The 56,990-nt window shown below is 41.8% G+C and carries 55 protein-coding genes (2 of these 55 only partly in view); 25 read left to right on the top strand and 30 right to left on the bottom strand.

The features are described from left to right. On the top strand, positions 1-1,028 hold the 3' portion of the coding sequence (locus tag GRFL_RS15875; protein ID WP_083645530.1) for an APC family permease. It extends 286 nt beyond the left edge of the window; 1,028 of the gene's 1,314 nt are visible here — the last part of the coding sequence; the start codon falls outside the window, past its left edge; it ends in the stop codon at positions 1,026-1,028. Beyond that, positions 1,018-1,755 carry a DUF4397 domain-containing protein gene (locus GRFL_RS15870; RefSeq protein WP_139839203.1) on the top strand — a complete coding sequence of 246 codons (738 nt, stop codon included), beginning with the start codon at positions 1,018-1,020 and terminating at the stop codon, positions 1,753-1,755. The genes GRFL_RS15875 and GRFL_RS15870 overlap by 11 nt, the downstream gene beginning before the upstream one ends. Here GRFL_RS15870 and GRFL_RS15865 read toward each other — a convergent pair. Genes GRFL_RS15865 through GRFL_RS15855 form a run of 3 tightly spaced genes read right to left on the bottom strand, consistent with a single transcriptional unit; the run spans position 1,752 to position 6,381 of the window. Further along, positions 1,752-3,629 (bottom strand): T9SS type B sorting domain-containing protein, encoded by a 1,878-nt coding sequence (locus GRFL_RS15865; protein WP_083645528.1) that lies wholly within the window; start codon positions 3,627-3,629, stop codon positions 1,752-1,754. The two genes, GRFL_RS15870 and GRFL_RS15865, sit on opposite strands and share 4 nt — an antisense overlap. Beyond that, the gene (locus GRFL_RS15860) at positions 3,629-4,141 is read right to left on the bottom strand and encodes a DUF6155 family protein (protein WP_083645527.1); all 513 of its coding nucleotides are present in this window, start codon (positions 4,139-4,141) and stop codon (positions 3,629-3,631) included. The genes GRFL_RS15865 and GRFL_RS15860 overlap by 1 nt, the downstream gene beginning before the upstream one ends. Continuing rightward, positions 4,138-6,381 (bottom strand): FUSC family protein, encoded by a 2,244-nt coding sequence (locus tag GRFL_RS15855; RefSeq protein ID WP_236995817.1) that lies wholly within the window; start codon positions 6,379-6,381, stop codon positions 4,138-4,140. The genes GRFL_RS15860 and GRFL_RS15855 overlap by 4 nt, the downstream gene beginning before the upstream one ends. A gap of 137 nt (positions 6,382-6,518) precedes the next feature. Here GRFL_RS15855 and GRFL_RS15850 point away from each other — a divergent pair, with 137 nt between their 5' ends. Beyond that, a complete protein-coding gene (locus GRFL_RS15850; RefSeq protein WP_083646205.1) occupies positions 6,519-7,511 on the top strand; it encodes an NADP-dependent oxidoreductase in 993 nt (330 codons plus the stop codon). 52 nt (positions 7,512-7,563) lie between these two features. Here GRFL_RS15850 and GRFL_RS15845 read toward each other — a convergent pair whose 3' ends face one another. Together GRFL_RS15845 and GRFL_RS15840 are read right to left on the bottom strand one after the other, a co-directional pair. Further along, positions 7,564-8,313, bottom strand: a complete 750-nt coding sequence (locus GRFL_RS15845; protein WP_083646203.1) for an SDR family oxidoreductase — start codon at positions 8,311-8,313, stop codon at positions 7,564-7,566. Positions 8,314-8,488: 175 nt separating this feature from the next. Further along, positions 8,489-9,199 (bottom strand): SDR family oxidoreductase, encoded by a 711-nt coding sequence (locus GRFL_RS15840; RefSeq protein WP_083645526.1) that lies wholly within the window; start codon positions 9,197-9,199, stop codon positions 8,489-8,491. Between the two features lie 166 nt (positions 9,200-9,365). On the opposite strand from GRFL_RS15840, the gene GRFL_RS15835 reads away from it, so the two are divergent. The 4 genes from GRFL_RS15835 to GRFL_RS15820 all read left to right on the top strand — a co-directional run bounded on the left by GRFL_RS15835 (position 9,366) and on the right by GRFL_RS15820 (position 11,536). Further along, positions 9,366-9,791, top strand: coding sequence for a hypothetical protein (locus tag GRFL_RS15835; RefSeq protein ID WP_423738269.1), 426 nt, complete (start codon positions 9,366-9,368; stop codon positions 9,789-9,791). 67 nt (positions 9,792-9,858) lie between these two features. Then, entirely contained in the window at positions 9,859-10,476 is a 618-nt protein-coding gene (locus tag GRFL_RS15830) for a YqaA family protein (protein ID WP_086047654.1), read from the top strand. 97 nt (positions 10,477-10,573) lie between these two features. Next, on the top strand, positions 10,574-11,350 hold the full coding sequence (locus GRFL_RS15825; protein ID WP_083645524.1) for a DUF1206 domain-containing protein: 777 nt from the start codon (positions 10,574-10,576) through the stop codon (positions 11,348-11,350). Positions 11,351-11,377: 27 nt separating this feature from the next. Next, on the top strand, positions 11,378-11,536 hold the full coding sequence (locus tag GRFL_RS15820) for a YqaE/Pmp3 family membrane protein (RefSeq protein WP_083645523.1): 159 nt from the start codon (positions 11,378-11,380) through the stop codon (positions 11,534-11,536). A 28-nt stretch (positions 11,537-11,564) separates the two neighbouring features. Here GRFL_RS15820 and galE read toward each other — a convergent pair whose 3' ends face one another. Then, the gene (gene galE, locus GRFL_RS15815) at positions 11,565-12,611 is read right to left on the bottom strand and encodes a UDP-glucose 4-epimerase GalE (RefSeq protein WP_083645522.1); all 1,047 of its coding nucleotides are present in this window, start codon (positions 12,609-12,611) and stop codon (positions 11,565-11,567) included. Between the two features lie 133 nt (positions 12,612-12,744). Here galE and GRFL_RS15810 point away from each other — a divergent pair, with 133 nt between their 5' ends. The 3 genes from GRFL_RS15810 to GRFL_RS15800 are packed head-to-tail and all read left to right on the top strand — an operon-like array spanning position 12,745 to position 15,401. Continuing rightward, on the top strand, positions 12,745-13,029 hold the full coding sequence (locus GRFL_RS15810) for a DUF3817 domain-containing protein (RefSeq protein ID WP_083645521.1): 285 nt from the start codon (positions 12,745-12,747) through the stop codon (positions 13,027-13,029). 3 nt (positions 13,030-13,032) lie between these two features. Further along, positions 13,033-14,325, top strand: coding sequence for a mechanosensitive ion channel family protein (locus GRFL_RS15805; protein WP_083645520.1), 1,293 nt, complete (start codon positions 13,033-13,035; stop codon positions 14,323-14,325). Continuing rightward, positions 14,322-15,401, top strand: coding sequence for an endonuclease/exonuclease/phosphatase family protein (locus GRFL_RS15800; RefSeq protein WP_083645519.1), 1,080 nt, complete (start codon positions 14,322-14,324; stop codon positions 15,399-15,401). The genes GRFL_RS15805 and GRFL_RS15800 overlap by 4 nt, the downstream gene beginning before the upstream one ends. Here the strand turns inward: GRFL_RS15800 and GRFL_RS15795 are convergent, their stop codons facing one another. The 4 genes from GRFL_RS15795 to GRFL_RS15780 form a co-directional block, all read right to left on the bottom strand. After that, entirely contained in the window at positions 15,402-15,788 is a 387-nt protein-coding gene (locus GRFL_RS15795; protein ID WP_083645518.1) for an acyl-CoA thioesterase, read from the bottom strand. A gap of 84 nt (positions 15,789-15,872) precedes the next feature. After that, the gene (locus GRFL_RS15790; protein ID WP_083645517.1) at positions 15,873-16,292 is read right to left on the bottom strand and encodes an NUDIX domain-containing protein; all 420 of its coding nucleotides are present in this window, start codon (positions 16,290-16,292) and stop codon (positions 15,873-15,875) included. After that, entirely contained in the window at positions 16,289-17,164 is an 876-nt protein-coding gene (locus GRFL_RS15785; RefSeq protein WP_083645516.1) for a DUF72 domain-containing protein, read from the bottom strand. The genes GRFL_RS15790 and GRFL_RS15785 overlap by 4 nt, the downstream gene beginning before the upstream one ends. Positions 17,165-17,178: 14 nt before the next feature. After that, positions 17,179-18,537, bottom strand: coding sequence for an NAD-dependent succinate-semialdehyde dehydrogenase (locus GRFL_RS15780; protein ID WP_083645515.1), 1,359 nt, complete (start codon positions 18,535-18,537; stop codon positions 17,179-17,181). Positions 18,538-18,707: 170 nt separating this feature from the next. Between GRFL_RS15780 and GRFL_RS15775 the strand changes: the two genes are divergently transcribed. Then, entirely contained in the window at positions 18,708-19,115 is a 408-nt protein-coding gene (locus tag GRFL_RS15775) for a glyoxalase (protein ID WP_083645514.1), read from the top strand. Here the strand turns inward: GRFL_RS15775 and GRFL_RS15770 are convergent. Then, positions 19,092-19,823: a DUF3307 domain-containing protein gene (locus GRFL_RS15770; protein ID WP_083645513.1), complete on the bottom strand. Its 732-nt coding sequence runs from the start codon at positions 19,821-19,823 to the stop codon at positions 19,092-19,094. The genes GRFL_RS15775 and GRFL_RS15770 overlap by 24 nt on opposite strands. After that, positions 19,813-20,478 carry a helix-turn-helix domain-containing protein gene (locus GRFL_RS15765; RefSeq protein ID WP_083645512.1) on the bottom strand — a complete coding sequence of 222 codons (666 nt, stop codon included), beginning with the start codon at positions 20,476-20,478 and terminating at the stop codon, positions 19,813-19,815. The genes GRFL_RS15770 and GRFL_RS15765 overlap by 11 nt, the downstream gene beginning before the upstream one ends. A gap of 141 nt (positions 20,479-20,619) precedes the next feature. On the opposite strand from GRFL_RS15765, the gene GRFL_RS15760 reads away from it, so the two are divergent. Next, positions 20,620-21,072, top strand: a complete 453-nt coding sequence (locus GRFL_RS15760; RefSeq protein WP_083645511.1) for a transcription elongation factor — start codon at positions 20,620-20,622, stop codon at positions 21,070-21,072. Here the strand turns inward: GRFL_RS15760 and GRFL_RS15755 are convergent, their stop codons facing one another. Continuing rightward, positions 21,073-23,118, bottom strand: a complete 2,046-nt coding sequence (locus GRFL_RS15755; RefSeq protein ID WP_083645510.1) for an HD family phosphohydrolase — start codon at positions 23,116-23,118, stop codon at positions 21,073-21,075. Between the two features lie 119 nt (positions 23,119-23,237). Here GRFL_RS15755 and GRFL_RS15750 point away from each other — a divergent pair, with 119 nt between their 5' ends. Beyond that, positions 23,238-24,419, top strand: coding sequence for an acetyl-CoA C-acyltransferase (locus tag GRFL_RS15750; protein WP_083645509.1), 1,182 nt, complete (start codon positions 23,238-23,240; stop codon positions 24,417-24,419). A 22-nt stretch (positions 24,420-24,441) separates the two neighbouring features. After that, entirely contained in the window at positions 24,442-25,191 is a 750-nt protein-coding gene (locus tag GRFL_RS15745; RefSeq protein ID WP_083645508.1) for a C40 family peptidase, read from the top strand. 73 nt (positions 25,192-25,264) lie between these two features. Here GRFL_RS15745 and GRFL_RS15740 read toward each other — a convergent pair whose 3' ends face one another. Together GRFL_RS15740 and gyrA are read right to left on the bottom strand one after the other, a co-directional pair. Further along, positions 25,265-26,506: a tetratricopeptide repeat protein gene (locus GRFL_RS15740; RefSeq protein ID WP_083645507.1), complete on the bottom strand. Its 1,242-nt coding sequence runs from the start codon at positions 26,504-26,506 to the stop codon at positions 25,265-25,267. Between the two features lie 21 nt (positions 26,507-26,527). Beyond that, positions 26,528-29,059 (bottom strand): DNA gyrase subunit A, encoded by a 2,532-nt coding sequence (gyrA, locus tag GRFL_RS15735; protein WP_083645506.1) that lies wholly within the window; start codon positions 29,057-29,059, stop codon positions 26,528-26,530. A 249-nt stretch (positions 29,060-29,308) separates the two neighbouring features. On the opposite strand from gyrA, the gene GRFL_RS15730 reads away from it, so the two are divergent. Both GRFL_RS15730 and GRFL_RS15725 read left to right on the top strand, forming a co-directional pair. Continuing rightward, positions 29,309-31,867, top strand: coding sequence for an ATP-dependent Clp protease ATP-binding subunit (locus tag GRFL_RS15730; RefSeq protein ID WP_083645505.1), 2,559 nt, complete (start codon positions 29,309-29,311; stop codon positions 31,865-31,867). Positions 31,868-31,971: 104 nt separating this feature from the next. Further along, complete coding sequence (locus GRFL_RS15725; RefSeq protein ID WP_083645504.1) at positions 31,972-32,346, top strand: hypothetical protein; 375 nt, start codon at positions 31,972-31,974, stop codon at positions 32,344-32,346. Here the strand turns inward: GRFL_RS15725 and hutH are convergent. Both hutH and GRFL_RS15715 read right to left on the bottom strand, forming a co-directional pair. Continuing rightward, positions 32,343-33,851 carry a histidine ammonia-lyase gene (gene hutH, locus GRFL_RS15720; protein WP_083645503.1) on the bottom strand — a complete coding sequence of 503 codons (1,509 nt, stop codon included), beginning with the start codon at positions 33,849-33,851 and terminating at the stop codon, positions 32,343-32,345. The genes GRFL_RS15725 and hutH overlap by 4 nt on opposite strands. A gap of 86 nt (positions 33,852-33,937) precedes the next feature. Continuing rightward, positions 33,938-35,467: an NAD(P)H-hydrate dehydratase gene (locus tag GRFL_RS15715; protein WP_083645502.1), complete on the bottom strand. Its 1,530-nt coding sequence runs from the start codon at positions 35,465-35,467 to the stop codon at positions 33,938-33,940. 127 nt (positions 35,468-35,594) lie between these two features. Here GRFL_RS15715 and gcvT point away from each other — a divergent pair, with 127 nt between their 5' ends. The 4 genes from gcvT (at position 35,595) to GRFL_RS15695 (ending at position 38,684) form a co-directional block, all read left to right on the top strand. Next, positions 35,595-36,677 (top strand): glycine cleavage system aminomethyltransferase GcvT, encoded by a 1,083-nt coding sequence (gene gcvT, locus GRFL_RS15710; protein WP_083645501.1) that lies wholly within the window; start codon positions 35,595-35,597, stop codon positions 36,675-36,677. A gap of 5 nt (positions 36,678-36,682) precedes the next feature. Next, positions 36,683-37,498 (top strand): sugar nucleotide-binding protein, encoded by an 816-nt coding sequence (locus GRFL_RS15705; protein ID WP_083645500.1) that lies wholly within the window; start codon positions 36,683-36,685, stop codon positions 37,496-37,498. 87 nt (positions 37,499-37,585) lie between these two features. Then, complete coding sequence (locus GRFL_RS15700) at positions 37,586-37,876, top strand: 4a-hydroxytetrahydrobiopterin dehydratase (protein WP_083645499.1); 291 nt, start codon at positions 37,586-37,588, stop codon at positions 37,874-37,876. A 91-nt stretch (positions 37,877-37,967) separates the two neighbouring features. Next, positions 37,968-38,684: a YebC/PmpR family DNA-binding transcriptional regulator gene (locus tag GRFL_RS15695; protein WP_083645498.1), complete on the top strand. Its 717-nt coding sequence runs from the start codon at positions 37,968-37,970 to the stop codon at positions 38,682-38,684. Here GRFL_RS15695 and GRFL_RS15690 read toward each other — a convergent pair whose 3' ends face one another. After that, on the bottom strand, positions 38,685-39,188 hold the full coding sequence (locus GRFL_RS15690; protein WP_236995816.1) for a 1-acyl-sn-glycerol-3-phosphate acyltransferase: 504 nt from the start codon (positions 39,186-39,188) through the stop codon (positions 38,685-38,687). A 45-nt stretch (positions 39,189-39,233) separates the two neighbouring features. Continuing rightward, positions 39,234-40,433: a proline dehydrogenase family protein gene (locus tag GRFL_RS15685; RefSeq protein ID WP_083645496.1), complete on the bottom strand. Its 1,200-nt coding sequence runs from the start codon at positions 40,431-40,433 to the stop codon at positions 39,234-39,236. 90 nt (positions 40,434-40,523) lie between these two features. On the opposite strand from GRFL_RS15685, the gene aroB reads away from it, so the two are divergent. Together aroB and GRFL_RS15675 are read left to right on the top strand one after the other, a co-directional pair. Beyond that, on the top strand, positions 40,524-41,594 hold the full coding sequence (aroB, locus tag GRFL_RS15680) for a 3-dehydroquinate synthase (RefSeq protein WP_083645495.1): 1,071 nt from the start codon (positions 40,524-40,526) through the stop codon (positions 41,592-41,594). Between the two features lie 88 nt (positions 41,595-41,682). Next, on the top strand, positions 41,683-41,982 hold the full coding sequence (locus GRFL_RS15675) for a hypothetical protein (protein WP_083645494.1): 300 nt from the start codon (positions 41,683-41,685) through the stop codon (positions 41,980-41,982). A gap of 51 nt (positions 41,983-42,033) precedes the next feature. On the opposite strand, the gene GRFL_RS15670 is transcribed toward GRFL_RS15675, so the two are convergent. From GRFL_RS15670 to GRFL_RS15645, 6 genes are all read right to left on the bottom strand, one after another. Continuing rightward, positions 42,034-42,582 carry a type 1 glutamine amidotransferase domain-containing protein gene (locus tag GRFL_RS15670; RefSeq protein ID WP_083645493.1) on the bottom strand — a complete coding sequence of 183 codons (549 nt, stop codon included), beginning with the start codon at positions 42,580-42,582 and terminating at the stop codon, positions 42,034-42,036. 93 nt (positions 42,583-42,675) lie between these two features. Beyond that, positions 42,676-43,677, bottom strand: coding sequence for a YihY/virulence factor BrkB family protein (locus GRFL_RS15665; RefSeq protein ID WP_083645492.1), 1,002 nt, complete (start codon positions 43,675-43,677; stop codon positions 42,676-42,678). Next, a complete protein-coding gene (locus tag GRFL_RS15660; protein WP_083645491.1) occupies positions 43,677-44,195 on the bottom strand; it encodes a DinB family protein in 519 nt (172 codons plus the stop codon). Before GRFL_RS15660 ends, GRFL_RS15665 begins: the two co-directional genes overlap by 1 nt. Beyond that, positions 44,196-46,769 (bottom strand): phosphoenolpyruvate carboxylase, encoded by a 2,574-nt coding sequence (locus GRFL_RS15655; protein WP_083645490.1) that lies wholly within the window; start codon positions 46,767-46,769, stop codon positions 44,196-44,198. It lies immediately after the preceding gene. A gap of 101 nt (positions 46,770-46,870) precedes the next feature. After that, on the bottom strand, positions 46,871-47,350 hold the full coding sequence (locus GRFL_RS15650; protein ID WP_083645489.1) for an Lrp/AsnC family transcriptional regulator: 480 nt from the start codon (positions 47,348-47,350) through the stop codon (positions 46,871-46,873). A gap of 71 nt (positions 47,351-47,421) precedes the next feature. Continuing rightward, positions 47,422-48,579: a M14 family zinc carboxypeptidase gene (locus GRFL_RS15645; protein ID WP_083645488.1), complete on the bottom strand. Its 1,158-nt coding sequence runs from the start codon at positions 48,577-48,579 to the stop codon at positions 47,422-47,424. Between the two features lie 289 nt (positions 48,580-48,868). On the opposite strand from GRFL_RS15645, the gene GRFL_RS15640 reads away from it, so the two are divergent. Both GRFL_RS15640 and GRFL_RS15635 read left to right on the top strand, forming a co-directional pair. Beyond that, positions 48,869-49,276 carry a helix-turn-helix domain-containing protein gene (locus GRFL_RS15640; RefSeq protein ID WP_083645487.1) on the top strand — a complete coding sequence of 136 codons (408 nt, stop codon included), beginning with the start codon at positions 48,869-48,871 and terminating at the stop codon, positions 49,274-49,276. A 31-nt stretch (positions 49,277-49,307) separates the two neighbouring features. After that, positions 49,308-49,682, top strand: coding sequence for a DNA topoisomerase IV (locus tag GRFL_RS15635; protein ID WP_083645486.1), 375 nt, complete (start codon positions 49,308-49,310; stop codon positions 49,680-49,682). 13 nt (positions 49,683-49,695) lie between these two features. Here GRFL_RS15635 and mscL read toward each other — a convergent pair whose 3' ends face one another. The 5 genes from mscL to ychF form a co-directional block, all read right to left on the bottom strand. After that, entirely contained in the window at positions 49,696-50,136 is a 441-nt protein-coding gene (mscL, locus tag GRFL_RS15630; protein ID WP_083645485.1) for a large-conductance mechanosensitive channel protein MscL, read from the bottom strand. Beyond that, positions 50,136-52,784, bottom strand: a complete 2,649-nt coding sequence (locus tag GRFL_RS15625) for a DNA gyrase/topoisomerase IV subunit A (RefSeq protein ID WP_083645484.1) — start codon at positions 52,782-52,784, stop codon at positions 50,136-50,138. Before GRFL_RS15625 ends, mscL begins: the two co-directional genes overlap by 1 nt. Then, the gene (locus tag GRFL_RS15620) at positions 52,784-53,278 is read right to left on the bottom strand and encodes a hypothetical protein (RefSeq protein ID WP_083645483.1); all 495 of its coding nucleotides are present in this window, start codon (positions 53,276-53,278) and stop codon (positions 52,784-52,786) included. The genes GRFL_RS15625 and GRFL_RS15620 overlap by 1 nt, the downstream gene beginning before the upstream one ends. After that, on the bottom strand, positions 53,275-55,134 hold the full coding sequence (locus GRFL_RS15615; RefSeq protein ID WP_083645482.1) for a DNA topoisomerase IV subunit B: 1,860 nt from the start codon (positions 55,132-55,134) through the stop codon (positions 53,275-53,277). Before GRFL_RS15615 ends, GRFL_RS15620 begins: the two co-directional genes overlap by 4 nt. A gap of 216 nt (positions 55,135-55,350) precedes the next feature. Further along, positions 55,351-56,445, bottom strand: coding sequence for a redox-regulated ATPase YchF (ychF, locus tag GRFL_RS15610; RefSeq protein ID WP_083645481.1), 1,095 nt, complete (start codon positions 56,443-56,445; stop codon positions 55,351-55,353). A gap of 392 nt (positions 56,446-56,837) precedes the next feature. Here ychF and GRFL_RS15605 point away from each other — a divergent pair, with 392 nt between their 5' ends. Next, positions 56,838-56,990, top strand: partial view of a M4 family metallopeptidase gene (locus GRFL_RS15605; protein WP_158091641.1) — the 5' portion only. Its footprint extends 3,876 nt past the window's final position; 153 of the gene's 4,029 nt are visible here — the first part of the coding sequence; its start codon is at positions 56,838-56,840; the stop codon falls past the right edge of the window.

Genomic DNA, 56,990 nt, shown 5'->3' with positions numbered 1-56,990 from the left:
TGGGTTATGTGCTGACAATGGCGGTATACGCCTTCGCCTTCGGGCATTATCTTTCTTATTCATTCAATGGTGGGCCGCTCATCACAAGGCTTTGCGCCATTGGAATCATGGCAGGTTTAATAGGCCTTAATCTTGCCGGGGTAACCAAAACCAAGAAAGTGGAAATTGCAATCGTGACGCTCAATTTGGTCGCCCTCATCGGGCTGGCTGTACTCGGGTTCATGCATTGGGATAAATTACAACTGATCTCTGGTTTGGAACCCAGACCAATTTGGTCAGCTCCTATTGGTGCGGCCAGCATCTTCATGGCGTACGAAGGCTTTCAACTATTGACTTATGAATACGATGAGATCAAAAAACCGAAGAAGATCCTGAAACCCACCATCATGTTCGCGGTGGGTTTTGTCATTCTAATCTACGCTGCGGTTGCCATTGGCGCCGTTATGCTGGCCGGCGGACTGGCGATCATTGCACAAAAACAGGTTTCACTTTCCATGGCTGCGCGTGAAGCAATAGGTACCCCGGGTTTGATCATTATGACCGTTGCGGCGGTTTTCGCAACAGCTGCCGCGATCAATTCTACCTTGTTTTCCAGTTCCAATCTCTCTAAAAGAGTGGCTGATGATAAAGAATTGCCAGGTATTTTCCAGAAAACCCGGAATAACGTGCCTTATGCCGCCGTGATTTTGCTCGGTGTACTTTCAACCATTTTGGCCGTCATCGGGAAATTATCTTCGCTCGTAGAAGCTGCAAGCCTGATTTTCCTGATCACTTTCGGAACGGTGAATATAATCGCATTAAATTACGTTCAGAAAAAATGGAAATGGTTCGCGTGGCTGGGAATAATTATGACTGGCATTGTGCTCATTGTCCTGATCGCGAGACTGGTCACCGTAGCGCCGGTACAGTTGGGAATCCTGATATTCCTGGCTCTTCTCATCATTATTGGTCGCCCGGCAATGGTCAAGAGCTTTTCCAAAAACGATTCTGATGATCAATCTGAAAAAAAATCTGAAGATGAAAATTAGTAGCCCTGTTAACGCTTTATTATTCTTAATGATCGAATTGACCGTCGCGCTTGGTTATTCTCAAAACAAGACCGAAATTCGGGTTTTTAATGCCATGAATTCTTCCGCTTCAGTAGAAATTCAGGCTGATAAAGCTTCTTCCAAAAGTCTGAATATTGGCAGTGAAATAGAAACCGATTTTCAGCAGTTGCATCCGGCAAAATATCAGTTTCGGGTACATTCCAATTCTAAGAATTTGCTGCAAAAAGAACTGGCCCTGGCAAAAAACCAGGCCTATACAATTATTGTCTTCGGAAAACCGGAACTTTCTTCGGAAGTGAATCAACAAACTTTTAAGCACAAAATGCACTATATTTTTGAAGGCTCCGAAAATTTTACTGCCAACGGTTTTTTACCCTCCTATTTTGTGTTTCGGGAAAAAGTGAAACTTCAGAAAGGAGCAGCCGCGGTAAGGGCTTTTCATGCCGCCGCAGGAACCGGAGAGATTTCCATTACACTGAAGGAACCGGGAAAAGACCAGACGAAGAACGTGGCCAGTAAACTAAAATATGCCTCGCCAGTGATGAGCACTCGAATTGAAGCGGGTTCAAAAGAAGTACAGGTTTTCCTGGGAAATTCACCTGAACCGGTCATTAGGCAGCAATACGATTTTAAGGAGCAAAAAGATTATATTTTTATAATAACCGGCAAAAATGGCAAATTAGAACTATACATCCTGGAAGATTAATCTCTTACCAATGAGAAATGGCCTTTTTTGGTGCCATATCCTTCAATTTCAATGAAATACCAGTAATCAGCTGCCGGCATAGGTTTGTTGATGAAAGTGCCGTTCCACTGGAAGCCCTGTCCCCTGCCAGATTTCAGTAATTTTCCGTAGCGGTCAAAAATGCTGATGTTCGAAGAGGGGAAAAATTCAATTCCCCTGATTTCAAAAACATCATGATAACCATCATTGTTGGGCGTGATATATTCCGGAAAAACGATGTGTGCAAAAGTGAGCGTTTCAACCTGGCAGCTTTCGGTATCTTTCATGTAGGCCGTGTAAATCCCGCCGGGGACATTTTCAAATCTGCTTTCAGCCTGAAAATTGATTCCATCGATCGAGTATAAAAAATCAGCCTCGGTGATGGGAATGATCTCAACATCCCATCCATCTGTCACCACATCAATGATTCCGGGTGTTGGGACCGTATTCACTACAATCGTCCTGGTTATATAACATTCCGAAGAAGAACTTACCCGCACGCTATAGGTCCCGGGCGTGGCTATATTAATAGTTTCAGTGGTCGCTCCCGTATTCCAAAGGTATTGGTAACCACTCACGCCCGCTTCGAGTAATTTTAGAGTTCCAGGGCAGATATAGGTAATTTCATCTGAAACTTCCGGGAGGTCTGTGATCTCCAGCTGGATAGCTGTTCGTTCACTGGGCTGGCAATTACGGCTGCTTACCACGGCTTCCGCATAAAAAATCCCGGCATTTTCAGGCTGATAGCGCAATACTCCGGCTGCCAGTAAATTGCCATTATCATCATACCAATTCGCCGTTTCATGGGTTCCCACTTTCACTTCGAGGTACGGAATCGGATCATTTTCACAGGCCGAACGATCGCCCAGGCTTTCAGGCGGTTCGGGTTTTGGAAAGATCTGAACCTGAAATGCTTCGGAAGCGGAACTACAAACGTTACTGCCAAGATTTGCAGGATCTTCAGCGGCCTTTACGCGGAAATAACGAGTTTCTGTAAGCGCGGTTGTTTGATATTGTATGGAATTGGCCCCCGGAATATCCTGCCAGTTCTCGCCGTCACTACTTTGTTGCCACTGGTAGAAAACCTGTTCGTATACTGAATTATCTGATGCTGCATTCAATTCTACGGAATACGGAGTTTCTTCAGCACAAAGATTCACGGGAGAAGCTGTAGTATCGGGCGATTCTACCGTGGTAAGATCGCCGCAGGACCTGAAAACGATATCATCGATCGCGAGGTCATTCCCACAGCCGCCTTCACCATTATTGAACATCTTCAAAATCACAGAATTCTGCCCGGGTTCCGAGCTAAAGGTTAGTGCATACTGCGTCCACTGCGGGTTAGAAGAAGAAAGGATATCGCCTGTATCGCCAGATTTTAACAGAACAGCATCGGTCTCATCCCAGATCTCGAAACGCACGTTGTTCGGGATTCCGCCATTTTCACAAATCCCGCTATCGCGATCATAAACGTTCATAATAAATGCAGAGAATTCGTAAGTGGTATTCTCACAAAGACCGTCAATTTGTTTGCGGTAAAAACGGCCAGGTGTGAAATCGGCATTTACGATAAGCGCCCTTCCACCAGAATAGGTCGTGGAAGGAAAATAGCTGTGCCAGGACGTGTTGTACTGCCCAACCTGGCTGGAAATGGCATACTGCCCGTCGTTGGGGTCTGTGTCACTAACATAACGATATTCCGTAATTCCAGATTGCAGTGGATCCCCAAAGCCTGAACCACTTCCAAAATCCTCCTGGAAAATAGGGTCTCCCTTACTGCCGCTGCAGAAGCCAAGCTGACTAAATCCTTTTAGTCCAATAAATATAAAAATCCCAAAAATTAGTATTCTTCTCATTAAAGCACGTGATCTGCCAGGCTAACGAACTGGTAAGAATTGCTCCATTTCTGCTCATGAGATTCTACCGTTATTTTCCTGATTCTCTCTTTGTAAGCCTCTAAAATACCGTTTTCAATGAGAAAACTTACTGCCTGCTCAAAAGATTTGTACATACTTTTTTCAAAGGCGGAAGAAATATTGTCTTTGCCGCGAGCAAAAGTCTGAGCGATCTCCACATTATAGAACATGATCTCAGCCAGCACATCTGGCGCCATTTCCAGTTTTGAATATTCCCGAATGATCTTCTGGGCCACTGACCTTCGCATCTTTGGTTTCCGGCGATTTACCGGAAAATATTCCTTGGAAATCTTAAATTTTGCCTGATCCAGTAACTTATCTTCCTGCGGATTAAAAATGAAATCATAGTATTTTTTTACTTCATCAAAACGCTCGTACATATCTAGGAGTTGCTCCTGCAAATCCTTTCTTTTGAGTTCTGCGATGTACTTTTTAAAATCTCTTTTGCTCAAGACTGCTTTAATTTTTGAATATTTAGCAATAATTTTCCTGATAATTCTCGGAGCCACAAGAGTTGATCTGTAACCAGCCTCGCCTCCTGCAGTTGCAAACGAAAATCCCTGTCGATCTGCTCCTTCCCTGCCCTGATCTCTTCATCACGTTTCCGGGAGAGTTCCTGGAATTTTTCTTCCAGTTTTTCCGAAGCTTCGCGGAAATCTTCTTCACTGATAGCCTGTATTTCCTGATCTTCCAATACCTTCTGACAGTTTTTTAAATTCTGCTGAATGGTTCTGGAAGTAGTTTCAAAATAAGCCGAAGGTTTTGTCGTAGGGTGATTGCGAATATACGTTCCCAGTGACGCCAGTGCCGAAAGGAAGGTTTGGTTCAGTACCGTAATTTCAAAAATCAACCCGGGGTTTTCCTGTTGTGAGCGGGGTTCCTGCGTCATGCGCTGGAAAGCACCGCTCAAATTTCCCATTTCCAGGAAAGCTTTTTTACGAGCCAGCTTGTAACTCGTGGGGAGAGTTTCCTTATCGTGGTAATATTTATCAATTTCCAGGAAGCATTCGTAATTGGCTTCAATGGAAGAATTAACAAAATCTTCCAGCGTTTGTGCTTCCCATTTCGGCCAGAGAAAGAAGTTCCCGGCTGCTGCAAGCGCTGCGCCAACAATCGTATCTAAAACCCTGTATTGTATCACTTTAAGAACTTCCGGTTGAAGTAAAGCATAAATAAAAATTATACTCAAGGTAATGAAGGTTGCAGCCGTGGTATAATTTTTTTGAATCAGGGAAAAAGCCATTGTTAAAGACAAAATCCCGAGAATGGCATACACGGTGGGATTGCTGGTAAGAAAAACCACGCCTACCGCGATGACTCCGCCAATTAGCGTACCGATAATCCTGTTCTTTGTTCGCTGCTTGGTAAGACCGTAATTCGGGCGCATGATCACAATAATTGTTAGCAGGATCCAATAGGCATTTTGCACCGAAAAATACACTCCAATGAGGTAACCAATCACCACGACCAGGCTCATCCTGATGGAATGCCTGAAAATCGCTGAATCAAAATTGAAATTATTGCTGAGCACTTTCCAGCTGTAATCCTGCGGCGTCAGGAAATCCCGCACTTCTTTTTCCTTCAGTTTCAATTTACGCTGGTCTTTCAGGTTGCGTAAAACCCGATCGATATTCATAATTTTACGGGCTTGACGTTGCTGATAGTCAAATAAATTCCGAAGTGCGAGAACGGCTTCCCGTTCGGTGGTTATATCGAGTCTATTTCTGAAATTGTCCAAATTTTCTGAAACACTGGCCTGGTATTGCTGAATTTTATTCTCCGGGAGTGGCTTATTCTTATACACCGCCAGGGAAATTCCTTCCAGGTGCAGGGCCAGTTTCCGGCTAAAAGCGGCGAACTCTTCCAGAATTTCAGCATGTTTGCCCAGGGTCTCGTGCATTTTCTGATAATCAATTGGATGTGACATCGCCAGTTCCAAAATATCAACAAGATCAATAAAGATGAGCAATCGTTTCCGCATATATCCGGAACCTCCTGAGTGTGATCGTGACTGTATCAGCAGTTCGCGAAGGCTTTCATGGTGTTCGTTCAGTTCTTCCTGCAAGCGGAAAAGTTCTTTTTGCAAATCTTCGGAAAATGTTCCGCTGCGAAGAAAATCGGCACGAGTACGAAGGTATTGTGCGGTAAGTTCCATTGTTTCTGCGATTTGCTGCTCGATGGCTCTTTTCGGTTTAATGAAATACCAGAGAATACTCAGGCTGAGATACCAAAGTCCACCGGCAAGTATTAGCAATGCCTTGTGCCAGATGGCGATCCCAGACTGTATTCCGGCGAAGCTGATCACCACCGCCAATAGCCCGGAAAAGCTCACGAGCGAAGCGCGAAAACCATAAACCGATAAATAGGAAATGCTGAAGATCATTACCAGCAGCATGGGAATAGTTGAGTAAATCGAAAATTCTGCGTAACGACCAATGAGAAAAGAAACGGCTCCAAGGATCGCCGCGATCACCACGCCTACGACCTTATGTTTGAAAGTCCCGGTAATATCGCTGGGAGAGCTGAGCAGGCAGCCAACCGCCATACTGATCCCCCATTCTTTCAGGCCTATTTCTGAAAATACAAAAATGGGAATGACCATGGCTATGGAAAGCACGACCGCTTTCGAAAAATCGGTGCTTCTGATGAATTTGGAAAACTCATCCCGGTATTTGGTCCATGGAATATTCAAAGTCAGAATTTGATCGCTGAAATTATCAATTTAAACCGGAAAATAGGAGTTTTGCCAGTATTGCTTTTCATTTTAAGGAGATTTTGGCAGAATGGAATAGGGATTTCCGCAAGAAACGGGTACTTTCAAAAGAAAAAATGAATCAGCAAATTTTATTTAAAAGTCGGCCAGAAGGAAAGCCTGGAAATGACAATTTTCAGTTCGAAGACCTTCAAGAGCCTGAATGCCAGGATGGTGAAATCCTGTTGGAAGCAGAATATGTTTCCGTAGACCCTTATTTGCGTGGCAGAATGAGAGATGAAAAATCGTATATCCCGCCATTTGAGATCGGTAAACCGCTGGAGTCTATGGTAGTTGCGAAAGTCCTAAACTCGAAAAATTCCAATTTTCAGGAAGGTGATCGAGTGGTTGGAATGTTAGACTGGAAGAAAAAGCAGGTTCATGATGGCAAAAATCTTCGGAAAATCGATACCCGGCTTGCTCCGGCACCGGCTTTCCTGGGAGTTTTAGGACTTACCGGACTCACCGCCTATCTGGCTTTGGAAAAGATCGGAAAACTGAAAGAAGGCGAAACGCTGCTGGTTTCCGGAGCTGCCGGTGCCGTTGGAAGCATCGTGGGACAGATTGGGAAGATCAAAAACTGTAAGGTTGTTGGTATAGCCGGAAGCGATGAAAAAATAGCGAAAATAAAATCCTGGGGTTTTGACGACGGCATCAATTACAAAACCACCACGAATATGAAGGGAGCAATCAAAGAATTGTGCCCAAATGGTGTGGATGTTTATTTTGATAATGTAGGAGGCGAAATTTTGGACGCCAGTCTTCAGAATATCAATAAATTCGGAAGGATAATTAATTGTGGGGCGATTTCGATATACAATGAAACCGAACAACCTACCGGGCCAAGACCGGAAGGTATTCTAATTAAGAAATCTACATTGATGCAGGGCTTTCTGGTTCGTGATCATGTAGAAGATTTTGAAGCTGCCATTCAGCAGCTAGGAAGCTGGCTTAAAGATGGGAAACTGGAATATGAGGAGACTATCGTAGAAGGTTTTGAAAATATTCCTCAGGCTTTCATTGATCTTTTTGACGGAAAGAATACCGGGAAAATGCTGGTGAAAATTTAAACTAAAAAGGCCCGTTTGAAACGGGCTTTTTTAATACTTAACTATTGCAATTCTATTGTTCCTGTGCAGTTGGCATAATATACACATCATTAATATTGGCTCTTGCCGGTTGGTTAAGCGCATAAAAAATAGATTCTGCAATATCTTCGGCTTGTAGCGGTGTTAGATTTTGCAGTGTGGATACGAAATCTTCCTTGATCTCTTCATCAGTAATGGAATCGGTCAATTCTGTTTCCACCGCTCCAGGCTCAATAGAGGTTACATTGATATTATAATTAGGTGCCAGTTCCATTTTTAAACCTTCGGAAAACATGCGAACGGCAGATTTTGTTGCACAATACACTGCACCACCTGGATATATTTTTCTTCCTGCACTGGAGGCAACATTGACGATATGACCTCCTTTTTGCTCGATCATATCGGGCAAAACTGCGGCTACACCATTCATAACGCCTTTAATATTTACATCTACCATTTTCTCCCATTCATCGGTATGTAGGTTTTTAACGTAAGAGAGCGGCATCAAACCGGCATTATTGATCAATCCGTCAACCGAATGGAAATCTTTCTTTGCAGACTCCACGATCTTTTTCCAGTCGTCTTTTTTGGTCACATCGGCTTCTACAACAATTGCCTTTCCTTTTCCCTGTTCGTCGATCTTTGACTTCAATTTTTCCAATCGATCTTTTCGCCTGGCAGAGAGAATGACATTGGCTCCTTCGCTTGCCAGTTTCATGGCAGTCGCCTCACCAATTCCGCTTGATGCTCCGGTAACGATAATAGTTTTTCCTTGAATACTCATAATTTTCCTTTTTTCAGTTATCAATTTTTCTGAAGATACTATTGAGATAGCTGAAATCAATGATAATTAAAGGCTTTAGCACGAAATTAACCCCTATGAAGAGCGGCTGTTAAGCTTTTTAGGAATTGTATAAAAAAAAGCCGGTTTTTCAACCGGCTCGACACTTTTCTAGCAATTATTTTTTTGGAGGCCTGGATGGTCTTACTTCAATTTTACTTGGAAGCGTACGAGGATTCATTTTCAACAAATCTCCCACGAGTTCCCCAATATCTTCGATCTGGATCTTCCACGCGTCTTTATCATCCGGTTCATTTCCGTTGAAATAAGTAGCTACAGATCCTGGCATGATGGTGCTTACTTTTACTCCTTTATCACGCAGGTCGAGCATTATTGCCTGTGAAAACCCGGTAAGTCCGAATTTTGAAGCATTATAGGCAGCACCCCCGGCAAAGAAATTCGTTCCCGCAAGACTGGAAATAGTAATAATGTACCCTTCGGTTTTTTTCAATTCGGTCACACTGGCCTTCACACTATAAAAAACACCGGTGAGGTTGGTATCGATCGTAGTGTTCCAGTCATCAGGGCTCATATCTTCTATAGAACCGAATTTCCCAATCCCGGCATTGGCCACCAGGACATCCAGCGAACCAAATTGGTTCACTAATTTTTCAACTGCTTGTTGCTGACTCTCATAGCTACGTACATCGGCTTCGAGTGGCAGGACCTCTCCAAATTCAGAAAGTTCACTGGCCGCCTCTTCAGCAGCTTGTAATTTCCGGCTGGTGATTCCCACATTGTACCCCATTTTCAGCAGCGTTTTCGCCACACCAAAACCTATTCCTTTACTTCCGCCTGTTACCAAAGCGGTTTTTTTCTGATCGCTCATAAACTTCAATTTTTGAGGAATAAAGCTACTAAAGCCATTCAAGTAGCTGAAAAATAAAGGGCTAAGATTCTGTTAATTTTAAAGGTTAAATACTTGATAAATCTGAAGTAAACACTTTCATACAAACACAAAAAAATTAACTTTGTGATCTGGAAATTCAGCCTGCATGGTTGATTTATTTTACCTGACCATAAATTCGTTTACCTTGGAAAATATCAAAGCACAAAAGTTACTGAATAAGATACAACGCGATCTAATGCGCAACGGGATCATCACCAATACGCTGGTTGAAGATCTTAAGGAACTAAGAAAGATGGTGGTTGAAGAAAACATCCCATTGCTTGCCAAAACCATCAGGCTTGCTTACGAGCATATCGAAGAAAATGACGCTTTTGATATTCCTATTCCGGATGACGAACCTTTAGAGGAAGGTGAAGAAGTGGAAGAAACTGAAGATGCCGAAGTGATCACAGGCCAGGAAAGCCTGGAATATATGCTTTCCCTGATGGCAGATCATGCAAATAAAGTGAATGAAATTGAGTTGCGCGAATATGTTCGCGCGATGAAAGAAGCTGCCGGCGAGGATTACTAAATTCCTGCCACGCACTGCGGCCTCTGCTTCAGAAGATTTCCGGAAAATTGCCGAAAAAGAAAGATTGATGAAAGAAAAAGCGAAATCTAAAAAGAAGTCGCGTATCCGGTTATTACATCAGTATTATAAGTATACAGGATTTTATGGTTTTGTGGGCTCCAGCCTTAAAAAAGCCGTGCTGCCCATCGTTATCTTTATTGGAGCGCTTTGGGCCGTAGATCATTTTTTCCTGAATATCGAAGACATGCTGGTTCATATAACTGAAACCTACCAGCCTGCAAAAGTACTGGCCATTTTTCTGCTTTCTGAATCTTTACTGGGTCTCGTGCCGCCGGAATTATTTATCGCCTGGGCGGGAAAATCGGCAGCACCCTTCTTGTTTCTTACGCTGCTCGCCAGTATGTCTTATCTCGGTGGAGTCATATCGTATGGGATCGGGCTTTCGGTGACCAAAATTCCTTCCGTACGTTTACTAATGGAAGTAAAACTAGCCAAACACATTCACAATACCCGAAAATGGGGTGGTTTCCTGATTATCGTAGGTGCCCTTCTACCCATACCTTTTGCGATCACTTCCATCGCTGCCGGTATTATCAGGTTCCCCTTTTCCAGTTACCTGATCTTCGCGCTGCTACGATTTGCCAGATTCTATTTGTACGCTCTGGTAATTTTTAAAATGGTTTAACGAATTCTTCCGGAAAGCCCTAAACTTTTGCTAAGGTTCAAGGCTTTAAGCCCATTTAATTCTATCTTGGATTTGCTAATCAACCAAACTAAAACTAATGAATTCCAAGATCAAGAAAATGGCGCGTGCAGGCTATGTGGCTAAGGGCGTTGTTTACGGGGTTACCGGTCTCCTCACTTTCATGGCCGCCTTTAATATGGGCGGTACCAAAACCGGACAAAAAGGAGTGTTTAAATTCCTGGAAGATCAACCCTTCGGAAATGCTATTTTGATACTCATGGCCATTGGCCTGGTTTGCTATTCTGGATGGCGTTTTTACCAAAGTATCAAAGATCCTGAAAATATTGGCAGTCACGATAAAGGGAAGATCAAGCGTATCGGTTTTTTTATCAGCGGATTGATTTATCTCGGCTATGCCGTTTATGCCATTATTACGTTGATCAATGCCGGTTCCAGTGGCGGGGGAAAAACCTTCAGTTTCCTTTCCGGGAACTTCGGAATATTTGTTTTTGCCGTGATCGGTCTTTCACTGGTAGGTGTTTGCATTTTTCAGATTAAAAAAGCGACTTCCGGAAAATTCCTTCAGAAGTTCAATTATAAATCCATAACCGAAGAAAAACGAAGAAAAGTGATCAAAAACACCGGTTATTTAGGGATTATTTCCAGGGCTGTCATTTTTGGAGTTATGGCATTCGTTTTTTTAAGAGCTGCCTATCGCTCCAATACCAATGATATTAAAACGACGGCTGACGCCTTCTCGTTTTTGCAGGATTCTGCCTACGGCGCCTGGCTGATGGGACTGGTAGCCGCCGGCCTGGTCTTATATGGAATATTCATGTTTATGACCGCGAAATACAGAAGATTTCAAACCTAATTTAGAAAACAACCAAAATAAATAGCTATGTCAATTTTAACGATTATCCTCAACATTCTTTTACCTCCTTTGGCTGTGTTCATGAAACATGGTGTAGGAATGACTTTGCTCATCAGCATCTTGCTCACGATCCTGGGCTGGTTGCCAGGAGTGATTCATGCCTTTCTGGTAAATGGAACGAGATAAACAAAAAGCCTGCATTTGCAGGCTTTTTTTATTGTTCTTCTTCTCTTTCTTTTTTCTGAACTACTTTCTGCCAGACCCAGGCACTTTTCAAGGCTTCATCCAAGGATCGGCTGGCTTTCCAGCCCAGTTCCTTATTGGCCTTTTCTGTATCTGCGTAGGCGGCGGTCACATCTCCATGTCTTCTAGGAGAGATTTCATAAGGAAGTTTCTCCCCGGTGCTTTTCTCGAAAGACTGAATCACTTCCAAAACAGAATTTCCTTTCCCGGTTCCAAGATTAAAAACTTCGTAATTTGACTTTTCTTTTCCGTTCATCAATCTTTGTAGAGCCGTAACATGCGCTTCCGCAATGTCTACCACGTGAATGTAATCTCTTATGGCAGTTCCGTCTTCAGTAGGATAATCATTTCCAAAAACCGATAATTTCTCCCTTTTTCCGATGGCCGTTTGCGTAATGAATGGTACCAGGTTTTGCGGAGTTCCAAGCGGTAATTCTCCAATTTCTGCGGACGCATGGGCTCCAATTGGATTGAAATAGCGCAAGGATATTGCTTTCATGTTTGAATTGACTTTACAGGTATCCTGAATGATCTCCTCTCCTATCTGCTTGGTGTTACCGTATGGAGATTCGGCCTTTTTTACGGGTGCATTCTCGGTTATTGGCAGTTCATCTGCCTGACCATAAACGGTACAGGAAGAACTGAAAATGAAGTGGGAATGTTCCTTTTTCTGCAATTCCTGCAACAAATAAATGAGGCTGGAAATATTGTTTTCGTAATAGAGTAAAGGTTTTTCAACGCTTTCCCCTACGGCTTTGGATGCCGCAAAATGAATTACGCTGTCTATTTCCGGATATTTTTCAAAAAAAATCTTAACAGCCGATTTATCTCGAAGATCGATATTTTCAAATTCCGGAGTTTGCCCGGTGATCTCGGTAATTCCACCAAGAACATCAATCGAAGAATTTGAAAGATTATCAATGATCACCACTTCCACGCCTTGCTGCTGAAGCGCGACGACGGTATGCGACCCAATGAATCCGAGTCCGCCAGTTACCAGTACTTTTTTATTTTTCATAAATCTTAGTTTCAGCCAAGCAAATTAAGAAAATCAACTTAGTCCACCAGCCTGATTTCGAATAATAAACTGCATTGTTTGAAAATGGTTTTCTGCGCTTTATAAAGTATCTTTGCTTCCTCAATCAAAGATTATGGAACTTAACCGTCAACTCACACTCTTTAAATGGGTAAGCATCCTGGAAGGGATCTCATTCCTGCTCCTCCTCGGAATAGCCATGCCATTGAAATATCTTTTTGATATGCCCGATATGGTACGTCACGTAGGTATGGCACACGGGATTTTGTTCATCGCATATATACTGTTCAGTTTACTGCTAATTAGGCCTATGGGTTGGAAAACTTCTACCGCCGCGATCATAATGGCCTGTTCCCTGGTGCCATTTGGCCCATTTTACGTGGAAAAGAAATACCTTTAGAGAATGCAATCTGAATGGCTCAAAGACCTTATTTGCTTTTTTGAGGACCTGTTCAATGAATATGGGATGAATCCCGTTCTTGCTCAGTACCTCAATCTCCTGATCAATTTGGTGTTGATCACCCTGTTGTTATATGGTGTAAACTGGCTGATCAAGAATGTGATCATCGAGACCTTTAAGGCATTTACCAATAAAACCAAAACAACTTTTGATGATTTTCTGATCAAAAGTAATTTCCCAAGATATATCGGTCGTATCATCCCGTTGCTGATCGTTTTTGAACTATATCCTTTATTGTTTTCAGACTTTCCGAAGGTGCTGCTGGTATTTGAAAAAATTCTGAACATTTACCTGATCATTCTAGCGGTTTGGATCATCAGGAGTATGATCAGAACTTCCAGGGATTACCTGAAGACTCGGGAAGGCTTTAATGACAAACCAATTGAAAGTTTTAGCCAGATCATCATCATCTTTCTTTGGGTGATCGGCTTTATGTTCATTTTCGCCGAATTATTCAACCGCAGTGTTCTCGGTTTTGCCATTTCCCTGGGTGCTGCTTCTGCCGTGATTCTGTTGATTTTTAAAGATACCATCCTGGGACTGGTGGCTTCTATCCAGGTTTCGGTTAATGATATTGTTCGAATTGGAGACTGGATCACTTTTGAAAAATATGGTGCCGATGGGACGGTGACGGAAATTAATCTTGCTACCGTACGGGTTCAGAACTGGGATAATACCTTCACCACCATTCCAACCTACAGCCTGATCGCTGATTCTTTCCAGAACTGGAGAGGAATGCAGGAATCTCCCGGAAGACGTATCCGCAGATCGGTTTATATAAAACAAAATTCAGTGCGATTCCTAACGCGTGAAGATCTGGACAAAATGGCAAAGATAAGCCTCATTGCTCCTTACCTTCAGCATCGCCAGGAGGAAATCGATAAATATAATGCTAAGAACAAGGTGGACAAAAGCTTGCTTATCAATGGCAGAAACCAGACGAATCTCGGGGTTTTCAGAAAGTATATAGATTCCTACCTGCATGAGCATTCTGCGATCCATAAAGAAATGTACATTATCGTGCGCCACCAGGCTCCAACCGCGCAGGGAATCCCGTTAGAAATTTTGTGCTTTAGCAGGGATAAGAGATGGGAAAATTTTGAATACATTTCCGCAGATATATTTGATCATATCCTGGCGGCTATTCCATATTTTGAACTGCAGATATTTGAATCGCCTTCCGGTGACGATATCAGGAATTTAATGGATTCGCTGAATAACAACCAATCTTTATGACTTTAAAAACATTTCTACGCGCCTTTGGAATTCTGGCGGTCATCCTTACGTTAATTCCCCTGATCGCTGCAGATTACTGGTGGATCAGAATGTTCGATTACCCCCATATTCAGCTTACTTTATTAACACTGGCAGCCCTGGCGGCCTATTTTCTGCGGTTTGAGATCAAATCCTGGCGAGATTACGCTTTTGTAGGCGTGCTGTTGATTTGTTTTCTGTACCAGTTTGTCAAAATTATGCCTTATACACCGCTGGTCCCTTTAGAAGTTGGAGAACCTTCGGAAAATGTAGATGAAAATTCGGGTTTTACGCTGCTTACCTCGAATGTACTGGAGAAAAATAAGGAATATCAAAAGGTTATTGCTGAAGTACAATCGATTGATCCTGACATGGTCGTTTTTACAGAAACCGATGGGATCTGGCTGAACGAGATCGAGGGCGCCTTGGCTTCAGAATTTCCCTATCGCGTGAACATTCCAATTCACAATACTTACGGAATGTTGTTGTTTTCCAAATTGAAACTGATCAATCCTGAAAAACGATTTATTGTAGACGACAGCATTCCTTCTATTCATACAGAAGTGGAATTGCGCAATGGAAAACGTTTCAGGCTACACGCCGTACATCCCACACCTCCTATGCCACAGGAAAACCCTTCCTCAACCGATAGGGATGCGGAGCTGATGAAAGTAGCCCTGGAAACCCGCGATTCCGAATTACCGGTGATCGTTGTGGGAGATTTTAACGATGTTGCCTGGTCACAAACTACCACGCTTTTCAAGAATGTGGGAGAATTGCTGGATGTTCGCGTGGGCAGAAGTCTCTACAATACGTTCGATGCTACCAGTTTCATCATGCGCTGGTCTCTGGACCAGATCTTTGTAAGCGAAGAATGGCGCGTACATGAAATTCATGCCGGAGAAGATGTGGGGTCAGACCACTTTCCGTTCTACGCCAAATTATATTTGCAGCCTGAGTTGGCTGAAGAACAAAAACCGGAACCGGCTACTGAAGAACAACTGAAAACCGCCAGGGAACAGATCCGCGAAGAAAAGCAGGAACCTGAAAACAACTAGTTACTTCAGGCGATCTTTAACAAATTCCACTTCGGTTTTGCCGTGAGGCTTGGGTTTGCCATGTGCATCGAGGCTCACCATTACGATCTTATCGATGGTAATTATACTTTCCCGCGTCATTTTATTTCTCACTTCACATTTCAGCGTTAAGGAAGCTGTTCCAAATTTGACTACTTCGATACCAATTTCCACAATATCGCCTTCATGAGCGGAACTTTTGAAATCGATCTCACTCATATATTTGGTGACGCATTTGGAGTTTTCCAGCTGAACGATACTGTAAAGAGCACATTCTTCATCAATCCATTCTAAAAGGCGACCTCCAAAAAGTGTTCTGTTGGGATTAAGATCCTGTGGTTTGATCCATTTTCGGGTGTGAAATCTCATTTTTTATTTCAAATTTATGTTGAAAACTGCTGAAATTATTCAGTTTTCAAGATGAATGAGCAATGCTGATATAGAAAATTTGTATTACAGGAATTGTTGGGCTACGTTGATGATCTCATCATGATCAAAAGCCAGATTCATATCGATCACTTTTTCAATCTCAAACCAGCGAGCGTCTTTGGCGTCATCTGCTGGTTGCAGCTCTTCCTCGCAGTAGATCCTGCTTAGAAAAGCGATCGACACCGTATGCCCTCTTGGGTCACGATTTGGCTTACCGAAAGCCTGCACCTGTTCAATATGAGGCACTTCGATCCCGGTTTCTTCTTTCAATTCCCGGCGGGCTGCAGCTTCCAGGTCTTCCCCTTCATCTACAAAACCGCCCGGCAAAGCCCACTGATCTTTGAAAGGATCGTTCTTTCGCTGCACCAGCAATACTTTGAACTGATTTTCTACTTTACAGAATATCACACAATCGACCGTTAAGGCTATTTTTTGTTCTTTCATTTGTTCAGCGTTTTTGGAATTTGAATATCGGTACCAAAGCGTTTATTGAACTTTTCAATAAAATAAGCAGAAAGTAAGGGCGAAGATTCTTCCACATTCTGATGAATGAAAAAATAGACGTTTTTAAGCCCCATTTCATACCACTCTTGCAGGCGATCCAGCCAATCATCGAGTCGGGTATAATCGGTAGGGTGATTGGCGCCGTTATACCTTATGAAAGCGCTTTCCGTCGTGAGCCGCATATGTAACAGGTCTCTTCTACCGGCAGAATCGGTTATTATATGCGTAATATTGTTGGCGATCATTAATTCATTCAGTTCCTGAGCGGCCTTGTCATCCTGGTACCAGTCGGAATGGCGAAATTCTGCGGAAAGTGGAACTTCTTCAGGCCAATGCTCAAAAAAGTGTTTTACTCGATCCATGTTCTTTGGTCCAAAATCGTCTCGTAACTGGAGAAAGACCATTCCCATTTTCTCCTTCAGCGGAAGAATATTCTTGATGAAATCATCGGTTAGCACATCAGCATCATTCAGCCTTTTAATATGACTAATGATTCGTGGAACCTTCGGAAAAAATTTAAAATCACCTTCCGCTTTTTCTTCCCATTTCGCAAATTGCTCTTCAGGAAACATGCGATAAAAAGAGGCATTTAGCTCAATACTGTTAAACTGGCTGCTGTAATAAGCCAGCTCGTCTTTGGTCCCGCGTGGATAAAAATTCTTTAGATCGGTGCGGTTCCACTTTGCGCAGCCAATACGAACGTCGCTAAAATGACTCTTTTCAAAATTTCCAAGAACCTCTTTGGTTTGAGGATGCGTTTTTGGCAGGTTGAAATCCACGCTGCCCGGATCACTTACTTTTCCGAATTTCATTTATAATTTGTTTTTCAGTATTTGTTGAAATAAACGGTCTTTTTATTTACGAATTCCTTGATACCATCTTCCGAAAGTTCACGGCCATAACCGCTGATCTTGGTACCACCGAAGGGTAGCCTGGGATCGCTTTTTACCAGTTCGTTTACGAAAACGGCTCCGTCTTCAAATTCCGGAACAATGCTTTCAGCAAAATCAAGGTCTTCCGTAAAGATAGAAACTCCCAATCCAAATCTACTCATATTCACGAGATCAATAGCTTCACGGTCTTCTTTAAAGGTTGTGATGCCGATGGCCGGCCCAAAGGTTTCTTCGAGAAATACTGGCATTTCAGGAGTGACATTGCCAAGTACAGTGGGTTCCAGATAGGCATCGGAACGTTTTCCGCCTAATAAGACCTCTGCTCCCATCTCTACCGATTCGTTGATCTGTTTCTCGAGATCTTCTGCAAGGTTAACCCTGGCCAAAGTCCCTATAAAGGTGTCTTCGTCTAACGGGTCCCCGCTTTTCAATTCCCGAACCTGTTTCACGAACTTTTCTGTAAATTCTTCCGCCAGGGACTCATGAAGAAGCAGGCGTTTCCCGGCAATACAACTCTGCCCGGTATTCTGAAACCGCGCCTGTACACAGGTTTTAACGGTTTCATCGATATTCGCATCTTTAAATACAACCAGCGCATTGCTGCCGCCGAGTTCCAGTACCGATTTTTTGATCTCTTCCCCGGCTACCGAGGCCACCGCGCCCCCGGCCGGTTTACTGCCGGTAAGCGTTACCGCCTTGATACGGGAATCGCGTATGATATCTTCAATTTTAGAACTTCCGAGTACCAAATTCTGAAAACATCCATCCGGGAAGCCAGCCCGTTCAAAAACCTTTTGAATATTGTTGGCAGATTTCATCACGCTGCTGGCATGTTTTAAAACTCCGATATTTCCAGCCATTAATGCGGGAGCGGCAAACCTGAAGACCTGCCAGAAAGGGTAATTCCAGGGCATTACCGCCAGCACGACACCAATTGGCTCATAGCTTACGTAGCTCTTATGCGCATCGGTTTTGATAGTTTTGGGAGCGAGGTGTTTTTCAGCATTTTCGGCATAATACTCACAAACCCAGGCACATTTTTCAATTTCTGCAATCGCCTGTTTGATAGGCTTACCCATTTCCAGACTGATATCTTTTGCGTATTCCTGTTTATTTTCTTTCAGCTCCTGGGAAGCCTTCCTCATTAATTTTGCTTTCTCTTCAAAAGACACTTTTTTCCAGCTTTGAAAACGCTTGTCCGCACAATCCAGAGCGTCGTCGATTTGTTTCTTAGTAAGTTCCTTAAATTTTTCGACAACCTCCAGGTTATAGGGATTGATTGATTCTATCATAATTCTTCTTCTACTATTAGCATTTCTCTTAAAGATAAAAAGAGCAGATGGCTTTGCCGGTTCACTTAAGACATATTTAACTCCTATTGTTTATAACAGGTTTACAAGTATCAAAGGCCATGAGTAATAGCCGTTTTAATAATGGTTATATTTAAGAAACAATACTTGCCATGAATCTAAGAGATTTACACCTATTGGAGCTCAGACCTGAGATTCCATCAGCAAGAGTAACAGAAAACATGACAGCCGACGAGCGATTCCAGAATGAAACGCTGCGTCCCGTTGCGAAACTTCAGGATGAATTGCTGGTTGCGACTTTCAGGAACTATGTTACCAAACACAAGAATGCGTTCTACGAACTGAATCTGGAAAAAAGGCTGAAGTATATCGAAAATGCTATTCAGAAGGACATCAAATTCCGAAACAGCCTGAAAGGAATGATCATTGGCCAGTTCACTATTCCTGAATACGAACTGTACATCCAGAATTCTTCGGCTTTGAACAAGCGGATGATGAACATTGTAAAAGAGCAGCTTCAGGCGAATATCCAGCTGTTAGAACGCGATATGGCGTACTAAGAGACCGATCAGGATGGTAATGGAAAAACTCATCAGGGTACCGATGAGCACATATTCAGTTTGCTTTCTTGCAGCAGTTTCAGACTGATCACTGAAACGCAGAATCGATTTTGCCGCGATCAGAAACCCGATTGCCGAAAGATTGGATGTTAATATGAAGGTAAGCACCAGGATCCTTTCAAAAATACCAATGTAGCGACCGGCAGATTGCAGGCTGTTCTTTCGAAGGTCATGTTCTACTTCACTTTGCCATCTTTCTGTAGCCTTTCCAATAAGAAAACCCGCCGGGAATATAATTATAAGATACGCCATAATGATTGCCAGCCACTTTGCTGAACTTAAAAAATCATAGATCGCCTCGTGAACTCCTATAAAATTATTGGTAAGAAACAGCCAGGCTGCGAGAATAGTCATTAAATGAAAAAACTGGTCTAACAGAAAAATTTTCAGGTCGTCCCGGTTGTAATTCAGTTTCCAGAGATCGATAGCAAAATGCGTGATCGCTATAAAAAGTCCGATGTACCAAAGCGAAAGATCTAACAAAAACAACCAGGAAAGTACACCGGCCAACGCACAGTGAAAATAGAGGTATTTGGAAGCTGCTTTTTTCTCCCGTTTATCGATGACCCAGGAAGTAGGCTGAAAAACAAAATCGGTCACAATATGTGCCATCAATAATTGAAGCAGGATCAAAAGGCTATTTTCCATCTGAAAATTTTTCTGAAATTACACTTTCAAAACGGTTCAGCAAAACTTCGATGGCCTCCCAGCCGGAAGCTTTTTTTCGCTGGTTCACTGCCGACTGGCTGATCCCAAGTTTTTCGGCAATTTCCTTTTCCTTGAGACCTTTGAGTGAAAAATAGACCACTTCCGCGGATGCTGTACTCCAGCGATCGGCAAGCTGGTCAAACAACAAAAAAGAAGCCTGGAACTCCCCGTTTACCTCGTCGTCCGGGCAGGCGAGCAACAGCTTATGAGGGCCATTTTTCATATCATCCAGGGTTCTTCCGGAAAATTGAAAAGCCTGACCATTGGATTCCGAAATCGTTTCCCGCTGAAAATCCACGCTTCCAATCCCGATAGCCGTTCGGATATCAGCCTGAACCGGGAAAGCCTTCCGCTTGCGGGTATCTTGCAAATGAATCCGGTTAATGGCTGATTTCAGCAGTAAAACTATTTTTAATGCTTCGGAAGGATTTTCTACCACGCCCTGGAAACTATCTCCCCGAAAGAGGCTGAATTGAGCTTCTTTACTTTCCGTAATTAACTGAAATTCGGCCTTTAATCCGTCTAAAACAGCGTTCAAAAGCTGCTCCGGATATTCCGTAGAATTGATCAAATCTGCTGAAATAACTGCTTTCATGGCTCTAATATATAAAATAAGTTTAAAAACTTATAATTATATTTTATTAGTTTTAAGGCTAATGTAATGATATTAAATATTTCCTAATTCTTCCCATAGCCGAAAAAGCTTGGCTAATTTTACTGGACAAAATCTCAAAACATGATAACCAACAAAGAAGAACTTTTCATTAAATGCCTTGATGCCGTGAATAAGCAGATCTCCAAATATCAAAATGAAATGGATGAGATCAAGGAATCTATGGAAAACAATGACGCTCATACCGATTATGATGAAGACGATACCAAGGGACAATTGCTAAACGATTTTGAAAAATATGCGGAATACCTGGACAATTCCCGAAAAATGAAGGAAAAACTAAGCAGGATCGATCATACACATTACAGCGAAACCATCGATTTTGGAAGTATTGTAGAGACTAGTGAAAATTATTATTTCATATCAGTTGCACTGGGAAAGATCGTTTTGGAAGAAGGTGCCACTGTTTACGCCATTTCTACCGAAGCCCCGATCTTTCAGGAGATGAAAGGCAAAAAAGAAGGAGATAGTTTCAGTTTTAATGGGAAAACTCAGGAAATTAAGGGTGTTCACTAATTACTCCGGATATTCAATTCGCAAATGATAAATATTCTTGAGCTTTCGCTTGAGAATTTTTTTTACCATCTGAATTTCCTTAAAGGTAATATTGGAATTTAAAAACTGACCTTCATCCATTTGCTTATCGATGATCTTTTCTACAAAATTGTCGATAAGCACCGAGGTTGGTTCCTTCAAACTCTTACTCGCCGCTTCCACACTGTCACACATCATCAGGATTGCGGTTTCCTTGCTAAAAGGAATTGGTCCCGGATATCGAAAATCTTCTGCTGAAGCGTTCTCATTGATTTCCTTTTCTTTCTTATAAAAATAATAAACCGTACTGGTACCGTGGTGCGTCCTGATAAAATCTATCACGCGATCTGGCAGGTTGTTGCGTTTGGCAATTTCAATACCTTTGATCACGTGTTCTATAATGATCTGCGCACTTTCACGAGGAGATAATTCATCGTGAGAATTGACTGAAGTGGTTTGATTTTCAGTGAAATAGGTAGGATTGTGCATTTTACCAATATCGTGATAGAGGGCTCCTACCCTTGCGAGCATCGAATTCGCATGGATTTCGTTGGCAGCGGCTTCGGCGAGGTTTGCGACATTTAGACTATGGTGGAAAGTCCCGGGCGCTTTCTCGGCAAGCTCCTTCAAAAGCCTGGAATTAGTATCTGAAAGCTCTAAAAGAGACATGTCACTAACCAGACCAAAGATTTTCTCATAAACGTAGATCAGCGGCTGCACAAATAATGTTGCCAGTCCACCCAGCAAAAATGTTAGGAAAACTTCGGCTTTGAGTGTCTCGATTTCCCCTTCCTGGATTACTATAAAAGCAAAATAGGAAATGATATAGACTAATGTGATCTGTCCCACTGAAATGAACAGGTTTGCCCTTTTATAAAGTTCGCTCACGGTGAGAATGGTCACAATCCCGGCAATGATCTGCAGGAACATGTACTCATAACTGTTCGGTACGATAAAACCAAGCAACAGCACCGTGATAACGTGTGTAAATAGTCCTAACCTGGCGTCAAAAAAGGCTTTTAAGGTTAGCGGAAGGATACACAAAGGTACCACGTAAACGTAATCAATCTTAAAATTTACCACCAGTTTGGTGAGCATCACCATAAAAATGATGTTGAAAAATATGAAGGTGACCTTTACGTTATTTTCAAAAATGCTGAAACGATATTTTTTCATGAACAGCAGTAGCATGAGCAATGCCAGGCAAACGAGTATGCTGTACCCAAAAATGATCCAGTTATAATTGCTCTGGCTCCAGACCTGCGACTCATATTCGGCTTTTAAGGATTGCAGGATGTTATATTTATTGCCTTCTACCACTTCTCCTTTGGCGATGATCCTGCTGCCTTGTTCGATAATTCCTCTGGTATAGGAAATGTTGTTCAGTTTACTTTCCAGCTCTTTCTGGGTAAACTCATTATTGAATGTCACATTTGGCTCAATCGAGTTAAAAAAAACTTCGAGAAGTTCTGTTTTAAAAGATTGAAACCCGGCTTTTTCGATCTCATCGCTTAAAAATGACCGAATGGCACCCTGTTTGAAAATCTTACGGTAAGCTACTTCAGTGGCTTCGTTGCCTTTCAGAAGGTAAATAAGCTGGTCTGGATCGAGGCGGTCACTTTCCTTTAAAAGACCAAACTGGTAAATTTCGGTAAGCGTCTTATTAACAAAATTGTCGATGATATTTTCATAGATACTAAGGGTGGAATCTGGGAAAACGGTATGCACTTCCTGAAGCGCTTCTTCTTTTACACGATCTGGAATCTTTTGGTCATAGTCGTAATAAGGAATATGAGAATCGCGGATAGCCTGTTTTTCTGCAGCGACCTCTTCATCGGTCTTCAGAATGGCAAAATCAAAAGGTGCGTAAAGATTTTCGTATTGCCAGGGTTTTCCCTTCGGGATATCGTACTTGAATTTTCCACCTTTCGGCAACAAATAGACGATGAGGATGGAAGTGAGTACAAACAGGAAAATTTTATAAAATAAAGCCTGATTTTTGTACAGTTTATTTATAAAATCGCTCATAGATTTTCTGGTATGCTCAAATGTAGTAAAAATAGGTATGAATAGCCTTAGGTTATTTAATTCCTTATAAATTGACTAACTTCGCAAGGAACGAATTTTACCAAATCAAAACATAAATAATGAATAAAGAAGTAGTAATTGTAAGCGCAGCCAGAACGCCCATTGGGAGTTTTCTTGGAAGCCTTTCCACTATTCCGGCAACCAGGTTGGGATCTGTGGCAATCAAGGGCGCTTTAGAGAAGATCAATTTAAAACCAGAAATGGTTGAAGAGGTTTTGATGGGAAATGTGGTTCAGGCCGGTGTGGGCCAGGCTCCTGCCAGACAGGCGGCTCTTGGTGCTGGAATTCCTGACAGCGTTCCATGTACGACCGTAAATAAAGTATGCTCCAGCGGATTAAAAGCTGTAATGCAGGGAGCCCAGGCTATTATGTTAGGTGACGCTCAGATCGTTGTCGCCGGCGGTATGGAAAATATGAGTCTGATCCCGCATTATGTTCATATGCGAAATGGTAAAAAGTTTGGTCCCGCAACCATGGAGGATGGTATGCAGAAGGATGGACTGGTAGATGCCTACGACCACAATGCCATGGGTGTATGTGCAGACCTTTGTGCTAAAGAATATGACTTTTCCAGAGAAGATCAGGATCAGTTTGCAATACAGTCTTACGAGCGCTCGGCTAAAGCCTGGAAAGATGGGAAGTTTGATGAGGAAGTTGTTCCTGTGGAAGTTCCTCAGCGGAAAGGTGATCCTATCGTTGTAAAAGAAGATGAAGAATTCAAAAATATCAGGCTGGAAAAAATACCACAATTGCGACCTGCATTTTCAAAAGATGGAACTGTTACAGCGGCAAATGCATCGACTATTAACGATGGTGCCGGTGCAGTAATCCTGATGAGCCGTGAGAAGGCAGATGAATTAGGACTGAAGCCTTTAGCTACGATTCTGAGTTTTGCTGATGCGGCCCAGGAACCAAAATGGTTTACTACAGCTCCGGCGAAGGCCTTACCGAAAGCTTTGGCTAAGGCAGGGATCAAACAGGAGGATGTAGATTATTTTGAATTCAACGAAGCATTCTCTGTTGTAGGTCTTGCAAATATGAAGATTCTCGGACTTTCTGCCGAAAATACGAATGTGAATGGTGGAGCCGTTTCTTTAGGACACCCTCTTGGTTGCAGTGGTGTTCGTATCCTGATCACGCTAATGAGCGTCCTGGAACAAAATGATGGAAAAATTGGTGCAGCGGCCATCTGTAATGGTGGCGGTGGAGCTTCTTCCATGATTATTCAAAGAAATGCGTAATATTGCCTAAGAAAAATTATTGATGCAATACGGAATTTGCCACTTAAGTATTGTACCAATCCGGGCAGCGAACTCTCACGAAAGTGAAATGACATCGCAGGTCCTGTATGGTGAACATTTTAAAATAATAGATGAGCGAGTCGGATGGAGTAAAATCAGGCTCGCTTTTGATGGTTTTGAGGGTTGGATTGATAAAAAACAATATCTCAAAATTGGTGAAGACGATTATTCTTTTATCGATTCGAAAGCAGCTTCATTATCTTCAGATTTAGTGGAATATATTACTGATGAAGCCGGGCTTTTAATGACCATTCCACTAGGATCTTCCATGAATTTCTGTGAACAGATAGGTCATCAATTCGAAGGGATTTCCATAAACTCCGGAAAAGAAAAAACACACTTGATCGAAACGGCCATGTTGTATTTAAACGCTCCGCATTCCTGGGGCGGTCGTACGCCTTTCGGTATCGATTGCAGCGGTTTTGTTCAAATGGTTTATAAGCTGAATGGTTATAAGTTGAAAAGGCTCTCTGCCGAACAGGCCAAACAAGGGGAACCTTTAAGTTTTATTGAAGAAAGTGAGCCGGGTGACCTGGCATTTTTTGATGATCACGAAGGAACTATCAATCATGTTGGTTTGATCATGAAAGATAATTATATTATTCATGTAGATGGAAAGGTACGAATAGACCGGATTGATCATTCTGGAATCTTTAATTCAGATCTACGCAGGCACACTCATAAGTTGCGTGTTATCAAAAAGGTAATTTAAAGGAACTTTAGTTTATTCCGGAAAAAAAAAAGGCCGCTAATTGCGGCCTTTTTTATATCTAGTTAGCAATTTTCTATTGCTCTAACATCGCTTTCATTTCATCCACTTTATCCTGCATTCCAAGATTTGAGTAGATGTTCATCGCTGTTTTGATCACATTTTGATCTGAAGGATCTTTTTCTAAAGCTTTTTCAAGATAAGGGATGGTTTCCTTATAAAGTTCCTGACGCTCAGCGTTCAATTCATCATAACGCTTGGTATCAGCTTTGCTCATTCCAAGACTGTTCATCTCGTCTATGATCTTTCTCTCACCGTTTAGCAAGGAAGCGATCAGGTTGATACGAGCTTCGTTGTAATCATCGTCTAATTGAAGCGCTTTATTATAGTTTTCCATAGCTTTCTCGTGCTTGCCTAATTCAGCATACATGAGCCCGATATTATTGAAAGTCTGAGGATTATTAGGATCTTTCTCTCCAGCGTTTTCCAATACGCCTACGGCTTTCTCTGTATCTCCCATTTGGTAATACATATTAGCTTCAGACATCAGTAAGCTTACATCATCAGGATTTGCAGCTTTGGCAGCTTCGATAGATTCCACTGCTTTATCATACTGCTTCTGGTTGATGTAGATTCTCGCAATCAATGAAGCGATCTCTCCTTTCTTAGAAGGTTCTTTTTCAACTGATGGATCCTTATAATTTGGCGATTTTACCATAAGATCTCTTTGTTCTTTCGAGTTGAAAGTCTCAGTCTCTCCGGTTTCAATGTTAACTGCCGTATAAGTAGTTGTAGATCCGTCATATCCAAGATCGTTCAACATTTCAAGATACTCTACAGCTTTATCATAATTTTCTGCCTGAACGTAATTGTTAGCAGCATAATACAAATAAATGGTATCCACTTTACTGATCTCATAGCTAGTCAACAGTTTTTCAGCCGCTGATGCGTAATTCTGAGAATTCTGATCATCGATTGCTCCCTGGATCATGTCATTTTTAAGCTTGGAAAGAGTTTCAGCAGCATCTTCATTTCCCATTTCAGCTGCTTTTTCAAATGCCATAGCCGCAGTTTTCAAATCTTCTGCACTGGTAGCTTTTCCATCCTGATAATAAGCCTGACCTTTATATAGGTAAAAACTCTCGGTCCATTTATCGTTCAATTCTCCCAGGTTTTGCTCTGCTACTTTCAATTGCGCCTGAGCTTCTGCGTAGTTGCCATCATCGATCGCATCTTCTGCATTTTTTACCTGATCTTTTTGAGCGACAGCTGCCAATGTAAGGAAAGACAAAGCCGCAGTAAGAATATTAGTCTTCATTGTTTATTTGGTTTTAGTTTTTTATTCCTCACTATCATCAGCAATAGTTGTGCCATTTGCTGATTCTTCACCGCCTATGGGCTTTTCGGCGTCTTCCATGTTGTCAACATCATCCTCATCATGAAGCACTTTTGCCACGGCGGCAATCGCGTCATTACCCTTCAGATTGATGAGCCTAACACCCTGAGTTGCACGGCCCATTACCCGAAGATCTTCCACGGCCATTCTGATCACGATCCCTGATTTATTGATGATCATTAAATCATCTTCATCTGAAACGTTCTTAATGGCGACAAGTTGTCCGGTTTTTTCAGTAACCGAAATGGTTTTAACCCCTTTACCCCCACGGTTGGTGATGCGGTAGTCTTCAAGACTGGAGCGTTTTCCATAACCATTTTCAGAAACCACCAGAATGTCTGATTCAAAATCGTTCACGGCGATCATTCCAACTACTTCGTCATCATCACTGGCAAGGGTAATTCCTCTAACTCCAGAAGCATTTCTTCCCATTGGCCTGGTTTTGCTTTCCTCAAACCTGATCGCTTTTCCGCTTTTCACGGCAAGCATTACCTGGCTATTACCGGTAGTTAGTTTAGCTTCCAGCAATTCGTCATCATCTTTTATCGTGATGGCATTGATACCGTTGGTTCGAGGTCTCGAATAACGCTCCAGTCGGGTTTTCTTTACCTGACCTTTTTTGGTTGCCATGATCACAAAATGATTGTTGACATACTCCTCATCTTTGAGGTCTTGGGTACAGATGAAAGCTTTTACGCGATCTTCCGGATCGATATTGATCAGGTTCTGAATTGCACGACCTTTTGAGGCTTTGGAACCTTCCGGAATTTCATAAACACGCATCCAGAAACATTTTCCTTTTTGCGTGAAGAACAACATATACTGGTGATTCGTTCCTACGAAAAGGTATTCCAGAAAATCTTCATTTCGAGTGGTAGAACCTTTCTGGCCTACTCCTCCTCTATTCTGAGTCTTATATTCATTCAGTGAAGTTCTTTTGATATAACCAGCGTGAGAAATAGTGATGACCACTCGCTCATCAGGGATCATATCTTCGATGCTTAGGTCGCCACCAGAATATTCTATTTGAGACCTTCTTTCATCACCATACTTTTCTTTAACTTCCAGAAGTTCATTTTTGATAACCTCCATTCTTCTTTCCTTTCTGGCAAGAATATCTTTCAGGTCTTCAATGGTTTTCAGGATCTCTTCGTATTCCGCTCGGAGTTTATCCTGTTCCAGTCCTGTAAGCTGTCTCAATCGCATTTCCACGATGGCCCGGGCCTGAACTTCAGTAAGTTCAAAACGATCCATCAGTTTTTCGCGGGCTTCTTCGGCATTTGAAGAGGCTCTGATCAATGCGATCACTTCATCAATATTATCAGATGCAATGATCAATCCTTCCAGGATGTGAGCACGGTCTTCAGCCTTCTGAAGCTCATATTTTGTTCTGCGAACAACCACATCATGACGGTGGTCCACGAAATGAACGATCAGGTCCTTCAAATTAAGCATTTCAGGACGACCATTTACCAGTGCAATATTATTGACACTGAAGGAAGACTGAAGTGCGGTATGTTTAAATAAGGTATTTAAAACGATATTCGGAATGGCATCTCTTTTCAGCTGATACACCACGCGCATTCCCTTACGATCAGATTCATCACGGATGAGGCTAATTCCTTCGATCTTCTTTTCATTTACCAGGTCAGCCGTTTTCTTGATCATATCGGCTTTGTTCACCTGATAAGGAATTTCGGTCACAATGATACATTCCCGCCCATTGACTTCTTCCAGATGGGATTTTGCACGCATCACGATACGGCCACGACCTGTTTTAAAAGCGTCGATCACTCCATCGTACCCGTAAATAATTCCGCCAGTAGGGAAATCGGGCGCTTTGATGTGCTGCATCAGCTCGTCGACCTCGATTTCGTTATTTTCGATATAGGCTACTGTCCCATCAATAACCTCCGCAAGATTATGAGGAGGCATGTTGGTAGCCATCCCTACCGCGATACCGCTGGTTCCGTTCACCAGGAGGTTTGGAACCCTTGTAGGGAGAACTACCGGTTCGCTCAGGGAATCATCAAAGTTCAGCTGGGTATCAACTGTTTCTTTATCGATATCAGCCAGCATATCCTCGCTGATCTTTCGCATTCTGGCCTCGGTATAACGCATCGCCGCCGGGCTGTCACCATCAACTGAACCAAAGTTACCCTGCCCGTCCACGAGCATGTATCTCATGCTCCATTCCTGGGCCATTCGCACCATCGTATCGTAAACAGAAGAATCACCATGTGGGTGATACTTACCAAGTACCTCTCCTACGATCCTCGCTGACTTTTTATAGGCTCTGTTTGAAAGTACTCCCAGTTCATACATTCCGTAAAGAACACGGCGATGTACCGGTTTCAAACCATCACGTACATCTGGCAAGGCACGTGACACAATGACCGACATCGAATAATCGATGTAGGCCGATTTCATTTCATCTTCAATGTTGATAGGAATAAGCTTATCTCCTTCAGCCATATTTTTGAATTTAATTTTTCTTGTAACTTGTCAAGAGGGCAATTTACATATTTTATCCCTGTTTATAGGGCTTGCAGCCACGAGTTATCACCGACTTTATTAACAAATCTTTAGAGTCTTTTGGTTAATAAGTTCGTTACTTTAACCTTTGATTATTGAAAGTAATTTTGTCTATTAGCTACTAACACTCCATTAGGTACAGTTTTTGACCTATTCAAAGTGTCTAATTTATAGAGAAAGGAAGATAAAATGGATGATAATTTTTCACCAAGAGTAAAAGATGTGATTGCTTACAGTAAAGAAGAAGCACTGAGACTTGGCCACGATTTTATCGGAACCGAACATCTAATGCTTGGTTTGTTGCGAGATGGTGACGGAAAAGCTATCGATATCCTGAATGCGCTTGAAGTTGATTTGAGTCATTTGAGAAGAAAAGTTGAGATCTTAAGCCCCGCTAATCCCAATACGGTAACCGTAAGTAATGAAAAACGAAATCTGCACCTCACGAGGCAGGCAGAACGTGCCCTGAAGACCACATTTCTGGAAGCAAAGCTTTTCCAGAGTTCTTCAATTAATACTGCTCACTTATTGCTATGTATTTTGAGAAACGAAAACGACCCAACCACAAAGCTTTTGAATAAGCTGAAGATCGATTACGATGGCGTAAAAGATCAATTTAAATATATGATCGCCAGCGATGATGAAGATTTCGCTGATAGCCCAACTGCTGAATCATTTTCTGATGATGACAGCGGAGATGAGGCTACTCGCGAAAATCCCTTCAGCAGCGGAAGCAGCGGGACTGGAAAAACTTCTAAAAAATCGAAAACTCCGGTTTTGGACAATTTCGGAAGAGACCTAACAGCTCTTGCGGAAGCAGATAAACTGGATCCTGTTGTAGGGCGTGAAAAGGAAATTGAAAGGGTTTCCCAGATCTTAAGCCGAAGGAAGAAAAACAACCCACTTCTCATTGGGGAGCCTGGAGTTGGTAAATCTGCCATTGCTGAAGGTTTAGCACTTCGTATCGTTAAAAGAAAGGTATCGAGGATACTTTTTGACAAGCGTGTGGTAACACTGGATCTTGCAAGTTTAGTGGCAGGAACCAAATATCGAGGTCAGTTTGAAGAACGTATGAAGGCCGTCATGAATGAACTGGAGAAAAATGACAATATCATTCTTTTCATTGATGAGATTCATACGATCGTAGGTGCCGGTGGAGCTACCGGAAGCCTTGATGCCAGTAATATGTTCAAACCAGCACTGGCTCGTGGAGAAATTCAATGTATTGGAGCCACTACCCTCGATGAATACCGCCAGTATATCGAAAAAGATGGTGCTTTGGAAAGAAGGTTCCAGAAAGTGATCGTGGAGCCAACTTCCGTAGAAGAAACCATCGAAATTTTAAACAATATTAAAGGTAAATACGAAGAACATCATAATGTGGTCTACACACCGGAAGCAATTGAAGCCTGTGTCAAGCTCACAAACAGATATATGACCGAAAGATTTCTCCCAGACAAGGCGATTGATGCTCTGGATGAGGCGGGTTCCAGGGTTCATATAACCAATATCGATGTGCCTAAACAAATTCTTGACCTCGAACGCAAACTGGAAGAGGTTCGCGAGAACAAGAATTCCGTAGTGAAAAAGCAGAAGTACGAAGAGGCAGCCAAACTTCGGGATGACGAAAAGAACCTGGAGAAAGAGCTGACCATTGCGCAGGAAAAGTGGGAAGAAGAATCTAAAAAACATAAGGAAACGGTTTCCGAAGAAAGTGTCGCCGATGTGATTTCCATGATGACAGGTATTCCCGTGAACAGGATCGCTCAGACAGAAAGCAATAAACTGGTTGAACTTCCGAAGAAGATTAAAGGGAAAGTCATAGGCCAGGACGAAGCGGTTGGAAAGGTTGTAAAGGCTATCCAGCGTAACCGTGCCGGACTAAAAGATCCCAATAAACCAATCGGATCCTTCATTTTCCTTGGGCAAACCGGGGTTGGTAAAACCCAGTTGGCAAAAGTATTGGCAAAAGAACTTTTTGATAATACTGATGCACTCATTCGAATCGATATGAGTGAATACATGGAGAAATTTGCCGTTTCTCGATTGATCGGTGCCCCTCCTGGATATGTTGGTTACGAAGAAGGAGGCCAGCTGACAGAAAAAGTTCGAAGAAAACCTTATGCCGTTGTACTACTGGACGAGGTTGAAAAAGCGCATCCAGACGTATTCAATATGTTATTACAGGTTTTGGATGATGGTTATCTAACCGATAGTCTTGGCAGAAAGATCGATTTCAGAAATACGATAATCATCATGACTTCCAATATTGGAGCTCGAAAACTGAAAGATTTTGGTCAGGGAGTTGGTTTTGGAACTACTGCGCAAAAATCTCAGGTTGATGATAATGCTCGTAGCGTGATCGAAAACGCGCTGAAGAAAGCTTTTGCTCCCGAGTTCTTAAACCGAATTGATGATGTGGTCATCTTTAATTCCCTGGAAAGAGAAGACATTCATAAGATCATTGATATCGAACTGGCAAAACTTTACGACCGTATCGACGGATTAGGGTACAACCTAATCTTAACCGATAAAGCGAAAGATTTTATCGCTGAAAAAGGTTTCGATAAACAGTATGGAGCAAGACCATTAAATCGTGCGATTCAGAAATATATCGAAGATGCCCTGGCTGAAGAAATTATTTCTTCCAACCTGAAAGAAGGCGATAAGATTGAAATGGACCTCGATGAAAAGAAGAATGAGCTGGTCATAAACATTGAAAAATCAGTTGAAGAAACTGAATCCTAGCGAGTTATCTAAGCAAAAAAATTAAGCCGCCGTTTCCTAACGGTGGCTTTTTTATTATTAGGAATTCTCGTACTTTTACTTCGATCTAAGCCCTACGCAAAACTATGTTTACGAAAGAATTTGACCTTGATTTTGGTAAAATCAGTATTTACCAGAATATCCTTATTGCCCGTTTGAATGAAGGAGTATTATTTGATGTAGCAAGCAATCGCAAATTATTGGAGATCGGGAAAGAAATTTTCAAAGATGAGGATTACGGGTACATTTCGTATAGACTGAACTCCTATGCTGTAGATCCAATGGTGTATTTCGAATCAGCTTCTGTTTCTAATCTGAAAGCGATCGCTGTAGTCAGCGATAATGAAATGACGAGGCGAAATGCTGATGAAGTAGAACGCAAATTCTACAAGAACAGCAGTGATTTTGAGGTCTTTACAGAACTAAACCTGGCAATTAGCTGGATACAGGCAAAAATCTAATCAGTAAATTCTCTTATTTCCATGTCAGAAATAAACCGCTTGGCCTTTTGAATAAATGGCGCGAGTGTCACATCTTCCTTTAAAACCGGTACTTCCTTTCGGAAATCCTGTAAAACCTGAGCTAAACGTTTGGAAGTTCTGGCAGGTTCTCGAAAATGAATTGCCTGTGAAGCGTTCATGAGTTCAATTGCCAGAACAGAATTAAGATTTTCCACGATTTTGAGCAACTTGGTAGCGCTGTTGGCACCCATACTTACATGATCTTCCTGCCCGTTGGAGGATACAATCGAATCTACTGAAGAGGGGCTAGCCAGTTGTTTGTTCTGGCTCACAATGCTCGCAGCGGTATACTGCGGAATCATAAAACCACTGTTCAAGCCAGGATTTTCAATTAAAAAAGCCGGAAGTCCTCTCAAGCCCGAAACTAGTTGATAAACCCGTCTTTCTGAAATATTGGCCAGTTCAGAAAGAGCGATGGCGAGATAATCCATTGCAAGGGCTAAAGGCTGACCGTGAAAATTTCCACCGGAAATAATCTTATCGGCCTCGATGAAAATATTAGGATTATCTGTAACCGAATTGATCTCGGTTTTCACCGTTTTCCGTACAAAAGCCAGCGTGTCTTTAGAGGCACCATGAACCTGTGGAATACAGCGGAAAGAATAGGGATCCTGGACATTGGCCTTTTCAGAACTGGCAATTTCACTGCCATCCAAAAAACTTCGGAAGCGCTCTGCTGTTTTGATCTGCCCACGATGCGGGCGAACCTGGTGCACCAGGTCATCAAAAGGCGAAAGGTTACAGTCAAATGCATCTGCCGAAATTGCCGCAATAAGATCGGCCAAATATGATAATTTATAAGAATTTAAAAGAGCAAATACCGCATGGGCGCTCATGAACTGAGTTCCGTTCAATAAAGCCAAACCTTCTTTACTCTGTAGTTTTAAAGGTTCCCATCCTTTTTGTTCCAGGATTTCGGCTCCGCTTAAAATAGTATCTTCGTAATACACCTCTCCATCTCCAATTAATGGCAAGGCAAGGTGAGCCAATGGCGCCAGGTCTCCGGAAGCTCCAAGCGAACCCTGTTCATAAATTACCGGAAGGATGTCCTCATTATAAAAATCAATCAGTCGCTCGACTGTGGTAAGCGCTACTCCTGAATTCCCGTAGCTAAGTGACTGGATCTTCAGTAGCAACATCAGTTTAATAACCTCTTTGGAAATGGTATTCCCGGTGCCGCAGGCATGCGAACGTACCAGGTTCTCTTGGAGCTCGGTAAGTTTTTCCGAAGTGATCTTGACATTACACAAGGCACCAAATCCCGTATTAATTCCATAAACAGGCCTGTCACTTTCTGAGATTTTTTTATTGAGGTAGTTTCTTGATTTTTCAATATTTAGATGGGCTTCTTCACTTAGTGCCAGTTTTTTATTTGATCTAAGGATATCATCAATGATCTCGAGGTCTAAAACTGCTGAACTGATGTAGTGAATTGCCTGCTCCATTTGTAATTTTATAATCTTTTGCAAAAATCACATTTCAATTAAAAGATTCCAAATAATATGCTTCAGAATTAAGAAATTTATAAAGTCTACTCCTTGCCACCTGTTTTAATTTCCTTTTGAAAAAGATACTGAAAAGCTTTTCCCATATTCCTGGCCATTTCCCCTGAAGTCACCCCTTCATAACCTTGAGCTGAAGCAACGAGGTCGCCGGAAAGTCCGTGTATGAAAACACCTAAAATACTGGCAGCTACCGGCTGGTAATTTTGCCCCATAAGAGAAGTGATGACCCCGGAAAGAACATCTCCGCTACCAGCGGTGGCCATCCCGGGATTGCCACTGGTATTTATAAAAAGCTCCTCATTTTGCAAAATGAAAGTATATGCCCCTTTAATTACGAGGATTACATTGAATTTTTTACTAAAGTTGCGGGCTTTTTCAAGTTTTTCAAAATCATTTTCCCATTCGCCGATCAGTCGTTTCAACTCTCCGGGATGCGGAGTTAGCACAGAATTTTCTGGAAGCAATTTCAGCAGCTCTGGTTTTTTGCTGAGCATATTCAGCCCATCGGCATCTACTAAAATCGGTTTTTTTTGGTTTTGCAATAATTTTTCGAAAGCAGTGATACTCTCGTTTTCGGTTCCGGCACCCATTCCAAATCCAATGGTGTCAGCCTCAAAATCAATAGGAAAATCGGATAGTTTTTGTTCGTTTTCATCAGTAAGAACCATTGCTTCCGGCAGGCTTGACTGAATGATCTCATAACCGCATTTTGGAACGTATAGCGTACAAAGCCCGCTGCCGGTATGCATAGCCGCAGTTGCAGATAATAGCACGCTGCCAATCTTCCCATAGCTACCGCCAGCAATAAGAATGTTTCCGTAATCGCCTTTATGAGAATTCTTATTCCGCGGCTGGTAAAGCGCGGGGGCTTCCTGCTTTCCGATCAAATAGGTTCGCGAATCGATGCCGGCAATAAAACGTTTATTTAAACCGATGTCTAAAACCTGTACCTCACCGGCATAATCCATTGTATCAGGAAGGTAAAAAACCAGTTTTGGAGCTCCGAATGTCAGCGTATAGTTTGCCTGGATTACGGAACCCTGCGGAGGCTGATCATCAAAAAGGCCACTGGGAATATCCACGGCCAGTGTAAAAGCTCCAGAATCATTTATGTGGGTAACCAGTTTAGCGACCCAGCTTTCAATTGGCCGGTTCAGCCCAACGCCGAAAATGGCATCGATCACAAAATCTCCCACGCTTATTTCTGGAAAGTCATCCACCTCTTTGATCAGGCCCGGCCAATCGTTGGTGATGTCTTTGATTTTTTCATAGTTTTTCAGGAAATCTTCAGATCGTTTGTCGCTGTACGCAACAGTATACAATTTCACGTCGTAACCGTGCTGGATGAGATGGCGGCCAATAACCAGCCCGTCTCCCCCATTATTGCCAATCCCACAGAAGATTTTGATGGGGATCGGCGCGCCCTGTAAGCGTTGATGAATTTGTTTAAAAACCAGTGTGCCTGCACGTTCCATCAATTCTTCAGAAGTAATGCCATCGTGTTCGATCGTATATTTGTCGGCTTCTGAAATCTGTTTGCCAGATAGTATCTTCATAGTCTTTTTTCTCGGGTTCCATCAAAGATACATTAATATGGTGTTTTCGCCGGAAACCGATAAAAAAACGATAGAGATATTGTTTTCTGCTTGAATTGAATAAATTTGCGCAAATTTTAAATCGAAAATGAAAGAAATAGCCCTGTCTTCAGTTCATCAGGAACTTAACGCTAAAATGGTACCTTTTGCAGGTTTCAACATGCCGGTATCTTATGAAGGAGTGAATATAGAACACCAGACCGTTCGTGAAAAAGTGGGTGTTTTTGATGTATCGCACATGGGGGAATTCCTAATTTCCGGAGAAAATGCGCTGGAATTAATTCAGAAGATCAGCAGTAATGATGCGTCCAAACTTACAAATGGAAAGGCTCAATACAGCTGTATGCCAAATGAAACCGGCGGAATAGTAGATGACCTGATCATTTACAAGCTCGATGACGAAAAGTATTTACTGGTCGTAAACGCTTCCAATATTGAAAAGGACTGGAATTGGATCGCTCACCACAACACCATGGATGCCACGATGCGTGATATGAGTGATGAATTGTCACTGCTGGCTATCCAGGGACCAATGGCTGCGAAAGCCATGCAGTCTCTTACTGATGTAAACCTGAAAGACATCAAATTCTACAATTTTGAGCTTGGAACCTTTGCCGGTGTGGACAAGGTGATCATTTCAGCTACCGGATATACCGGAAGTGGCGGATTTGAGATCTATTTCAGAAATGAAGACGCAGAAAAGATCTGGAATGCGGTGATGCAGGCCGGAGCCGATTTCGGGATCAAACCTATAGGCCTTGCTGCCAGGGATACACTGCGGCTGGAAATGGGATACTGTCTTTATGGCAATGATATTGACGATACCACGTCTCCTATCGAGGCTGGTCTGGGCTGGATCACCAAATTCACCAAAGATTTTGTGAACAGCGCGAACCTGAAAAAAGAAAAAGAAGAGGGACCAGCCAGAAAACTGGTTGCCTTTGAACTTGACGAGCGAGGAATCCCTAGACAGGGTTACGATATTGTGAATGAGAATGGTGAAAAAATAGGCACGGTAACTTCTGGAACCATGTCTCCTTCCCTGGAAAAAGGAATTGGCATGGGTTATGTACCTGCTGATATAGCGGGGGCTGGAAAAAAGATCTTTATCCAGATTCGCAAAAAAGCGATCCCCGCCACTCAGGTCAAGCTGCCTTTTTATAAAGGATAATTTATTTGAAACGAATTCTGATTTTAGGAGCTAGCGGTTTTATAGGTAATGCCCTGTACAAAGAGCTATGCTCCTATTTTGATACGCACGGAACCTATTTAACTGACAGGAAGATCTTCAGTGATAATCACCAGTTTCACCATTTTGATATGGAAACTGAAAATATCGAAATCCTTCTTCAGAATGTCAAACCAGATGTGATCGTTTCCGCGGTACGAGGTAATTTTGATGCTCAGGTTGTTACACATTTCCAGATCATCGACTATATTTTACGTACCAATACCAAGCTGATATTTATTAGTTCGGCCAATGTCTTTGATGCGTTCACCAATTATCCATCTTACGAGTACGACAAAACCCTGAGCCAGAGTATTTACGGCCGGTTCAAGATCAAAATTGAAAATGCCCTGCTTCGGCTTCCCAACCATCAGTACAATATTTTGCGGTTGCCAATGGTCTTCGGAAAAAATTCTCCGAGGGTAAAAGAGCTGAAAACGGTGATTGATCTCGGTGAAGCGCTGGAAGTTTTTCCGAATGTGGTGATCAACGCTACTGAAATTCAGAAAGTGACTCAGCAAATTCACTATATCATCAATCGTTCACGCGAAGGCGTATTTCATCTTGGCAGCACCGATCTTACTCATCAGAAAGATTTTATAGAAGAATTGTGCGAGGGGCTTGGCTACGAACACGTAGTATTTAAAAACGTGTATGATTCCAATTTTGATCGTTTTCTGGCGGTCCTTCCGAAGGATAATAAATTACCGAAAAACCTGCAGATCACTATTCATGATGTGATTGAAGCCTCTACCAAATTGTAGCTGTTAATCTTCTATTAAAGGGAAATGGCCATTTCCAATTTTCCTTTTTAAAGGCCTATCTTTAAGAAACCACTAAAAAACTCCGTCATGAAAAAATTAAGCGAAAGCGAAATCCATGAAAAACTGGAAAGCCTTGAAGGCTGGACCTACGCTAAAGAGGCCATTCATACCACCTTCGAATTCGAAAATTTTAAAGAAGCTTTTACCGTGATGACCAGGATTGCGTTCGAAGCAGAAGCTCAGCAGCATCATCCAAACTGGGGGAATGTCTACAACCAGCTGGAAATATCACTGTCTACACATGACGCTGATGGTGTTACTGAAAAAGACTTCAAACTGGCCCGAACCATTGAGGATATTATTGAAGCCTCTTCCTAAAACATTTTTCAGTTACTGGAAAGCTCCTGAAATTCTTGTAGAGATTTAGGAGCTTTTTTTTTATTTTTGCCCGGTTCATATTTTAAAAATCATGGGAAGAGCATTTGAATTCAGGAAAGCGCGTAAAATGAAACGCTGGTCGGCAATGGCTAAAGCCTTTACTCGTATTGGTAAAGATATCGTAATGGCAGTTAAAGAAGGTGGCCCTGATCCCGATACCAACGCAAAACTTCGCGCGGTGATCCAGAATGCGAAAAGCGTGAATATGCCAAAAGACAATATCGAGCGTGCGATCAAACGTGCCAGCGATAAGTCACAGGGCGATTATAAAATTGTGCTTTTTGAAGGATATGCTCCTCATGGGATTGCTGTTTTGGTAGAAACTGCTACAGATAATAATAATCGTACGGTTGCCAACATCCGTTCGCACTTCAATAAATCTGACGGGAACCTTGGAACTTCCGGTTCTGTAGAATTCATGTTTGACCATACTTGCAATTTTTGCATCAATAAAGAAGGCATCGACCCTGAAGAACTGGAACTGGAATTGATCGATTTTGGTGCGGAAGAAGTCTTCGAAGATGAAGATGGAATACATATTTATGCGCCTTTTCAAAACTTCGGAAGCATTCAAAAAGAACTGGAAAGCCGAAATATTGAAATTATTTCTTCCGGTTTTGAACGCATTCCGCAGGTTACCAAAACACTTTCAGAAGAACAGGCCGCCGATGTTGAAAAACTGCTGGAGAAACTGGAGGATGACGACGATGTGCAGAATGTTTACCACACGATGGAAATTTCAGAATAATTAAAAGTTCTGCGGAATTTTTCCCTGTACCCCGCGATAAAAAGATTTAATTTCTGTCATATCGGTTTCCAGACCGTTTTTTGGGTAAAATGCCTCGGATATCCTGACCATTTTTTTACCAAAATCAAAGGAAACCATCACGATGGGAACTTCCGCTTTTAAGGCGGTATAATAAAAGCCGGTTTTCCAACGATCGGTTTTTTGTCGCGTTCCTTCTGGAGACATCGCCAGCCTGAAAACTGCTTTTTTCTGAAACATTTCAGCAATCGCATCTACCTTTTTCTGATTGGAAGTTCGATCCAGCGGCGAGCCACCGACCATTTTGAAATACCACCCAAACGGAGGCCTGAACAATTCTTTCTTAGCAATAAAATCGATGTGGATATTCAGGATCTTTCGAACCAGGATCCCGATGAGGAAATCCCAGGAACTCGTGTGGGGTGCCACGATAATCACGCATTTTTGAATACTGGTGTCAAACCGACTTTCCAGTTTCCAACCCATGATTTGGAAAAAGACAAATTTCGCCAGCCAGCGCATCAATTTTTACTATTCTCTGGTATGTTTAACAGATTTATCCCCTTTCCGGCGTTTGCGTTCTTCCAACAACAAGGAAAGCTCCCTACCGGTTTGTCCCTTTACCGAAGTGTTTTCCTGCGCCCTTCTTAAAAGATACGGAACCACGTCACGAACGGGCCCAAAAGGAACCAATTTCACGGCGTTATACTCTTTTCGAGCCAGGTTATAACTTAAATGATCACTCATCCCAAATAGCTGGCTAAACCAAATCCTTGGGTCGTCATGGTCTATGCCACGGTCTTCCATAATCTGTAAAGCCAGGTAATTACTAACCTCGTTATGAGTTCCTATGAATACATTGATATCATCCAGGTGGTTGAGGCAATAAGACATGACGCTGTTAAAATTTACATCGGTCGCTTCTTTGCTCTCGCAGATCGGTGTAGGATAGCCTAGTTTCTTAGCCCGCGCATTTTCCTTTTCCATATACGCACCACGCACGATCTTCGCTCCTATTTTAAAGCCTTCTTTTTTAGCTTTTTCGTGAAGATCTTTCAGGTATTGCAGTCGGTCCCAACGGTAGCATTGCAGGGTATTATAAATAAGGACCTTCTCCTTATTATATTTCCGCATCATTTCCTCCATCAGTTCATCTGCAGCGGTCTGCATCCAGGTTTCCTCTCCGTCGGCATAAAGCCTGACGTCCAAATCGTAGGCGCGCTGGCAAAGAGTTTCCACCCGTTTACGAACATTTTCCCATTCCTGCTTTTCAGCATCGCTCAGGCTGATCTTTTCACTTACTTTTTCCCAGATCTCAAAACGCCCAATACCGGTAGGTTTGAACATTGCGAACGAAACTTCATCATGATCTTTGGCATATTCGATCAGGCTTAGCTTCTTCTCCATGGCCGCATCAAACTCCTCTTCCGTTTCTTTCCCTTCTACCGAATAATCCAGAATGGCATGCAGGTTTTCAGAATACATTTTCTGGGTCACAGGTTCGCAATCTTTTTCAGTCACACCGCCACAAAACTGCTCGAAAATGGTTTTTTTGATAAGGCCTTCAACAGGCAAATGAAATTTTAAAGAAAATTTGGTTAGTGCCGATCCGGCTTTGACCAGGCTGGGCCTGCCCATAAGACCAAATAAGAAAATGGCACGATCCAGTTCACTATCCGATTTCAGCTTGAAGGCTGCTTTCGTATTATTGAAAATTTTCTTTCTAATCATCTTATCCTGTTAATGCGGCAAATATAATTATTGAATATTGATTTAATTGATAAATTCTGTTTAATTTCGGGTGCTAAAAGCCCTTTAAAAATGAATGATTTGCAGGATTCACTGGACACTATTTTTTACTCGGAAAAAGCCTATGGCAGACTGAATAAATATCTTTCTAAAAACCCTCCTTCCAGGATTTTTATTTTAGTAGACACCAATACCAATGAGCACTGCCTCACCTATTTTTTGAGTCGGTTGGAAGACCCTTCAGATATAGAAGTGATTGAAATCGATGCCGGGGAAGAATACAAAACACTGGAAACCTGTGACGGTGTTTGGAACGCGATGTCGGAGCTGGATGGAGACCGCAAGAGTTTGATGATCAATCTTGGTGGCGGCGTAGTGACGGATCTTGGTGGTTTTGTGGCTTCCACTTTTAAAAGAGGCATTCCTTTTATTAATATTCCCACTACCCTTCTGGCGATGGTCGATGCTTCAGTTGGAGGAAAAACCGGTGTGGATCTTGGGAATTTGAAAAACCAGGTGGGCGTGATCGTCCAGCCAGAAATGGTGCTGATTGATACCAACTACCTGTCCACACTTCCGCAGCCACAAATGCGCAGCGGCCTGGCAGAAATCCTGAAACACGGGCTGATTGCCGACGAGAAATACTGGAAAAAACTGCGCGCGATGAACGAGTTGAAGTATAGTGACCTGGATGATATCATTGAAAAAAGCGTGAAGATCAAGGCTAATATCGTAGATAGGGATCCTTATGAAAGAGATGAGCGAAAAACTCTCAATTTTGGTCACACCCTTGGCCATGCGATTGAATCTTTTTGTTTGAGCAATCCAGACAGGAAAATTTTGCTTCACGGGGAGGCAATTGCCATCGGGATGATACTGGAAGCCTATATTTCTGCGGAAGAAAAAGATTTTCCGAAGGAGAAACTGGAAGATCTCAACAATTTCATTAAAGATATCTATGGCGTGGATTCTTTCAGTAGTAAAGAGATCAAACAAATTCAGAAGTTGCTGAAATACGATAAGAAAAACGAGTACGGAAGAATCAATTTTGTCTTGCTGGAAGACATCGGTTTACCGGTTATTGATTGCGAAGTAGATCCTGACCTGATCGAAAAATCATTTGATTACTATTTAAACAGCTGATTGTAAAGCGCTTATTTTAAGCTATAAATTTCCGGATGTTTTGTCTCGAATTTAATTTTTTAATTATACTTGCATAAACCATTAAACTATGAAAAGGATAATCGTAGACTATAAAAAACTGACTCCGGAAATTCTGGCGTTACTGGTAGATAAGTATCCTGATGGGTATGACGATGACCAGGTCATTTCTTTCAAGAATGCCAAAAACGAGACTGTTGATGCAGTGGAAGTGCGTACAGATGATACGGTTTACCTCGTAAAAGTAAGTACCAGGCTGGAAAATACGATGGCCAATTTTGACGAAGACGATTACGATGATTCAGAATACAACGATCCTATCGTGGATATTCCTGAAAAAGGAGACGAAGAAGAATCAGAAGAAGATTAATAAAAAAAGGAACGCCAAAAGCGTTCCTTTTCATTTTATCTAGAATCGAGATTAGGCATGCTGTAAATCATGTTTACCTTCCTTGATCTCCTCGATCACCTTCGCGTTAAAGGCATCCAGATCGTCTGGGTTTCTACTGGTTACCAGCGCTTCGTCAACCACCACAGGTTCATCTACCCAAAGAGCTCCGGCATTTTCCAAGTCTTTTTTGATAGATTTGAAGGAAGTCATGGTTCTGCCTTCCACCACCTCGGCGCTGATCAAAGTCCAGGCTGCATGACAAATGGCTGCAACTGGCTTACTTTGTTTAAAGAAATCACGTACAAAAATAAGTACATCGTCGTGGCGTCTTAGCTGATCAGGATTGATCACTCCACCTGGTAATACCAGCGCATTATAATCTTTTGCAGTCACATCCTGCAGGGCATAATCAACATCATATTCTTTACCCCAGTCATCCACATCCCAGGATTTGATCTTTTCTTTTTTAAGACTTACGATGTCTACCTGAAATCCTTCTTTTTCCATGGCTTCTTTTGGCGATTTCAATTCGCTTTCTTCAAAACCGTTCGTTGCTAAAATTGCAATTCTCTTTTTCATAATCTTTTTCTTTTTATTTAGCTTAAAATTACAAATCAGAGTTCCCTTAATGTGCTAAGGGCCTTATAAAAAATGTTGATGCTTCGTTAAAGCTTAGGATTTAATAGAGTTTTCCGGCTTCTCATCGTCATCCAGGTAAGATTTCAGTTTATCAACAATGTGCTTTTCTTCTTTCAGCTGAATTCTTCGCTGCTCGAGTTTTTTCATTTCCTGGTAAATGGCCGGTTCCCCAAAACGATTAGGCGTGACTTTTTCTTTTTTGAATAAGGCATACTGGACAGTAAACTCCCCTCCGAAGAAAACGATCAGGCAGGAATAATAAACCCATAATAAAATTAGCACTACCGAAGATGCTCCTCCATAAACCGAAGTAGGTTCACTCTGTCCAAAATAAAAACTGAGAATAGACTCTCCAATTAGAAATAGAAACGTAGTTAAAGCTGCACCAATGAAAGTAGTCCGGAATCTAATGTGTATATCCGGCAGCAATTTAAAGATTGCTGCAAACAGTGTAGTGATGAATAAAAATGAAAGCAGAAAATTGATCGCCTGCAAAGGGAATTCTGAAATATTGGGGAAAAATCGATTTACATTATTTGCGATGATTTTTACCAGGGCCGAAATCACCAGTGCGATCAATAATAAAAATCCAATTACAAAGACCATTCCCAAAGAAATCACCCGGTCCAGGACCATTCTCCAAAAATTGGTTTGTTTCGCTGCAACATTCCAGATGTTGTTCATGGCGACCTTTAATTGGAAAAATACTCCGGTCGCTCCAAATACGAGCATGGCCGCTCCAAAAATTATGGCTATAGTCGATTCACTGGATAATGCAGCATTCTCGATCATTGCCTGGATGGCGTTAGCTGAATCCCTGCCAATAAATTTTCCTATCTCCCCCGTTAACCTTCCGGTTACCGCTTCCCTTCCGAAGAAATACCCGGCGATACTCACCACAATGATCAGCAGGGACGGTAAGGAAAAAAGAGCGTAATACGCAATAGTTGCTGCTCTCGCATAGGGTTCGTTGCGATCCCAGCTTATGTAAGTTTTCTTAAGAAGCTTCAGGAATATTTTGAAGGATTTCCACATCAAAGATATTTCTTAGTGATAAGATCTATGTGGTGCAACACATGCCCGGCCATAATAAAGCCAATGGCTCGGGGCGACGCCGGCACACCGTTCATATTCCCGGTTCGCTTAAGCATTTCCTGGTTGAAACTTTTGAAAAGATAAATTGCTGAATCCCGGTTGGCCTGGAATTCGCTGATCAGATCCTTCGGAAGCCTTCTTCCTGCATCGCTCATTTCTGCGAAGCGATCATGATCGAAACCGGGTAAGGGTTTTTCCTCACCGCGCGCAAAACTAAGAGCACGGTATTGAAAAACCCTTTCGGTATCTATTATATGCTGCAATATTTCCAGAATGTTCCATTTTCCATCTTCATAGCTGTAATGCCATTTATCTTTTGGAAGTTCATTCAGGAATCCAACGAAATCATGTGTGTTTGAAATTAGAGTATCGATTAAATCGGCCTTTTCAGGCAATAAATTGATATATCTCCAGTAATAATCGCCAATTTCATTGGGTTGCAGTTCTGATCTATTCATTTATGCTGAATTACGACTGGCGTTGATATTTCCATAGAGAGAACGGGTTACCATTTTCTCATATGTTTCCAAACGCTCGTCATCTACATTTTCTTTACTTAATTGCTGCACCATTCTTAAAGCGTGCTGCTGAATGGTTAGTAATGGTAACACAATTCTTTCACGCGCCTGGATCGAAGCTCTTCCGGCAGGCTGGTTCTGCATCAAAGTATTGTAACCAGTCACTTTCAGTAACATCTTTTTAGTACGCTCAAATTCTTCATGAATCAGCTCCCAGAACTCTCCAAATTCAGGATCATTTTTCATATACGCTGTCAAAGGAAAGAATGACTTGGTAAGACTCATCATGCTATTTTCCAGTAGCGTTTTGAAAAAATCTGAATTCTCATACAACTGTTTTACACGATCGAATTCGCCTTTTTTATCCAGCGCTTCCATTGCTGTTCCCACTCCGAAGAATCCCGGAACGTTCTGTTTTAGCTGACTCCAGCTTCCAACAAACGGAATAGCACGCAGATCGCTTAAATTCAGTTCCGCTGATTTATTCCTTGAAGAAGGCCTGCTACCAATGTTGGTTTTGGCATAATACTTCAGCGTACTCATTTTCTCAAGATATGGAATGAATCGTGGGTGTTTTTTGAAGTCCATATATGTTTCATAGGAAATCTCTGCAAGATCGGTCATTGTTTGACGATCATCCTCTCGCAAACGATTCTTTTCCGGATTGAAAACTTCATTGGAAATACCGGCACTTACCAGTTGTTCCAGGTTATAGGTACAGGAATCCCGGGTTCCGAAGTTGGAACTAATGGTTTGCCCTTGTACCGTGATCTGGATTTCCTCATTTTCAATAGTAGGTCCAAGAGAAGCATAGAACTGGTGAGTTTTTCCTCCTCCACGCGCCGGTGGTCCTCCACGACCGTCAAAAAAGACGACCTTGATACCGTATTCTCTGGAAATTTTAGTTAAAGCTTCTTTGGCTTTGTAAATACTCCAGTTGGCCATCAGGTAACCCCCGTCTTTAGTACCATCGCTGAAACCTAGCATAATGGTTTGTTTGTTTCCGCGGCGTTCCAGGTGTGCTTTGTATTCCGGATTGGTATAGAGTTGCTCCATCACATTATGCGCGTCCTGAAGATCTGGGACTGTTTCGAATAACGGAATCACATCTACTGTAGGTTCTTCCCAGTCACAAGATCTAAGAAATGCAAATGGTTGCAGGACACCCTGTACGCTTCCGCAGTTACTGATGATATATCGATTGGCTCCGGCTTCACCGTTTTTCTTCTGAATCTCCTTCATGGCGTAAATAGATGAAATGGTAGCTTTAGCCATACCTTCTTCAAAAGAATCAGGATCCAGTTTACCTTTAACGGTGCTCAGAATCTTTACCTGCTCTTCTTCACTCAATTCCGAAAAATTATCCGGATATAATTCTGAAGGGCTTGTTTTTACCACTTCTTCTAAAACGCTTTGGTGAATTCGTGAATCCTGGCGAATATCCAAAGTGGCAAAATGATAACCGAAAAGATCGAGCTTGTTCAGTAAATCATTTACGTCATCAATAAATAATGACTGATGTTTTTCTTCTAATACATCTTTGATTTGATGCAACTTAGATTTAAAATCTTCAAGCTTCAGTTTAATAACATCCTTAGGTGTTACTGCCATTTCGTAGAGTGCACTTTCGATCTCTCCCACCATTTCATGCACGCCTCTGAAGGTTAGTCTTCGCTTCAGTTTACGAACGTCTCTGTAATAATTTAGCAAAATGGTCTTCCTCAATCGCTGAGCTACCTGCAAGGTTATATCTGTTGTAACAAACGGATTTCCATCGCGGTCACCTCCAGGCCAGAAGCCTAAATTGATAACCTGGTTGCCGATATCTTCTCCGTCAAAGATATTCTGCTGAATGTAATTATGGATTTTACTGGCACTCTGGTAGAACACATTTTCAAAATACCAGATCAGGCTGATCGCCTCGTCTAACGGAGTAGGTTTCTCTTTCTTGAAAAATGGTGTTTTCCCTAACTGAGCCAGTAATTGTTTGATTCTGGTCAGGTCATTTTTCTGAATGGCCTTATCCAGGTCAGTAATAATACCAAGAACAGAACCAGGATAGAACTGAGTTGGGTGGGCTGTAAGGGTTGGCCTCACTTTAAAACGTTTCAGGAATTTCTTCAACTCATCCAGTTTCTGGGTAGCTTCAGCTTCTTCCTTGACACTTCGTAAAGTTCCGCGGCCGTCCATATTATTTACGATGGGGAAAGAAGCATCTTCAATAGCATCAAAAAGTACAACTTGTCTTTCAATATACTGAATGAAGCGGAATAGCAAGGCTACCTTTTCTTCTTCCGTAGGATCTTCACCATATTTCTGAAAAAAACGTTCAACAATTTCTGAAGGGTTCTTGTTTTGCTCAAAACCAGATTCGCAAATTTCAAGAAAAAGAGGAAGCAGCGCCCCCGTCTTCTTGATGTCGTCGTACGGCAAAGTCAGGAAGATACTGTTGTATACCTGATATTTTGCCAGAACATTATCATTGAATCGGTCGAGTCTCGGTTCTCTGTTCATAAATTAAATTTCTTTCTTGGTTTTTCGGTTAAATTTAAAGTTATAAAAAAACCCTTTAAGCCAAGCAGCCTAAAGGGTCTTTAATAAAAGTTTAGGACTGCTTACAATTCTTTAAAAATTGAATGCATCAAACGTTTCTTATCATTAATGCTCTCTTCCAGAGAAATCATGGTCTCGGTACGGTAAACACCTTCGATATCATCTAACTGAAAGATGATCTCTTTGGCATGTTGAGTATTGCGTGCTCTTACCTTACAAAATACGTTGAACTTCCCGGTGGTCACGTGGGCCACGGTCACGAAAGGAATTTCATTGATACGTTCCAAAACGAATTTTGTCTGAGAAGTATTTTTAAGGAACACCCCCACATAGGCGATAAAGGCATATCCTAATTTTTTATAATCCAAAGTAAGGGATGACCCGATGATAATACCGGCTTCTTCCATTTTTTTAACCCTCACATGCACCGTCCCTGCAGATATTAACAATTTTTTCGCGATATCTGTAAAAGGAGTACGCGTATTTTCGATAAGCATATCGAGGATCTGGTGATCGGTCTCGTCTAATTTAAACTTGGCCATTTCTAAACTACTTTTTAATGAAGTTCAAAAATAATACAAATTCATTGAATTATTATCAGTTAATTCGACAATTATTCCATTTTAATTGGAATTTCTGTTGATTTTAAGAAGATTTTATTAACTACAACGTTTTCGATAAGGAGCTCCTCCCCTGCAATTCGGATTTTTTCATTCTGTGCATCTATTTCCCGGTGCCCGATTTGCTGGATGGACTGACCGATTTTTTCTATAATCGGAACGAATCTGAGCTTTCCATTCTTTAATGTTTCCTTAAATTGAATGACCACATCAACGAGACTTCCTTCAAAATCAACATTACGAATGATCACATCGCGAAATAACTTCTGATTTTCCGGAAGATCGAAATATTTATGGAAATCTACCGTATTATCGTTCGCGATGGCAGCAAGTCCGGAAATAAGTGCCAGGAATATATACCGGCGTGTTTCTTCCCTTTGATAATCCCCCGGAAAATGTCCTGCTTCAAAAAGAATTGTAGGAATTCCTTCTGACTGAAACGTATCACCTGCACAATTAATATTAAAACCATCATCATATCTACCTATTTTATTCTCTAGTTCCGGTTTTAAATAATCAGCCATCGTAGCTATAAGAGCCATGCTTTCTTCTCGAGTTTCGTCAATAGTGCGCTCTTCATCCCGGGCGGGCGTCAAAAAGCTCAATACCGCCGGGTTGTTTGTGGGTCCTGCACTAAAAATGGTGCGTTGATCGTGAAGATTGAGGCAGTAATCTGGCTGAAATTCTTTTGACAGCTTCCGCAATATGCTGCTTTCAGGCTGTGAAAGGCGTTGCATGTCACGATTCAGGTCTACATGATTCGCATTGACACGGGTGTAATATTTGGCGCCATCGGGGTTGAGGATCGGAACACACACCAAAGTGATCTGCTGAAGTAGTTTTTTGATCTCCTCATGGTCCTTATAATGATTAAAAAATGCAATAAGATCAAAAATAGCCTTAGTGGTCGTGGATTCATTTCCGTGCATTTGTGACCAAGCTAGAATTTTTATTGGTCCACTTCCTATTTTAATTTGATAGATTTTTCGTTCCTCAACTGATTCTCCAATTTTCTCAAATTGATAAAATCGATCGAACTTTGATTTGATCTTTTTAAGATCGGCCAGCGTAATATATCTTCCTGAAGCAGCCTTCCATTTGATCGTTTGATAGGCCCGTTTCGTACGAAACTCTTCGAGTAATTTTTCCATGTTTACAAAACTAAACATAATTGATTTTACAAATGTAAACAGATTGGACAGGGTTCGCGATGTACTTTTGTAAACAATTCAAGGAATTCACACCTCCAGTGCTTTGGAATAAATCCAACAAACTTATTTTTAAAGTATAAATACTATACTTTCAATTAGTTATGTGTCATTAAAAGAATATAAACTTTAAATTTATACATCGATTTATGAGGCGTTATATATTTAATTTTCCGGTTCGAACTTTTTAAGTTACATTTGTAACATCAGTATAATGGTAGTATAATTTACAATGGTAAACACGGAAGATTTCTCTATTAGACTTACGAAAATCATGGAATTTTACGAGCTGTCTGCAGCTGCCTTTGCTGATCGTATCGATGTGGGAAGGTCTTCTATTTCGCATATCATTTCAGGAAGAAATAAACCCAGTCTGGAATTCGTGATGAAGGTTGTTAAAGGTTTTCCTGAAGTGGAATTGTACTGGCTCCTAAATGGAAAAGGCAGTTTTCCCAAATCTAATTCCACTACTCCGAAAGCTGAGCGAGAAAAAATTGTTCCCACTCCAACAGTTCAGGTGCCGACAAAATCAAATGAAGCTATGAACTTTCAGGAGGTTCCAAAAAATTCAGAAAAAAGAACTATTCAAAAAATCGTGATATTTTATGATGACGGCACATTTGATGCCTTTGAGAATTGATTAGCTGCGCTATTTTAGATTACTTTGCAGCATGAGAAAGTTCGTTATTTTAATTGTGGTATTCTCTATGATTTCCTGCTTTAACGCGGAAAGAAACTGTGAGGATTTTCATACCGGCACCTTTGAGTTCAAATCGTATATTAACGGAGAGATGGTCACCTCTACTTTCATTAGGAATGATTCGACTGAAATCGAGGAATTTCGAGGAAAAGTCGATACTTCTTCTATCCGCTGGATAAACGATTGCGAGTATATCCTGAAGAATTTACATCCTGATGGAATGGCTGAAGAAAAAGCGATCCATATGAAGATCCTTACGACCAGTAAAGATGGTTATACCTTTGAATATGGGCAGGTTGGTGACCCTAAAAAGTCTCGTGGTTCTGTCACCAAAATTTCAGAATAGCCCCGTATTTTGCTTATCGATCGCGCAGCATCTGATTCTGCTCTTCCATCTGGTCTGCGATCTTCGATAGCAACTCAATGTCTTTGGGGGTTTTTACCTGAGTATTTTTAGGATCTTCGGCTTTTTCACGGAAACGATTCATAAATCTTACAAATAGGAATAATACAAAGCCAACTATCAGGAAATTAATAACCGACTGGATGAAAATTCCGTAGCCAATAGAAACTTCCTCCAGGTAATTCGGGCTCCCATGAGTGCCAATTGCCTCTCGTAACACCCATTTTTTATCTTCAAAATTGATCTCACCTGTGAGTAAGCTGAGCGGTGGTGAAATGATTTGTTTGACCAGGCTGTCCACGATCGTACTGAAAGCCGCGCCAATGATAATACCAATGGCCATATCGACCATATTTCCCTTGACGGCAAAATCTTTAAATTCCTTTATCAATCCCATTAATCATCAAATAATTTGGTCTGGCTTTCTGAAGAGGTATCAGCTTTCCGGATGTCTTTTAATTCTATTTTATCGTCTTCGGAAGTTTGCTTTTCCTCTTCCGGCTCTTCCTTTTCTACTTCTTCTTGCGCAGGTTCCGGAGTTTCATACGGCAAAGGATCCAGTAAGTTTATCTGATTTACTTTTTCAGTAGTTAACTGGTTTCCAAGAGCCTTAATTCCTTTTACTGAAATGAATTCTTCAAGATTTATTTCCTCATTGGGTCGGCGATCCTTTCCTTTAGTTTTGGTGAAAACAATTTCTGCCATCGGGTAATAATCGGTCGAAACGATCTCGAGGTAAGAATTAGGATGTTCACTGATGAACTTTTCTTCCTTGTCTGGATTATCAATCAAAAAACGCTTCACATAATAACGTTCTTTTTCTGATTCCCAGTAAATAGCAGAAATGGGCTTTTTAGGAATCCACTTTTCCAGAACGACTATTTCTTCGTCAAAACGCGTGATTAGTTCCGGTTTAATGGTTTTGGCTACCCCGTCCTGGGTAATGATCAGTAAGCGATCATCCCCGCGAAATTCTCCAAGCAACTCTCCGCGACCATCTACATTTAGTCTTTTAACGGTATCGTCAAACCAGATCCTGCGAGGTTTCAGCGTAGAAACGCCTTCTTCTTTTAATTCAATTCGTTTCACGGAATATTTTGTGACGATATTTCCTTTAACGTTACGACCTTTGATCATAACTTCCGCAAAATCCAAATCAAATTTCAGTTTCCTGATGCTTCCTACCTGTCTTAGTAAAACGGTAACAACTTCCGCTTCACCATTAGGGTTTGCAGAAAAATAGAGCACTTTTGAATCTTTCTTTTCGTTGGTAAGATCATACTCGCGATCCCGCGTAATCGAAGTGACGGCAAATCTTTTTACATACGAATTCCCGGCTTTTCCATCACGATAGATCATATTGTAGATCGTTCGTTTGTCTTTTTTCTTGAAAATCGCCACATGAATGATGTCTTTTCCAATGAAGGTCTTGGTATCTACCTTGGTTACCATCATTTTCCCGTCTGCTGTAAAGCAGATCACATCATCAATATCGGAACAATCGGTAACGTATTCGTCTTTTTTTAGCGACGTACCGATAAAGCCTTCTTTTCGGTTTACGTAGAGTTTCGTGTTCCTGATCACGACTTTCGTGGCCTCAATATCATCAAAGATTCGAAGTTCGGTTTTGCGTTCACGTCCTTCCCCGTAATCTTTTTTCAGTTTTTTGAAATAGTCTACTGCAAAATCTACAATATTGTCCAGCTGGTGTTTCACCTGTTCGATCTCGCCTTCCAGGGCTTCGATCTTTTGCTGGGCCTTGTCGATATCGAATTTGGAAATTCTTTTGATCCTGATTTCCGTTAGGCGCACGATATCTTCTTCGGTTACTTCACGAATCAGGTGCTTCACGTGGGGTTGAAGTCCTTTATCAATGGCGCTGATCACACCTTCCCAGGTTTCTTCCTCTTCAATATCCCGGTAGATCCTGTTTTCAATAAAGATCCGCTCCAGGGACGCAAAGTGCCATTGTTCCTGTAATTCGTGTAATTTGATCTCCAGTTCACGACGCAGCAATTCCAGTGTATGATCTGTCGACTGGCGCAGGACATCAGAAACTCCAAGGAAAATTGGTTTGTGATCAATGATTACGCAACCTAAAGGAGAAACTGAATTTTCGCATTGGGTAAATGCATACAACGCATCGATGGTTTTATCTGGTGAAATATTATTGGGCAGATGAATCAGGATCTCTACTTCTGCCGCAGTATTGTCCTCAATGCGTTTGATCTTGATCTTGCCCTTATCATTAGCCTTCAGAATACTATCGATCAGGCTGGTAGTCGTGGTGCCAAAAGGAATTTCGGTAATAGCCAGGGTATTTTTATCTACCTGGTTAATCTTAGCCCGAACGCGGACGCGTCCTCCTCTTTTCCCATCTTTATAGTCGGAAACATCTGCGATGCCGCCGGTTGGAAAATCTGGGACGATCTTAAAACTTTTGCCGCGAAGATGCCTGATCGATGCATCGATCAATTCATTGAAGTTATGCGGAAGCACTCTCGTGCTCAAACCTACCGCAATACCTTCCGCGCCCTGTGCCAGTAACAATGGGAATTTTACGGGAAGGTTTACCGGTTCCTGCTTCCTGCCGTCATAACTTAGTTGCCATTCGGTAAGTTTTGGAGAATACAATACTTCCAGCGCAAACTTGGAAAGTCTTGCCTCGATATACCGGGGTGCTGCGGCACGGTCGCCTGTTAGGATGTTCCCCCAGTTTCCCTGGGTATCGATTAAAAGGTCTTTTTGACCAATCTGCACCATGGCATCCCCAATACTTGCATCGCCATGAGGATGATATTGCATGGTGTGACCAACGATATTGGCCACTTTATTATATCGGCCATCATCCAGGTCTTTCATGGAATGCATGATCCTGCGTTGTACCGGTTTGAAACCATCTTCGATAGCGGGAACGGCACGCTCCAGGATTACGTAGGAAGCATAGTCAAGGAACCAGTCCTTGTACATGCCAGTGACCTTAATTAATTCTTCTTTGTTAGTATTGAACTGCTCTTCCTGAGCTCCTTCTTGGTTTTCTTCCATTAGGCAGTAACTTCACTCGGGCGGGTTTCCAGCACTTTATTCAGTGCGGCAACCATGCCTTTTTTCTTTTTTCGGTTTAAAAATGTGGTGTTAAAAGTATATTTTCGGTATCCTTTTTTTCTGCGTGACCTGATGTAAATGGTTAATGCGGAATAAATTCCGTAGTCGATAAACCTAAATTTTCCCAGCTTCCGTTTAGGAAATTCGGCCCTTTTTACGCGGTATTCCATGAATTTTGAAAAGAAAACGCCGTTATTTTTAAAATTCAGGGTTTCTCCGTCGCTGTCAAAATCGAAAGCCTGGCCAATAGTATGCACGTAAAAAGCCAGCAATAAGGTGACAATATTCGGAAGGAAATGACTGAAACCGATTTCCTGTTCAGAATCTGAAGCCATGATCTCGATATTCACAAAGACATTCGTCACGAATACCGCGATCAAAACAATATATATTGAAGGGATTACCCGTACTTCAGTCTTGTTCGTGAACCTCATATTTCCAATTCTTCAATTAGATCAAGCTCCACCTTCAAATTATCAATTATAAACTCTTGCCGGTCTGGTGTATTTTTACCCATATAGAAATTCAGCATTTCGTCTACCGACTTATCTTTGTCCAGCATCACAGGATCCAGGCGAATATCATCGCCGATAAAATGCTGGAATTCATCCGGGGAAATTTCTCCAAGCCCCTTAAATCGCGTGATCTCTACTTTGCCTTTTAACTTCTCAATCGCCTGTTTTCGCTCATATTCACTGTAACAATAGATCGTTTCTTTCTTATTGCGAACCCTGAAAAGTGGTGTTTGCAAAATATACAGGTGGTTTTCCTTGATCAGTTCCGGGAAGAACTGCAGGAAAAAAGTGATGAGCAGTAACCTGATATGCATTCCATCAACATCGGCATCTGTCGCGATCACAATATTATTATAGCGAAGGTCTTCCAGAGATTCTTCAATATTCAACGCGGCCTGAAGCAGGTTGAATTCTTCGTTCTCGTAAACGATCTTTTTGGTAAGGCCGTAGCTGTTCAAAGGTTTACCCTTCAAACTGAACACTGCCTGTGTTTCTACATCACGACTTTTCGTGATCGATCCACTGGCCGAATCTCCCTCTGTGATGAAAAGTGTGGTTTCCAGGCTTCGGGCATGTTTGCTGTCTCCCAGGTGTACCCGGCAGTCCCGAAGTTTCTTGTTATGTAAACTGGCTTTTTTGGCCCTTTCTTTTGCTAGCTTCCGAATTCCTGAAAGATCTTTCCGTTCACGTTCTGCCTGAAGGATCTTGCGCTGGAGTTTTTCAGCAGTTTCAGGGTTACGGTGCAGGTAATTATCGAGATTTCGCTTCAGGAAATCGTTGATGTATGTACGAACGGTTGGCAGGTCGCCACCCATATCCGTAGAACCTAATTTGGTCTTCGTCTGGCTTTCAAAAACCGGTTCCATCACTTTGATGCTTACCGCGGCAACGACAGACTTGCGGATATCACTGGCCTCATAGTTCTTTCCGTAGAATTCGCGAATGGTTTTCACCACAGCTTCCCGGAAAGCGGCAAGGTGCGTCCCCCCCTGAGAAGTATTCTGCCCATTCACAAAAGAGTGATATTCTTCGCTGTATTGTGTACGGCTGTGGGTTAAGGCCACTTCGATATCATCCCCACGCATGTGGATGATCGGGTACAAAAGGTCATCCTCGTTAATGCTGTCCTTCAGCAGGTCTTTCAACCCGTTTTCTGAATAAAATTTTTCCCCGTTGTAAACTATCGTAAGACCAGGGTTCAGGTATACGTAGTTTTTGAGCATCTTTTCGATGTACTCATTACGGAATTTATAATTCTTGAAGATCGTCTCATCCGGCACAAAAGTGATCTTTGTTCCGCGGCGACGGGACGTCTCTTTTAAATGTTCTTCGTTTTTAAGTTCTCCTGATTCAAATTCTGCGGAATGGCTTTCTCCGTCTCGTGTAGATTCCACGCGAAAATAATTGGAAAGAGCGTTCACGGCTTTGGTACCCACCCCATTCAATCCTACAGATTTCTTGAAAGCCCGGGTGTCATACTTTCCACCAGTATTCATTTTGGAAACCACATCCACCACTTTTCCAAGCGGAATACCACGCCCGTAATCCCTAACAATCACTCGCTGATTTTGTACGGAAATCTCGATGGTTTTGCCAGATCCCATTACAAATTCATCGATACTGTTATCGATCACTTCTTTTAAAAGAATGTATATCCCGTCGTCCTGGCTGGATCCATCCCCCAGTTTCCCGATATACATTCCGGGTCGCATCCTGATGTGTTCTTTCCAGTCTAAAGACCGAATATTATCTTCGGTGTACTTAGTTTCACTCATAAGTAGTCATGGAGTTATGGCCTAAATATAGCATTTAAGCTAAAAAACCGAAATAGCTTCGGCTGAAAGTAATTAACAAAGAATTGGGATCAAATGTTAATTAGATAGGAGAAATAAGGAGTTAGAATGAAAATTGAGTAAAAAAGATAGATCTTAAACGCCTAAATAGGAAGATTTAAAAATTTCTCAAATTTCAACTCTAATATCTTCAATCTATTACACGTTAAAACGGAAATGCATCACATCTCCATCTTTTACAATGTATTCCTTCCCTTCTACGCGCATCTTCCCGGCTTCTTTTACCTTCGCTTCGCTGCCAAACTGCACATAGTCGTTATAGGCGATCACCTCAGCACGAATAAAACCTTTTTCAAAATCGGTATGAATCACTCCGGCAGCCTGAGGAGCAGAAGCTCCCACTTTTACGGTCCAGGCACGCACTTCTTTTTCCCCTGCAGTAAAATATGTCTGTAGATTTAGCAGGCTATAGGCGCCGCGAATAAGTTTGGAGGAACCCGGCTCCTCCAGGCCAATATCCTGAAGAAACATTTGTCTTTCTTCATAATCGTCTAATTCGGTAATATCAGCTTCTGTTCCCACGGCCAGCACCAATACCTCGGCATTTTCATTTTTTACGGCTTCACGCACTTTTTCTACGTACTCATTTCCGTTTACGGCTGAATTCTCATCTACGTTACACACATACATCACCGGTTTATCGGTAATAAACTGAAGTGGCTTGATGAATTCTTTATGCTCTTCTTCGGAAGTTTCGATCGCTCTCACAGATTTCCCCTGTTCCAAACCATTCTTCACCTTAAGCAACGCAGCTTCTTCTTTCTGAGCTTCCTTATTTCCGGTCTTGGCAGCACGTTTCACTTTTTCAAGTTTCTTATCTACTGTTTCCAGGTCTTTCAACTGAAGCTCAATATCGATGGTTTCCTTATCGCGAATTGGATCAACCGAACCATCTACGTGCACCACATTGTCGTTATCAAAACATCTTAAAACATGCAGGATCGCATCGGTTTCACGAATGTTACCTAAGAATTGATTGCCCAGGCCTTCTCCTTTACTGGCACCTTTTACGAGCCCGGCAATATCCACGATCTCTACCGTAGCAGGAATCACTTTTTCAGGATTTACCAGTTCTCCAAGTTTGGTTAATCTAGGATCTGGAACGTTTACCACCCCTACATTGGGTTCAATGGTGCAGAACGGAAAGTTAGCACTCTGCGCTTTCGCGTTGCTCAGGCAGTTAAAAAGAGTTGATTTTCCAACGTTTGGCAGTCCTACAATTCCAGCTTTCATATGATGTGTTTAAGATTCCTTTAAGGCGCGCAAATATAAATCTTTCCCTTCGATTTTTAAAGTTTCCCAATAAATACCCTGAAGGAATTTTCATTATAAATTTCTTAGTGATTTTGTTAAAATACCGCATTTTGACTCTTAAAAATTTTATAAAAACTTGAATTTTAAAACCATAGCTCCAAAATTTACGTAAATAAGGAAATTAACCTAAAAACCAAATTATGATTGCACTTTTACCAAAGGCAAAAATGTGCCTTCTTTTAATCTTTTTAATCCCTATTTTTTCCTTTTCCCAAACAACCTCACAAACCCTCTCCGAAAACCTTTCTAACGACCCGAGAATTGAAAGTTTTAAAATCGACCAAGCCAGAGAGACCCCTACATTCATTAGAATGAACACTCAAAAATCTGATCTAATTCCTTCAGATGTCCCGCAATTCCTTTCTGAAATCTTCGGAACTTCCGCAGAAACCAGCTTTCAGCAGCAGGAAATACTGGACAATAAAGGTTTTCAGATTATCAAATTTCAACAGTACCAGTCTGGA

This window comes from Christiangramia flava JLT2011 (assembly GCF_001951155.1).
Lineage (GTDB): Bacteria > Bacteroidota > Bacteroidia > Flavobacteriales > Flavobacteriaceae > Christiangramia > Christiangramia flava.
Note: the sequence above shows the minus strand (reverse complement) of the source record. Positions and strands in the feature narration are given on the sequence as shown.

What these genes read in the sequence shown, in the direction of transcription:
- GRFL_RS15870 (WP_139839203.1), top strand. Translation starts at nt 1,018, where the DNA reads ATGAAAATTAGTAGCCCTGTTAACGCTTTATTATTCTTAATGATCGAA.
- GRFL_RS15865 (WP_083645528.1), bottom strand. Translation starts at nt 3,629, where the DNA reads ATGAGAAGAATACTAATTTTTGGGATTTTTATATTTATTGGACTAAAA.
- GRFL_RS15850 (WP_083646205.1), top strand. Translation starts at nt 6,519, where the DNA reads ATGAATCAGCAAATTTTATTTAAAAGTCGGCCAGAAGGAAAGCCTGGA.
- GRFL_RS15845 (WP_083646203.1), bottom strand. Translation starts at nt 8,313, where the DNA reads ATGAGTATTCAAGGAAAAACTATTATCGTTACCGGAGCATCAAGCGGA.
- GRFL_RS15840 (WP_083645526.1), bottom strand. Translation starts at nt 9,199, where the DNA reads ATGAGCGATCAGAAAAAAACCGCTTTGGTAACAGGCGGAAGTAAAGGA.
- GRFL_RS15835 (WP_423738269.1), top strand. Translation starts at nt 9,366, where the DNA reads ATGGTTGATTTATTTTACCTGACCATAAATTCGTTTACCTTGGAAAAT.
- GRFL_RS15830 (WP_086047654.1), top strand. Translation starts at nt 9,859, where the DNA reads ATGAAAGAAAAAGCGAAATCTAAAAAGAAGTCGCGTATCCGGTTATTA.
- GRFL_RS15825 (WP_083645524.1), top strand. Translation starts at nt 10,574, where the DNA reads ATGAATTCCAAGATCAAGAAAATGGCGCGTGCAGGCTATGTGGCTAAG.
- GRFL_RS15820 (WP_083645523.1), top strand. Translation starts at nt 11,378, where the DNA reads ATGTCAATTTTAACGATTATCCTCAACATTCTTTTACCTCCTTTGGCT.
- galE (WP_083645522.1), bottom strand. Translation starts at nt 12,611, where the DNA reads ATGAAAAATAAAAAAGTACTGGTAACTGGCGGACTCGGATTCATTGGG.
- GRFL_RS15810 (WP_083645521.1), top strand. Translation starts at nt 12,745, where the DNA reads ATGGAACTTAACCGTCAACTCACACTCTTTAAATGGGTAAGCATCCTG.
- GRFL_RS15805 (WP_083645520.1), top strand. Translation starts at nt 13,033, where the DNA reads ATGCAATCTGAATGGCTCAAAGACCTTATTTGCTTTTTTGAGGACCTG.
- GRFL_RS15800 (WP_083645519.1), top strand. Translation starts at nt 14,322, where the DNA reads ATGACTTTAAAAACATTTCTACGCGCCTTTGGAATTCTGGCGGTCATC.
- GRFL_RS15795 (WP_083645518.1), bottom strand. Translation starts at nt 15,788, where the DNA reads ATGAGATTTCACACCCGAAAATGGATCAAACCACAGGATCTTAATCCC.
- GRFL_RS15790 (WP_083645517.1), bottom strand. Translation starts at nt 16,292, where the DNA reads ATGAAAGAACAAAAAATAGCCTTAACGGTCGATTGTGTGATATTCTGT.
- GRFL_RS15785 (WP_083645516.1), bottom strand. Translation starts at nt 17,164, where the DNA reads ATGAAATTCGGAAAAGTAAGTGATCCGGGCAGCGTGGATTTCAACCTG.
- GRFL_RS15780 (WP_083645515.1), bottom strand. Translation starts at nt 18,537, where the DNA reads ATGATAGAATCAATCAATCCCTATAACCTGGAGGTTGTCGAAAAATTT.
- GRFL_RS15775 (WP_083645514.1), top strand. Translation starts at nt 18,708, where the DNA reads ATGAATCTAAGAGATTTACACCTATTGGAGCTCAGACCTGAGATTCCA.
- GRFL_RS15770 (WP_083645513.1), bottom strand. Translation starts at nt 19,823, where the DNA reads ATGGAAAATAGCCTTTTGATCCTGCTTCAATTATTGATGGCACATATT.
- GRFL_RS15765 (WP_083645512.1), bottom strand. Translation starts at nt 20,478, where the DNA reads ATGAAAGCAGTTATTTCAGCAGATTTGATCAATTCTACGGAATATCCG.
- GRFL_RS15760 (WP_083645511.1), top strand. Translation starts at nt 20,620, where the DNA reads ATGATAACCAACAAAGAAGAACTTTTCATTAAATGCCTTGATGCCGTG.
- GRFL_RS15755 (WP_083645510.1), bottom strand. Translation starts at nt 23,118, where the DNA reads ATGAGCGATTTTATAAATAAACTGTACAAAAATCAGGCTTTATTTTAT.
- GRFL_RS15750 (WP_083645509.1), top strand. Translation starts at nt 23,238, where the DNA reads ATGAATAAAGAAGTAGTAATTGTAAGCGCAGCCAGAACGCCCATTGGG.
- GRFL_RS15745 (WP_083645508.1), top strand. Translation starts at nt 24,442, where the DNA reads ATGCAATACGGAATTTGCCACTTAAGTATTGTACCAATCCGGGCAGCG.
- GRFL_RS15740 (WP_083645507.1), bottom strand. Translation starts at nt 26,506, where the DNA reads ATGAAGACTAATATTCTTACTGCGGCTTTGTCTTTCCTTACATTGGCA.
- gyrA (WP_083645506.1), bottom strand. Translation starts at nt 29,059, where the DNA reads ATGGCTGAAGGAGATAAGCTTATTCCTATCAACATTGAAGATGAAATG.
- GRFL_RS15730 (WP_083645505.1), top strand. Translation starts at nt 29,309, where the DNA reads ATGGATGATAATTTTTCACCAAGAGTAAAAGATGTGATTGCTTACAGT.
- GRFL_RS15725 (WP_083645504.1), top strand. Translation starts at nt 31,972, where the DNA reads ATGTTTACGAAAGAATTTGACCTTGATTTTGGTAAAATCAGTATTTAC.
- hutH (WP_083645503.1), bottom strand. Translation starts at nt 33,851, where the DNA reads ATGGAGCAGGCAATTCACTACATCAGTTCAGCAGTTTTAGACCTCGAG.
- GRFL_RS15715 (WP_083645502.1), bottom strand. Translation starts at nt 35,467, where the DNA reads ATGAAGATACTATCTGGCAAACAGATTTCAGAAGCCGACAAATATACG.
- gcvT (WP_083645501.1), top strand. Translation starts at nt 35,595, where the DNA reads ATGAAAGAAATAGCCCTGTCTTCAGTTCATCAGGAACTTAACGCTAAA.
- GRFL_RS15700 (WP_083645499.1), top strand. Translation starts at nt 37,586, where the DNA reads ATGAAAAAATTAAGCGAAAGCGAAATCCATGAAAAACTGGAAAGCCTT.
- GRFL_RS15695 (WP_083645498.1), top strand. Translation starts at nt 37,968, where the DNA reads ATGGGAAGAGCATTTGAATTCAGGAAAGCGCGTAAAATGAAACGCTGG.
- GRFL_RS15690 (WP_236995816.1), bottom strand. Translation starts at nt 39,188, where the DNA reads ATGGGTTGGAAACTGGAAAGTCGGTTTGACACCAGTATTCAAAAATGC.
- GRFL_RS15685 (WP_083645496.1), bottom strand. Translation starts at nt 40,433, where the DNA reads ATGATTAGAAAGAAAATTTTCAATAATACGAAAGCAGCCTTCAAGCTG.
- aroB (WP_083645495.1), top strand. Translation starts at nt 40,524, where the DNA reads ATGAATGATTTGCAGGATTCACTGGACACTATTTTTTACTCGGAAAAA.
- GRFL_RS15675 (WP_083645494.1), top strand. Translation starts at nt 41,683, where the DNA reads ATGAAAAGGATAATCGTAGACTATAAAAAACTGACTCCGGAAATTCTG.
- GRFL_RS15670 (WP_083645493.1), bottom strand. Translation starts at nt 42,582, where the DNA reads ATGAAAAAGAGAATTGCAATTTTAGCAACGAACGGTTTTGAAGAAAGC.
- GRFL_RS15665 (WP_083645492.1), bottom strand. Translation starts at nt 43,677, where the DNA reads ATGTGGAAATCCTTCAAAATATTCCTGAAGCTTCTTAAGAAAACTTAC.
- GRFL_RS15660 (WP_083645491.1), bottom strand. Translation starts at nt 44,195, where the DNA reads ATGAATAGATCAGAACTGCAACCCAATGAAATTGGCGATTATTACTGG.
- GRFL_RS15655 (WP_083645490.1), bottom strand. Translation starts at nt 46,769, where the DNA reads ATGAACAGAGAACCGAGACTCGACCGATTCAATGATAATGTTCTGGCA.
- GRFL_RS15650 (WP_083645489.1), bottom strand. Translation starts at nt 47,350, where the DNA reads ATGGCCAAGTTTAAATTAGACGAGACCGATCACCAGATCCTCGATATG.
- GRFL_RS15645 (WP_083645488.1), bottom strand. Translation starts at nt 48,579, where the DNA reads ATGGAAAAATTACTCGAAGAGTTTCGTACGAAACGGGCCTATCAAACG.
- GRFL_RS15640 (WP_083645487.1), top strand. Translation starts at nt 48,869, where the DNA reads ATGGTAAACACGGAAGATTTCTCTATTAGACTTACGAAAATCATGGAA.
- GRFL_RS15635 (WP_083645486.1), top strand. Translation starts at nt 49,308, where the DNA reads ATGAGAAAGTTCGTTATTTTAATTGTGGTATTCTCTATGATTTCCTGC.
- mscL (WP_083645485.1), bottom strand. Translation starts at nt 50,136, where the DNA reads ATGGGATTGATAAAGGAATTTAAAGATTTTGCCGTCAAGGGAAATATG.
- GRFL_RS15625 (WP_083645484.1), bottom strand. Translation starts at nt 52,784, where the DNA reads ATGGAAGAAAACCAAGAAGGAGCTCAGGAAGAGCAGTTCAATACTAAC.
- GRFL_RS15620 (WP_083645483.1), bottom strand. Translation starts at nt 53,278, where the DNA reads ATGAGGTTCACGAACAAGACTGAAGTACGGGTAATCCCTTCAATATAT.
- GRFL_RS15615 (WP_083645482.1), bottom strand. Translation starts at nt 55,134, where the DNA reads ATGAGTGAAACTAAGTACACCGAAGATAATATTCGGTCTTTAGACTGG.
- ychF (WP_083645481.1), bottom strand. Translation starts at nt 56,445, where the DNA reads ATGAAAGCTGGAATTGTAGGACTGCCAAACGTTGGAAAATCAACTCTT.